Annotated in this window: 55 protein-coding genes and 2 riboswitches (2 of these 57 running past the window's edge); of the genes, 12 read left to right on the top strand and 43 right to left on the bottom strand. The window is 65.3% G+C overall.

Annotated elements, in window-relative coordinates:
• From H0A72_RS14030 to H0A72_RS14010, 5 genes are all read right to left on the bottom strand, one after another.
• Window positions 1–776, bottom strand: the 5' portion of a protein-coding gene (locus H0A72_RS14030) for a metal ABC transporter permease (protein WP_180156366.1). It extends 121 nt beyond the left edge of the window; the window shows 776 of its 897 coding nt (coding positions 1–776); the start codon lies at window positions 774–776; the stop codon falls past the left edge of the window.
• Window positions 773–1,630, bottom strand: coding sequence for a metal ABC transporter permease (locus H0A72_RS14025; protein WP_180156364.1), 858 nt, complete (start codon window positions 1,628–1,630; stop codon window positions 773–775). Before H0A72_RS14025 ends, H0A72_RS14030 begins: the two co-directional genes overlap by 4 nt.
• Window positions 1,627–2,523, bottom strand: coding sequence for a manganese/iron ABC transporter ATP-binding protein (locus H0A72_RS14020; RefSeq protein ID WP_180156362.1), 897 nt, complete (start codon window positions 2,521–2,523; stop codon window positions 1,627–1,629). The genes H0A72_RS14025 and H0A72_RS14020 overlap by 4 nt, the downstream gene beginning before the upstream one ends.
• Window positions 2,520–3,425, bottom strand: a complete 906-nt coding sequence (locus H0A72_RS14015) for a metal ABC transporter substrate-binding protein (RefSeq protein WP_180156360.1) — start codon at window positions 3,423–3,425, stop codon at window positions 2,520–2,522. The genes H0A72_RS14020 and H0A72_RS14015 overlap by 4 nt, the downstream gene beginning before the upstream one ends.
• An 85-nt stretch (window positions 3,426–3,510) precedes the next feature.
• Entirely contained in the window at window positions 3,511–3,714 is a 204-nt protein-coding gene (locus tag H0A72_RS14010) for a hypothetical protein (RefSeq protein ID WP_180156358.1), read from the bottom strand.
• A 241-nt stretch (window positions 3,715–3,955) separates the two neighbouring features.
• Here H0A72_RS14010 and H0A72_RS14005 point away from each other — a divergent pair, with 241 nt between their 5' ends.
• The 8 genes from H0A72_RS14005 (at window position 3,956) to H0A72_RS13970 (ending at window position 12,446) form a co-directional block, all read left to right on the top strand.
• Window positions 3,956–5,137 (top strand): cytochrome P450, encoded by a 1,182-nt coding sequence (locus H0A72_RS14005; protein WP_180156356.1) that lies wholly within the window; start codon window positions 3,956–3,958, stop codon window positions 5,135–5,137.
• A gap of 152 nt (window positions 5,138–5,289) precedes the next feature.
• On the top strand, window positions 5,290–5,562 hold the full coding sequence (locus H0A72_RS22210) for a DUF2249 domain-containing protein (RefSeq protein ID WP_343060115.1): 273 nt from the start codon (window positions 5,290–5,292) through the stop codon (window positions 5,560–5,562).
• A gap of 3 nt (window positions 5,563–5,565) precedes the next feature.
• Window positions 5,566–5,823 (top strand): DUF2249 domain-containing protein, encoded by a 258-nt coding sequence (locus H0A72_RS13995; RefSeq protein ID WP_180156351.1) that lies wholly within the window; start codon window positions 5,566–5,568, stop codon window positions 5,821–5,823.
• Window positions 5,824–6,119: 296 nt separating this feature from the next.
• A complete protein-coding gene (locus H0A72_RS13990; protein ID WP_218953330.1) occupies window positions 6,120–7,046 on the top strand; it encodes an amino acid ABC transporter substrate-binding protein in 927 nt (308 codons plus the stop codon).
• A complete protein-coding gene (locus H0A72_RS13985; protein WP_180156349.1) occupies window positions 7,043–8,797 on the top strand; it encodes a sensor domain-containing diguanylate cyclase in 1,755 nt (584 codons plus the stop codon). The genes H0A72_RS13990 and H0A72_RS13985 overlap by 4 nt, the downstream gene beginning before the upstream one ends.
• Before the next feature lie 81 nt (window positions 8,798–8,878).
• Window positions 8,879–10,093, top strand: coding sequence for an MFS transporter (locus tag H0A72_RS13980; protein ID WP_180156347.1), 1,215 nt, complete (start codon window positions 8,879–8,881; stop codon window positions 10,091–10,093).
• Window positions 10,094–10,114: 21 nt separating this feature from the next.
• Window positions 10,115–10,576, top strand: coding sequence for an SgcJ/EcaC family oxidoreductase (locus H0A72_RS13975; protein WP_180156345.1), 462 nt, complete (start codon window positions 10,115–10,117; stop codon window positions 10,574–10,576).
• A gap of 274 nt (window positions 10,577–10,850) precedes the next feature.
• Entirely contained in the window at window positions 10,851–12,446 is a 1,596-nt protein-coding gene (locus tag H0A72_RS13970; protein WP_180156343.1) for a Na/Pi cotransporter family protein, read from the top strand.
• A gap of 25 nt (window positions 12,447–12,471) precedes the next feature.
• Here the strand turns inward: H0A72_RS13970 and H0A72_RS13965 are convergent, their stop codons facing one another.
• Together H0A72_RS13965 and H0A72_RS13960 are read right to left on the bottom strand one after the other, a co-directional pair.
• Window positions 12,472–13,794 carry an LLM class flavin-dependent oxidoreductase gene (locus H0A72_RS13965; RefSeq protein WP_180156341.1) on the bottom strand — a complete coding sequence of 441 codons (1,323 nt, stop codon included), beginning with the start codon at window positions 13,792–13,794 and terminating at the stop codon, window positions 12,472–12,474.
• Between the two features lie 20 nt (window positions 13,795–13,814).
• Window positions 13,815–14,597: a 3-oxoacyl-ACP reductase gene (locus H0A72_RS13960; protein WP_180156339.1), complete on the bottom strand. Its 783-nt coding sequence runs from the start codon at window positions 14,595–14,597 to the stop codon at window positions 13,815–13,817.
• A gap of 41 nt (window positions 14,598–14,638) precedes the next feature.
• Window positions 14,639–14,736, bottom strand: a riboswitch (TPP riboswitch).
• A gap of 82 nt (window positions 14,737–14,818) precedes the next feature.
• Window positions 14,819–14,926, top strand: a riboswitch (TPP riboswitch).
• On the opposite strand from H0A72_RS13960, the gene H0A72_RS13955 reads away from it, so the two are divergent.
• Window positions 14,915–16,363 (top strand): sodium:solute symporter family protein, encoded by a 1,449-nt coding sequence (locus H0A72_RS13955; protein ID WP_180156337.1) that lies wholly within the window; start codon window positions 14,915–14,917, stop codon window positions 16,361–16,363. (Overlaps the previous riboswitch by 12 nt.)
• 165 nt (window positions 16,364–16,528) lie before the next feature.
• Window positions 16,529–17,776 (top strand): polyamine aminopropyltransferase, encoded by a 1,248-nt coding sequence (gene speE, locus H0A72_RS13950; RefSeq protein ID WP_180156335.1) that lies wholly within the window; start codon window positions 16,529–16,531, stop codon window positions 17,774–17,776.
• Window positions 17,777–17,789: 13 nt separating this feature from the next.
• Here speE and H0A72_RS13945 read toward each other — a convergent pair whose 3' ends face one another.
• Genes H0A72_RS13945 through H0A72_RS13935 form a run of 3 tightly spaced genes read right to left on the bottom strand, consistent with a single transcriptional unit; the run spans window position 17,790 to window position 20,123 of the window.
• Window positions 17,790–18,212 (bottom strand): flagellar protein FlhE, encoded by a 423-nt coding sequence (locus tag H0A72_RS13945; protein WP_180156333.1) that lies wholly within the window; start codon window positions 18,210–18,212, stop codon window positions 17,790–17,792.
• A 16-nt stretch (window positions 18,213–18,228) separates the two neighbouring features.
• Entirely contained in the window at window positions 18,229–18,825 is a 597-nt protein-coding gene (locus tag H0A72_RS13940) for a carboxymuconolactone decarboxylase family protein (RefSeq protein WP_180156331.1), read from the bottom strand.
• Window positions 18,822–20,123 carry a YbfB/YjiJ family MFS transporter gene (locus H0A72_RS13935; protein ID WP_180156329.1) on the bottom strand — a complete coding sequence of 434 codons (1,302 nt, stop codon included), beginning with the start codon at window positions 20,121–20,123 and terminating at the stop codon, window positions 18,822–18,824. The genes H0A72_RS13940 and H0A72_RS13935 overlap by 4 nt, the downstream gene beginning before the upstream one ends.
• Here H0A72_RS13935 and H0A72_RS13930 point away from each other — a divergent pair.
• Entirely contained in the window at window positions 20,070–20,948 is an 879-nt protein-coding gene (locus H0A72_RS13930) for a LysR family transcriptional regulator (RefSeq protein ID WP_180156327.1), read from the top strand. The two genes, H0A72_RS13935 and H0A72_RS13930, sit on opposite strands and share 54 nt — an antisense overlap.
• 781 nt (window positions 20,949–21,729) lie before the next feature.
• Here the strand turns inward: H0A72_RS13930 and H0A72_RS13925 are convergent.
• From H0A72_RS13925 to H0A72_RS13810, 24 genes are all read right to left on the bottom strand, one after another.
• On the bottom strand, window positions 21,730–22,842 hold the full coding sequence (locus H0A72_RS13925) for a hypothetical protein (protein ID WP_180156325.1): 1,113 nt from the start codon (window positions 22,840–22,842) through the stop codon (window positions 21,730–21,732).
• A complete protein-coding gene (locus H0A72_RS13920) occupies window positions 22,839–24,986 on the bottom strand; it encodes a helix-turn-helix domain-containing protein (protein ID WP_180156323.1) in 2,148 nt (715 codons plus the stop codon). Before H0A72_RS13920 ends, H0A72_RS13925 begins: the two co-directional genes overlap by 4 nt.
• 834 nt (window positions 24,987–25,820) lie before the next feature.
• The gene (locus tag H0A72_RS13915; protein ID WP_180156321.1) at window positions 25,821–26,045 is read right to left on the bottom strand and encodes a DUF2274 domain-containing protein; all 225 of its coding nucleotides are present in this window, start codon (window positions 26,043–26,045) and stop codon (window positions 25,821–25,823) included.
• Window positions 26,042–27,319, bottom strand: coding sequence for a TraB/TrbI/VirB10 family type IV secretion system protein (locus H0A72_RS13910; protein WP_180156319.1), 1,278 nt, complete (start codon window positions 27,317–27,319; stop codon window positions 26,042–26,044). The genes H0A72_RS13915 and H0A72_RS13910 overlap by 4 nt, the downstream gene beginning before the upstream one ends.
• 2 nt (window positions 27,320–27,321) lie before the next feature.
• Window positions 27,322–28,326: a P-type conjugative transfer protein TrbG gene (gene trbG, locus H0A72_RS13905; protein WP_180156317.1), complete on the bottom strand. Its 1,005-nt coding sequence runs from the start codon at window positions 28,324–28,326 to the stop codon at window positions 27,322–27,324.
• Window positions 28,323–29,027 carry a conjugal transfer protein TrbF gene (gene trbF / locus H0A72_RS13900; RefSeq protein ID WP_180156315.1) on the bottom strand — a complete coding sequence of 235 codons (705 nt, stop codon included), beginning with the start codon at window positions 29,025–29,027 and terminating at the stop codon, window positions 28,323–28,325. The genes trbG and trbF overlap by 4 nt, the downstream gene beginning before the upstream one ends.
• Window positions 29,028–29,044: 17 nt before the next feature.
• Window positions 29,045–30,439: a P-type conjugative transfer protein TrbL gene (gene trbL, locus H0A72_RS13895; protein ID WP_180156313.1), complete on the bottom strand. Its 1,395-nt coding sequence runs from the start codon at window positions 30,437–30,439 to the stop codon at window positions 29,045–29,047.
• Complete coding sequence (locus H0A72_RS13890) at window positions 30,436–30,750, bottom strand: hypothetical protein (protein ID WP_180156311.1); 315 nt, start codon at window positions 30,748–30,750, stop codon at window positions 30,436–30,438. The genes trbL and H0A72_RS13890 overlap by 4 nt, the downstream gene beginning before the upstream one ends.
• A gap of 12 nt (window positions 30,751–30,762) precedes the next feature.
• Entirely contained in the window at window positions 30,763–31,506 is a 744-nt protein-coding gene (gene trbJ, locus H0A72_RS13885; RefSeq protein WP_180156309.1) for a P-type conjugative transfer protein TrbJ, read from the bottom strand.
• A complete protein-coding gene (gene trbE, locus H0A72_RS13880) occupies window positions 31,503–33,953 on the bottom strand; it encodes a conjugal transfer protein TrbE (RefSeq protein WP_180156307.1) in 2,451 nt (816 codons plus the stop codon). Before trbE ends, trbJ begins: the two co-directional genes overlap by 4 nt.
• Before the next feature lie 12 nt (window positions 33,954–33,965).
• Complete coding sequence (locus H0A72_RS13875) at window positions 33,966–34,235, bottom strand: VirB3 family type IV secretion system protein (RefSeq protein WP_180156305.1); 270 nt, start codon at window positions 34,233–34,235, stop codon at window positions 33,966–33,968.
• Window positions 34,232–34,618 carry a TrbC/VirB2 family type IV secretion system protein gene (locus H0A72_RS13870; protein WP_180156303.1) on the bottom strand — a complete coding sequence of 129 codons (387 nt, stop codon included), beginning with the start codon at window positions 34,616–34,618 and terminating at the stop codon, window positions 34,232–34,234. The genes H0A72_RS13875 and H0A72_RS13870 overlap by 4 nt, the downstream gene beginning before the upstream one ends.
• Window positions 34,615–35,682 (bottom strand): P-type conjugative transfer ATPase TrbB, encoded by a 1,068-nt coding sequence (gene trbB, locus H0A72_RS13865; protein WP_180156301.1) that lies wholly within the window; start codon window positions 35,680–35,682, stop codon window positions 34,615–34,617. Before trbB ends, H0A72_RS13870 begins: the two co-directional genes overlap by 4 nt.
• Window positions 35,679–36,155, bottom strand: coding sequence for a ribbon-helix-helix protein, CopG family (locus tag H0A72_RS13860; protein WP_180156299.1), 477 nt, complete (start codon window positions 36,153–36,155; stop codon window positions 35,679–35,681). The genes trbB and H0A72_RS13860 overlap by 4 nt, the downstream gene beginning before the upstream one ends.
• Window positions 36,152–38,173, bottom strand: coding sequence for a conjugal transfer protein TraG (locus H0A72_RS13855; RefSeq protein WP_180156297.1), 2,022 nt, complete (start codon window positions 38,171–38,173; stop codon window positions 36,152–36,154). Before H0A72_RS13855 ends, H0A72_RS13860 begins: the two co-directional genes overlap by 4 nt.
• A 248-nt stretch (window positions 38,174–38,421) precedes the next feature.
• On the bottom strand, window positions 38,422–38,649 hold the full coding sequence (locus H0A72_RS13850) for an EexN family lipoprotein (protein ID WP_180156295.1): 228 nt from the start codon (window positions 38,647–38,649) through the stop codon (window positions 38,422–38,424).
• Window positions 38,646–39,581 carry a LysR substrate-binding domain-containing protein gene (locus H0A72_RS13845; RefSeq protein WP_180156728.1) on the bottom strand — a complete coding sequence of 312 codons (936 nt, stop codon included), beginning with the start codon at window positions 39,579–39,581 and terminating at the stop codon, window positions 38,646–38,648. The genes H0A72_RS13850 and H0A72_RS13845 overlap by 4 nt, the downstream gene beginning before the upstream one ends.
• A 130-nt stretch (window positions 39,582–39,711) precedes the next feature.
• Complete coding sequence (locus H0A72_RS13840; RefSeq protein ID WP_180156293.1) at window positions 39,712–41,307, bottom strand: amidase; 1,596 nt, start codon at window positions 41,305–41,307, stop codon at window positions 39,712–39,714.
• Between the two features lie 24 nt (window positions 41,308–41,331).
• Window positions 41,332–42,339 (bottom strand): Bug family tripartite tricarboxylate transporter substrate binding protein, encoded by a 1,008-nt coding sequence (locus H0A72_RS13835; protein ID WP_180156292.1) that lies wholly within the window; start codon window positions 42,337–42,339, stop codon window positions 41,332–41,334.
• 65 nt (window positions 42,340–42,404) lie between these two features.
• A complete protein-coding gene (locus H0A72_RS13830) occupies window positions 42,405–42,824 on the bottom strand; it encodes a RidA family protein (protein WP_180156290.1) in 420 nt (139 codons plus the stop codon).
• Entirely contained in the window at window positions 42,821–44,212 is a 1,392-nt protein-coding gene (locus tag H0A72_RS13825; protein WP_180156288.1) for an FAD-dependent oxidoreductase, read from the bottom strand. Before H0A72_RS13825 ends, H0A72_RS13830 begins: the two co-directional genes overlap by 4 nt.
• Window positions 44,212–44,511 (bottom strand): (2Fe-2S)-binding protein, encoded by a 300-nt coding sequence (locus H0A72_RS13820; RefSeq protein WP_180156286.1) that lies wholly within the window; start codon window positions 44,509–44,511, stop codon window positions 44,212–44,214. The genes H0A72_RS13825 and H0A72_RS13820 overlap by 1 nt, the downstream gene beginning before the upstream one ends.
• On the bottom strand, window positions 44,504–45,676 hold the full coding sequence (locus H0A72_RS13815; protein WP_180156283.1) for an NAD(P)/FAD-dependent oxidoreductase: 1,173 nt from the start codon (window positions 45,674–45,676) through the stop codon (window positions 44,504–44,506). Before H0A72_RS13815 ends, H0A72_RS13820 begins: the two co-directional genes overlap by 8 nt.
• On the bottom strand, window positions 45,676–47,052 hold the full coding sequence (locus H0A72_RS13810) for an MmgE/PrpD family protein (protein ID WP_180156281.1): 1,377 nt from the start codon (window positions 47,050–47,052) through the stop codon (window positions 45,676–45,678). Before H0A72_RS13810 ends, H0A72_RS13815 begins: the two co-directional genes overlap by 1 nt.
• 125 nt (window positions 47,053–47,177) lie before the next feature.
• Between H0A72_RS13810 and H0A72_RS13805 the strand changes: the two genes are divergently transcribed.
• A complete protein-coding gene (locus H0A72_RS13805; RefSeq protein WP_180156279.1) occupies window positions 47,178–48,071 on the top strand; it encodes a LysR substrate-binding domain-containing protein in 894 nt (297 codons plus the stop codon).
• A gap of 157 nt (window positions 48,072–48,228) precedes the next feature.
• Here the strand turns inward: H0A72_RS13805 and H0A72_RS13800 are convergent, their stop codons facing one another.
• The 9 genes from H0A72_RS13800 to H0A72_RS13760 all read right to left on the bottom strand — a co-directional run.
• A complete protein-coding gene (locus H0A72_RS13800) occupies window positions 48,229–50,223 on the bottom strand; it encodes a relaxase/mobilization nuclease and DUF3363 domain-containing protein (RefSeq protein ID WP_180156278.1) in 1,995 nt (664 codons plus the stop codon).
• A 448-nt stretch (window positions 50,224–50,671) separates the two neighbouring features.
• Window positions 50,672–51,271, bottom strand: coding sequence for a S26 family signal peptidase (locus H0A72_RS13795; RefSeq protein ID WP_180156276.1), 600 nt, complete (start codon window positions 51,269–51,271; stop codon window positions 50,672–50,674).
• A complete protein-coding gene (locus H0A72_RS13790) occupies window positions 51,268–51,813 on the bottom strand; it encodes a DUF2840 domain-containing protein (RefSeq protein WP_180156274.1) in 546 nt (181 codons plus the stop codon). Before H0A72_RS13790 ends, H0A72_RS13795 begins: the two co-directional genes overlap by 4 nt.
• A complete protein-coding gene (locus H0A72_RS13785) occupies window positions 51,810–52,097 on the bottom strand; it encodes a chromosome partitioning protein ParB (RefSeq protein ID WP_180156272.1) in 288 nt (95 codons plus the stop codon). The genes H0A72_RS13790 and H0A72_RS13785 overlap by 4 nt, the downstream gene beginning before the upstream one ends.
• A complete protein-coding gene (gene parA, locus H0A72_RS13780) occupies window positions 52,094–52,732 on the bottom strand; it encodes a ParA family partition ATPase (protein WP_180156270.1) in 639 nt (212 codons plus the stop codon). The genes H0A72_RS13785 and parA overlap by 4 nt, the downstream gene beginning before the upstream one ends.
• 265 nt (window positions 52,733–52,997) lie before the next feature.
• Window positions 52,998–53,843: a replication initiator protein A gene (locus H0A72_RS13775; protein ID WP_218953325.1), complete on the bottom strand. Its 846-nt coding sequence runs from the start codon at window positions 53,841–53,843 to the stop codon at window positions 52,998–53,000.
• Between the two features lie 26 nt (window positions 53,844–53,869).
• The gene (locus tag H0A72_RS13770; RefSeq protein WP_104550134.1) at window positions 53,870–54,154 is read right to left on the bottom strand and encodes a helix-turn-helix transcriptional regulator; all 285 of its coding nucleotides are present in this window, start codon (window positions 54,152–54,154) and stop codon (window positions 53,870–53,872) included.
• 112 nt (window positions 54,155–54,266) lie between these two features.
• Complete coding sequence (locus H0A72_RS13765; RefSeq protein ID WP_180156265.1) at window positions 54,267–55,037, bottom strand: DUF2285 domain-containing protein; 771 nt, start codon at window positions 55,035–55,037, stop codon at window positions 54,267–54,269.
• Between the two features lie 321 nt (window positions 55,038–55,358).
• Window positions 55,359–55,688, bottom strand: the 3' portion of a protein-coding gene (locus tag H0A72_RS13760; protein WP_180156263.1) for a DUF2958 domain-containing protein. 18 nt of this gene lie beyond the right edge of the window; the window shows 330 of its 348 coding nt (coding positions 19–348); the start codon falls outside the window, past its right edge — the gene reads right to left on this strand; the stop codon is at window positions 55,359–55,361.

Genomic DNA, 55,688 nt, shown 5'->3' with positions numbered 1-55,688 from the left:
GCGGAAAGCACCACCACGACGGTGGGCGCCGGCGCGCTGTCCAGGAAGAAGCTCAGGTACACGCCCGACAGGCAGGCGCCAAGAGAGATCGCCGCCGCGGCCGGCAGCATGGCGCCGAAGCTGCGCGTCAGCAGGAAGGCCATGGCGCCCGGCGCGATGAGCAGCGCGATGACCAGGATGATGCCCACCGCCTTGAGCGCGCCCACGATGGTCAGGGAAAGCATGGCCAGCAGGCCGTAATGCAGCAGGTTCACCCGAAGGCCCACGGTGCGCGCCTGCACGGGGTCGAAGGCGTGCAGAAGCAGATCGCGCCACTTGACGGCGACCGTGCCGGCGACCACCAGGGCGATCGCGGCGCTTTCCGCCAGATCGCCCCACCCCACGCCCAGCATGTCGCCGAACAGGATGTGGTCCAGGTGCACGTCGCTGCGTATGCCGGTGTGGAGCACCACCCCCAGGCCGAACATGCCCGAGAACACCACGCCCATGACGGTATCCTGCTTGAGCCGGCTGTTCGCCTGGATATACCCGGCGCCGATCGCGCAGGCCATGCCGGCGGCGACCGCGCCGACCCCCACCGGCAGCCCCGCCATATAGGCCAGCACCACGCCGGGCAGCACCGCGTGCGACACCGCATCGCCCATCAAGGCCCAGCCTTTCAGCACCAGCAGGCAGGACAGCAGCGCGGTGGGCAGCGCCACCAGCGCCGAAATCAGCAGGGCCTGCCACATGAAATCGAATTGCAGCGGCGCAAGCAGGAGTTCGAGCGTGCTCATGCGCCCTCCCCGGCGGAGGCGGCGCGGCGGCGGCTGGCCAGCACGCCGTGCTTGGGCGCGAAGACGAAGGCCGCCAGAAAGCAGAGGGTCTGCAGCAGCACGATGATGCCGCCCGTGGCGCCGTCGAGAAAATAGCTGGCGTAGGCGCCGACGCAGCCGCTGCATGCCCCGATGGCCACGCTGATCGCCAGCAGGCGCGTGAAACGATCGGTCAGCAGGTAGGCCGTGGCGCCCGGCGTGACCACCATGGCCACCACCAGGAAAGCGCCCACCGTCTGCATGGCCGCCACGGTGCAGGCCGACAAGAGCGCGAAGAACAGCGTCTTGATCAGAAACGGATTGATGCCGACCGAACGGGCGTGGCTTTCATCGAAGAAAACCAGCATGAGCGCCTTCCACTTGAAAAGCAGGACGAGCAGCGAGACCGCGCCGATGAGCGCCAGCTGCAGAGTGTCTTCCGGCGTGACCGCCAGGATGTTGCCCAGGATGATGGTCTGGATATTGACGGACACCGGCGCCAGCGACGCCATGAACAGGCCCAGGCCGAAGAAGGCCGAAAAAACCAGCCCGATGATGACGTCTTCCTTCAGGCGCGTGCGCTGGTTCAGCAGCAGCATGGACGCCGCGGCCAGCCCTCCGGCCAGGAAGGCGCCGGCCGAGAACGACAGCCCGAGCATGTAGGCGCCCGCCACGCCGGGAACGATGGCATGCGACAGCGCGTCGCCGATCAGCGACCAGCCCTTGAGCATCAGGTACGCGGATAGAAAGGCGCAGACGGCGCCCACCAGCGCCGCCACCCACATGGCGTTGACCATATAGCCATAGCCGAAGGGTTCGGCCAGCAGCGCCGTCATTGCTCGCCCTCCGTGCCGTCGCGGCCGGGCCGGTGCTCGCGCGCCGTGGCCAAGTCCCCATAGAACACCAGGGGACGCTCGTCGTCGGAAAAGATGCCGACGGCCTGGGCGCGCCGCTCGTCCGTTTCGCTGAGCGCGAAGTGGCGCAGCACGCCGCCGAACGCCGCCTGGAGGTTGGCCCGGGTGAAGACGTCGGCGGTGCGCCCGTAGGCCAGCACCGTGCGATTGAGCAGCACGGCGCGGTCGCAGAATTCCGGGACACTGCCCAGGTTGTGGGTGGACACCAGCATCACCCTGCCCTCTTGCCGCAGCTGGCCCAGCAGCGCGATGATCGCGTCCTCGGTCGTCACGTCCACTCCCGTGAAGGGCTCGTCCAGCAGGATGACGCGCGCATCCTGCGCCAGCGCGCGCGCCAGGAACACACGCTTCTGCTGGCCGCCGGACAACTCCCCGATCTGGCGGGTGCGCAGCGCCTCCAGGCCGACCCGCGCCAGGGCGGCGTCGACGGCCCGGCGGTCCGCGGGCCCGGGCCTCCGCATCCAGCCCATGTGCCCATAGCGGCCCATCATCACCACGTCCTCGACCAGCACCGGAAAGTTCCAGTCCACGTCCTCGCTCTGGGGGACATAGGCGATCAGCTTGCGCCGCAAGGCTTCGCGCGCCGGCATGCCCAGCACGGCGATGCGTCCGCCGGCGAGCTTGACGAAGCCCATGATGGCCTTGAACAGCGTCGACTTGCCGCTGCCGTTCACGCCGACCAGCGCAGTGATCGAGCCGGCGGGCGTCCGGAAGCTGGCATCGCGCAAGGCCTGCTGGCCATTGCGGTAGGTCACGCTGGCGCCCTCCACGCAGATACCCGGCGCCTCGGCGGCCGCAGGATTCGAAGCAGTCAAGATTCCAGCCCCCTTGCAATGGTTTCGGCCGTCACCCGCAGCAGATCCAGATAGGTCGGGACCGGGCCGTCCGGCGGGCTGAGCGAATCGACATACAGCACCCCGCCGTAGCGCGCCCCCGTCTCGCGGGCCACCTGCCTGGCCGGATCCGCCGACACCGTGCTTTCGCTGAACACGGCGGGGATGCGATGGGCGATCACGGCGTCGATCACACGCCGCGTCTGCTGCGGCGTGCCCTGCTGATCCGCATTGATGGGCCAGAGATAGAGTTCCTTCAGGCCGAAGTCGCGCGCCAGGTAGCTGAACGCGCCTTCGCTCGTCACCAGCCAGCGGCGCTCGGCCGGAATGGCCTGAAAGCGCGCCCGGATCGGCTCCATGGCCTGGCGGATGCGCGTCTTGTAGGCCTGCGCATTGGCGCGGTAGAGGTCGGCGTGCGCCGCGTCATGCTGGACCAGCGCATCGCGGATGTTGTCGACGTAGATCAAGGCGTTGGCGGGCGACATCCAGGCATGCGGGTTCGGCTTGCCCTGGTAGGGCCCGGACCCGATGCCCATGGGCTCGATTCCCTGGGTCACCACCGCGCCGGGCACGTCTTTGAGCCTTTGGAAGAAGCGCTCGAACCAATGCTCCAGGTTCAGGCCGTTCCAGAGCACCAGCTGGGCGCCCTGCGCCCGCGCCAAATCCCCCGGCGTGGGCTGATACTGATGGATTTCCGCGCCCGGCCGGGTGATGGACACCACGTCGGCCGCGTCGCCCGCAACGTTGCGGGCCATGTCGGCGATCACCGTGAAGGTGGTGACGACCTTCAGCTTGCCGGCCCAGGAAGGGGCGGCGGCCATCGCCATGAGCGCGGCGGCGGCGCAGCCCAGGATGCGTGCGAGGAGCGGGATAGGGATGTGCATGGATATTTATTAATGTAAATGAAAATCATTATTGTTTGCAATAAAGTTTTAATTGACAAGCCCAAACCCGATCGCAGCCACGAGCTCAGCCGCGCATCCGCTGTTCGCGCCGCCTTTTGCTTTTATTCTTCGACGGCGCCGGCGGCGGCGCGTTGCGCCGCAGGAACTCGATGCGCTCCCGCGCCCGGGCGGCGGCACGGGCGGCACGGCTCTTCACGATGAGCCGGGCAATGATGAAGGTGATGGCGAACGCCGCCACAAGAATGATACCGCTGGCCGTACTTGTCATTTGCCACTTCCGAAAGACCCGTGGCATCGCAATTAGCATGCCCGCACCCGGCGATTTTAACGCGGCCCCGCCACGCCGGAACCGCCATGGCTCGACATGGCCGGCGGATACATTCCATGATCCGCATCCTTGTGACCCTAAGCACAATAATGGTATACCCACCCTTGAATATCCCCCAAAGCATAATGACCCCCGTTGCCCGACGAAACGAAGGGCAAAGGATTTTCACGCAAGGCGATACATGACGAACGAATCACAGGAAGCCCACCAGCCAGGACTAGCCGCGGAGTGGGATCCGCGATCGGAAGCCGTTCTAGCCGACCAAATCTCCGCCTTCGACCAAATGCGCAGCCGCTGCCCCGTCGCAAGAAGCCAATACGGGTACGCCAGCGTATTCCGGCACGCCGACGTCCTGCGCGCGCTGCTCGACCACGAAACCTTCAGCAGCGCCGTCTCGCGCCGCCCCTCCGTGCCCAACGGCATGGACCCGCCCGAGCACACCGAATTCCGCCGCATCATAGACCCCTACTTCAGCCCAGCCCGTATGGCCGAAGTCGAGCCTCATTGCCGGCGCATCGCCTCGGAGATCATCGCCCGCGTGCCCGACGCCACCGAAACCGAATGGATGGAAGACGTCGCCCAGGACTTCGCCTTGCGCGTTCAATGCGCATTCCTGGGCTGGCCCGCCACCCTGCACGAACCCCTGCGCCAATGGACACGCAAGAACCATCGCGCCACCCTCGCGCGGGACGAAGCGGCGATGGCCGCGGTCGCACTGGAATTCGACGGCTACATCAAAGACCTGCTCGCCCTGCGCCGCGCCGCCGGCAGCGGCGCGCCCGACGACGCAACCACCCGCCTGCTGGGCGAAACCATGAACGGGCGCGCGCTGACCGAAGACGAAATCGTCAGCATCCTGCGCAACTGGACCGTGGGCGAGCTGGCCACCATCTCCGCATCGGTCGGCATCCTGACCCAATACCTGGCGACGCACGAACCCTTGCAGCAAACGCTGCGGGCACAGCCCGAACTCCTGCCCGCCGCCATCGACGAAATCCTGCGGATACATCCGCCGCTCATCATGAACCGCCGCGTCGCGACCCGGGACGTCGACATAGGCGGCGTCCCGATCGCCCAGGGCGAGCGCCTGGCGCTGCTTTGGGCGTCCGCCAACCGCGACGCCGCGGTTTTCGGCGACCCGGACGAATTCCGCCTGGACCGGGATCCGGCCCTGAACCTGCTGTACGGCGCCGGCATACACGTCTGTCCGGGCGCGCCGCTCGCGCGGCTCGAGCTGCGCGTCATCATGGAAGAGCTGCTGAAGTCCACGCGCGGCATCGCGCTCGGGGCGGGGACGCAGGCCGTGAAGGCCTTTTTCCCGGCCAGCGGGTATTCGCGCCTGCCCATCGTCATACAGCGATGAAGAAAGGGCGCGGCGCCGGCCGCGGCCGCCGGACAACCACACTGGGCATGGGGTTCCAGGGAGGATTCCCGGCGCCCCTACCTATAATCGAAAACGCTAGTCCGCATGCCCAGGCATGCGCTTCACCCGCACCAGTCAAAAAGGAATCCATCGTGGCCGAACACACCATCCCCGTTCTCTCACAAACCGCCTACCCCTTCGACGCCCGAGGCGTCGCCAAGCGCTTCCGCCACGCCGCCATATTCGGCGCCTTGTCGGCGCTGCAGCCCGGCGAAACCATGCGCTTTTGCAACGATCACGACCCTCTGCCCCTGCTGCAGCAGCTGCAAGGCTATTTCGGCGACGACGTCCGCATCGAATACATATCGCGCGAACCCGGCGAAATCGTCATCGACTTCCACGTCGTGTCGGACAGCCGCGCCTGAGCCATGCCGGACACGGGCTTCCCTCCCGCCGATACCGCGGACGTCGTGCTGGACGTCCGCGGCCTGGCGCCCCCCGAACCGCTGGAGCGCGTGCTTGACGCGCTGGCGACGCTTCCCCCCACAGAGCGCCTGCTGATGATCATCGACCGCGAGCCGCGGCCGCTGTACGGCATCCTGCGGCAGAACGGCTTCCTGCATGCCTGCACCATGCGTCCCGACGCGGTGTTCGAAGTGCTGATCTGGCGCGGCGCGGCCGCCTAGGGCCGGCGCCGCCACCTTTCAACGTCGACAGGCCCAAAGCCCGCCGGCCTCGCGCCCGGCGCGCTCTTCCGCCCGCCTGCATCCTTTCGTCGCATCATCCAGGCCTGCCAGTCCGCCCGGGCCCGTCCCCTCCGTCAGACCGGTCCGACGCCCCTCGCCCTGCCGCATCCGCACCCGGCCGTTCCGCTGTCGGAACGCCCGAATTCCATCGGGTAAACAATAGGCTGTTATGGCTCTTGTTTCCGGTTTAAAATCGGGCGAACCATTACATAAAGACACATGGAGTTACATTCCGCTTGTCGGCGCCCTTCTCCACTCTCTCGATGCCGCCGCCGCTGTTCGCCGTTCTTCGGCGGCGAGCCGGCCTGCTGCTGGCCTGCGCCGCCTGTGTCCTGCTGCCTGCCACCGCAAGCGCGCGCGAGTTCGTGGTCCAGAACGAAGGCCACCTGCAACACGCGCGGGCGCTCGTGCGGGCCGCCATGGAGGCCGGAGGGCTGAAGGCCGAATTCGTCGACGCCCCGGCGGGTAATGAAAAGCGCAACGTCCACATGATCAGCTCCGGCGTCACCCACGTCGACATGATGCCCGCCACGCCGGCGCGCCTGCAGCTGGTCAAGGAAGGCAAGCTGCGCATGATCCCCGTGCCGCTGGACCGCGGGCTGCTGGGCTACCGCATCAATCTGCTGCTGGATTCGCAGAAGCACAAGCTGTCGAACGTCAAGAGCGCGGCCGACCTGCGGGCCTATTCCATGGGGCAGAACGTGGGGTGGATGGACGTCGAGATCTACCGGGCGGCGGGCATTCCCACCAAGGAAATCAAGAACTGGTCCAACGGAGAATTCGCCACCCAGATGGAAGCGGGCTTCGTCGACCTGTTCCCCCTGGGGCTGGAAGAAACCCTGACCTATTTCCTGCCGCACTTCCAGAAGCAATACCCCCAGCTCACCATCGACCCCTACATTCTGGTGCGCTACCCCTGGTTCCGTTTCGTGTGGGTATCCCCCAACCCGGACGCCGACGCCCTGTACGACGCGTTGCAGCAAGGCTTCGACCGGATCGTCGAAGACGGCCGCTTCCTGGAGATATGGGCGCAATACTGCAAGCCGCCGCCCGACACCGCTTTCCGCCTGCGCACCATCATCGACATAGACAACCCCTTCTATGGCTACGACCTGGTGCCCGCGCGCTACCGCAAACTGCTTTATAAACAGGTGCCGCGATGACCGGCGCGCAGAGTTCCGCGGGCAAGCCTCCCAGGCGCTCCTTGTACCGGCAGTTCATCGGCTCCCTGCTCGTGCCTTTCGTGCTGGTCTTCGTGCTGGCGGGCACCGGCACCGTCCTGATCGGCTACCACGTCCAGCGCGCCAAGCTGGAGTCCGCGCGCACCGAGCTCATGAGCGTCTATGCGCGTTCGCTGGTCAAGCCGCTATGGGACTGCGACACCGCCACGCTGAACGGCATCGTCAATGCGCTGGCCCATCAGCAAGGCGTCGCCGGCGTGCGGCTGCAGGACGCCTGTTCGGGCCAGACCATCGCGATCGAGCCGGTCGCCGCGGAAGCCGGCCTCACGCCGCCCTATCGGCAGCTGATCCACTACACGGACGGCGCCGACCGCAGTTTCCAGGTGGGCGAGCTCGTCGCGCAGTTCAACCGGATCTCCATCTGGACCGCCGCCATGGACTTGCTGTGGCGCTACCTGGTTCTGTTCATCGCCATGTTCGCGGTCATGCTGGTGGGCGCCCTGCTGGTGTTTCGCCGGGTGGTCGACCAGCCGCTGGCGCGCTTTCGCAACGCCATCAACATGGAGATCGAATCCGGCGACGCCATCATGCGGCTGCGCGAGCTGGCCACCGAAAAGCACAACGACGAACTGAGCGACGTCATGGCCGCGTACGGCGGCCTGATGATGGAGCTCGACTCCCGCTACAAGCGCCAGCAGATCCTGGCGCAATGCGCGAGCGAGCTGCTGGCCACGTCCTCGCAGGACGCCTCCCCGCTCATCGACGTGCTCGAGCGCGTACGCCAGGCGGTGGGCGCCGGCCGGCTCTACCTGGCCGAGAACGACATCAACGAGGCGGGCGAGTTCTATCTGAACTACACCGTCCTGGCGGGGCGTCCGTTCAGCCCGGGCGCCGGTCCGGCCGATTTCACCGAACACCCCGAAGAAGAGCACTGGGCCGGCCACTTCAAGGAGCGCCAGTCCGTAACGGGCACCATCGCGCAGTTCCCCATATCCGACCAGCGCATCCTGCGCCGGCGCGGGGTCCGCAGCCTGGCCGCGTTTCCCGTCTGGGGCCAGAGCCACTGGTATGGTTTCATCTGCGTCGAAGACCTGGAAAACGACCGGGAATGGTCCGCCAGCGAAAAGACGTTTCTGCAGACCGTCGCCGACATGATCGGCGCCTTCCTCGAAAACGCCAGCCACCGGCACCAGCTCGCCACCGTCATCGACAAGCTGCGCGAGAACGAAAAGACGCTGATGCGGATCGCGCGCCGGGACCCGCTCACCGGCCTCGGCAACCGGATCGTGCTGGACGAAGAGCTGGAACGCGCCGTCCTGCGCGCGCAGCGGCAGTCCCTGCATGGGTACGTGCTGCTGATAGACCTGAACCATTTCAAGCCCATCAACGACACCTACGGCCACTCCGTCGGCGACCAGGTGCTGAGGGTCACCGCGCGCCGGCTGCTCGACTGCGTGCGCCGCACCGACACCGTCGTCCGCCTGGGCGGCGACGAGTTCGTCATCATCGTGGAGGGCGCGAAGGAACACCCCAACCTGGCCACCCTCATCGCCAAGCTGGTCGCCTGCATATCCCGCGTCCAGTCCCATGACGGGCACACCATGGCGGTGGGAGCCAGCGTGGGCTCGGCCTGCTTCCCGGACGACGGCACCTCCAGCGACGCCCTGCTCGCGCAGGCGGACAAGGACATGTACTTGCAAAAAGCCCTCAGCAACAGAAGCCGGCAGGCCTAGGGCCTGTTGACGGCGCGCCGTGGGGCCCGAGCGCCCGACATGTGTCAGAATACTAGTCTTTACCGCCCAGAAGCATGCATCGTGGCAGCCAGCGACCCCTCATTCAGCCTTAGGAAAATAGCCGTAGCGGCCTTCGGCCCGACCGCCCTCTTCGGGCTTGCCGAAGGCGCCATCTTCCCGGTCATCGCGCTCAGCGCCCGCGATCTGGGCGCCTCGGTGGCCCTGTCCGGCCTCATCGTCGCCCTGATCGGCGTGGGGTCGCTGCTCAGCAACATACCCGCATCCATCCTGACGGCGCGCCACGGCGAACGGCGGGCCATGACCGCCGCGGCGGCGCTGATGATCGTCGCGCTGCTGCTGTGCGTGCTGGCCGGCTCGGCATGGGTGCTGGCCGCCGGCGTCTTCATGATCGGCATTTCGCAGTCCATCTTCATGCTGGCGCGCCAGACCTACCTGACCGAAGCCGTGCCCATCACGATGCGCGCCCGGGCGATGTCCACCCTGGGCGGCGCGATGCGCGTGGGCATGTTCCTGGGCCCCTTCGTGGGCGCGGGGCTCATGCACTTCATGGGGCTGCCCGGCGCCTACGTCGTCGCCATTCTCGCATCGGCGGCGGCCGGCGCGCTTTCCCTGGGCATCCCCGACCTGGTCGTGCAGGCGCCCCAGGGCAAGGCCGGCGAGGCCGGCGAGGCCGGCCCGGCGCAGCAGACGTCCGTGCGCGCCCAGCGCATCTTTCGCGACCATCGCGGCGCCTTCCTGACGCTGGGCACCGGCTGCATGCTGCTGGCGGCGGTGCGCTCCTGCCGCCAGATCATCATTCCCCTGTGGGCCAGCCACATCGGCCTGGACCCCGCCACGACCGCCCTCGTCTATGGCGCCATGGGGGCCATAGACATGCTGCTGTTCTACCCCTCGGGCTATGTCATGGACCGGCACGGCCGCCGCTGGGTGGCCCTGCCGTCGATGGTCATCATGGGTGCTTCGTTGCTGCTCATGCCCTTGTCGGGCAGCCTGATCGGATTTATCATCATCACGCTGATTCTGGGCCTGGGCAATGGCGTAGGTTCGGGGCTGATCATGACCATCGGGGCGGATGCGTCTCCCAGAAACGGGCGCACCCACTTCTTGGGCATATGGCGCTTCATTACCGACCTTGGCGCCTGCGGGGGACCCCTTGTGCTCTCGGGCGTCGCCGCAATTGCGACACTAGGGGCAGGTATCGCCAGCATCGGCGGGCTGGGCTTGTTGGCCGCAGTATTCTTTTGGCGATGGCTGCCAGGCAAAGCACAACAATAACGCTCGAACCGGAGACCATCCATGCGCTTCATCCTCTGTACCGCCGCCACGCTGGCGCTCGCTGCTTGCGCGAGCCCCGGCAAGGACACTTACGAAACCATCTGCCACAAGACCTCGGTCGCAGAAGTGGCTGGCCTGTTCGACACATGGAACGCCGCGCTGCAAACCGGCGACCCCAAGAAAGTGGTAACCCTTTATGCGGCGGACGCCGTCCTGCTTCCCACCTTGTCCAATTCTCCTCGCCTGTCCAAGGCCGACAAGATGGAGTACTTCGAGTACTTCCTGCAGCAGCGGCCACGCGGCTCCATCGACCAGCGCAACATTATCCTGGAATGCAATACCGCCATCGACACCGGCCTGTATACCTTTGCTTTCGGTGACGGCAGCACGGCAAAAGCCCGCTACACCTACACCTATCGGCGGTCGGGCGACGGGTGGCTCATTACCAGCCATCACTCGTCCCTGCTTCCCCAGCCGCAGTAAGGGTCTTCCTGCGGTAGAATCCGGCCGGCCTTCTGGCCGGAACACCATTGCCGGCTCTAGCCTCGAAGCGATACAAAAACGCAAAGTTCCTTTTGTGTCAAAACACGCAAGACGTCCCGGGGTCGCGCCGGACTCAGCAGCACCGCCAAAACGGAAGGAAGACACCGCGTCGTCCACGTCGGCCTGCACGCCAGCGCCACTAGCGGCGCCTGACGGCCCGTCTTGCCGCTACACTCTCACTTCTTCCCTTCCCGACCCCCTGTAGATCCCCATTATGCTGAATGTGCTGTTTCCATTCGCTGGCGGCATAGGCCTGTTCCTGATCGGCATGATGCTGCTGTCCAGCGGCCTCGTGGCCTTCGCCGGCGGCGCGCTGCAAAAAGCCTTGATCCGGTTCACCGGCACGCCCTGGAAGGCCTTCGCCTCGGGCGCCGTGCTGACCGCGCTGGCGCAATCGTCCACCGCCACGACGGTGACCCTGATCGGCTTCGTCAGCGCCGGCCTGATCACCTTCACGCAGGCGATAGGCGTGGTGATCGGCGCAAGCCTGGGCAATACCGCCACCGGCTGGATCATCGCCGGCCTGGGCCTGAAGATCAATCTAGGTTTCTACACCCTGCCCTTCATCGGCGCCGGGGCGCTGCTCAAGCTGCTGGTGTCGGGGCGCTGGGGCGAGCTGGGCACCGCGATCGCCGGATTCGGCATTCTTTTCCTTGGGCTCGACACCATGCAGGACGGCATGCAGGGGCTGTCGAGCGTGCTCGACCTGGCCCAGCTGCCCTCCGGCGGGTTCGGCGCCAGCCTGCTGATCATGCTCATCGGCCTGATCATGACCGCCATACTCCAGTCGTCGACGGCGGCCGTCGCCACCACGCTCACCGCCGTGCATGCCGGCGCCATCAACTTCGACCAGGCGGCCGCCGTCGTGGTGGGCGCGTCCATCGGCACCACGCTGACGAGCGCGCTGGCCACCATAGGCGGCACGATCTACGCCAAGCGCACCGCGCTGGCATACATCCTGTTCAATCTGGGCGCCGGGCTGATCGCGGTCCTGCTGCTGCCCGGCCTGCTGTACCTGGCGCAGAGCCTGGCCCGGCACCTCGGCCTGGAGGCGGGCGCGCTGGGCCTGGCGGCCTTCCACTCGCTGTTCATCGGCCTGGGCGTGGCGCTCTTCATGCCCCTCATCAACCCGTTCGCCCGGTCCATCGCCCGCATGCTGCCGGAGCGCGAAGGGGATTACGCGCGGCACCTGGACGCCACCTTGCTGAACGTGCCCGAAGTCGCGCTGGGCGCTTCCCAGCGCGCCGTGCACGAAATCATCGAGCGGGTGTTCCTGGTGTACCAGCAGGTTCTGGCCATGGAGCGGCCCGCCGCGCTGAAGCACGACATGCTGCGCGTCCGCGGGGCGCTGGAACAGGCCTTCGATTTCGTCACGCGCATCCCCGCGAGCGCCGACGACGACAAGCTGAACAGGCGCCGCGTGGCGCAGCTGCACGCCATCGACCACCTGATGCGGCTGTGCAGCCGGCTGAATGAACCGGTGGCCGAGCAGGCCGACTTCAACGGCCGCGAGCTCAGCCCGGCGGCAAGGCGATGCCGCGACATCCTCGCGCTTGCGGGCGAGGGGCTGGCGGGCCGCCTGGAAAAAGGCTGGGTGGAACAAGTGGGCCGCGACGCCGCGGCGCTTGCGGAGCTATCCCGCCAGGTCCGGCACGACATCCTGCAGGACACCGGCCCGGGCCGCAACGGCGCCGCCGAGGCCTTGTGCAAGGCCGACGCCTTCCGCTGGCTGGAGCGCGGCGCCAACCACGTGTGGCGGATCAGCCACTACGCCGCGGACGATTTCGGCTTGGCACGCGAACGCGCATGAGGCCCGGCCCCCGGCGGGCCTGCTCCTACCTGGAGCCGGGCCGCTGCAAGCCCAGATGGCCGCGCAGCGTGCGGCTGTCGTAGTCCCGGCGGAACAGGCCGCGGTCCTGCAGGATGGGAATGACGAAATCGACGAAGTCCTCGATGCTTTCGGGCAGCGCCGGCGGCATCAGATTGAAGCCGTCGGCGCCTTCGTTCAGGAACCAGCGCTCCATCTCGTCCGCGATTTCGTCCGGCGTGCCCACCATGGTGCAGTGGCCGCCGCCGGCCGCCAGGCGCCCCAGCAGCTGCCTGACCGTCGGCTTCTCGGTTTCGATGATGCGCAAGATGGTAGCGTAGCGGCCCTTGGGGCCGGCGAACCGCTCCAGCGGCGGCAGGTCCGGCACCGGCGCATCCAGTTCCCAGCCCATGCAGTCCCGGCCCACGTAGAGGCCCAGCTGGCGCAAGGCATCTTCGGCGGGCAGCAGTTCATCCAGCTCGCGCTGCTTGCGCCGCGCTTCGGCGGACGTGGACGCCACGTAGGTGACCAGGCCGGGCATGATGGGCACCGGGTCGGTCCGCCCGGCCTCCCGTACCCGGCGCTTGATGTCCCGATAATAGGATTGTGCCGAAGCAAGGTCATAGGCGACGGCGTAAATGGCTTCGGCGCGGCGCGCGGCCAGGCTGCGGCCCTGCCCCGACGCCCCGGCCTGGAACATGACCGGATGCCCCTGCGGCGGCCGGGGCACGGTCAGCGGGCCGTCCACCAGGAAATGCGCCCCTTTGTGGCGGATGGCATGGATCTGGCCCGGGTCGGCATACAGGCCGTCCCGGTCGCGCAGCAGCGCGCCGTCGCTCCAGGAATCCCACAGGCGCAGGACCACGTCCACGAATTCCTCGGCGCGCTCGTAGCGCCAATCGTGGTCGGGCATGGCCTCGTAGCCATGGTTGCGCGCTTCGGAATCGAACATGGACGTCACGACGTTCCAGCCGATGCGCCCGCCCGAAAGATGGTCCAGCGACGCCAGCATGCGCGCCGCGTGGAAAGGGGTGTAAAACGTGCTGGAGACGGTGCTGATGAAGCCGATGCGCTCCGTCGCCCGGCACAGGGCCGCGATCGTCGTCAGGGGCTCCAGGAACCAGCGCGGGCCGTCCGCCGGATTGTCGGCCGACTGGCCGTCGGCGAAGAACACCGCGTCCAGCTTCCCGCGCTCGGCCGTCTGGGCCAGCTGCTCGTAGTAGCGGATGTCGCCGAGCCGGCCCACCGAGGAATACGGATGGCGCCACGCGGCCCGATGATGGCCGCAGGCGAACAGGAACAGATTGATGTGCATGGCGCGCCCGCCCGCGCCCGATTGTGTGGTGTCCATGTGTGGCTTCCTTCGAGGGCCTAGTTCTTGACCAGGCCGCCGTCGACGACCAGATTCTGCCCCGTTACGGAGCGGGACCAGGGCGAGGCGAAGAACAGCGCCGCATCGGCGAATTCGGCCGGCGTGGTCACGCGGCGCAGCGGCGTCCCGGCCGCGATCAGGTCGAACACCTCTTGCGGGGTGGCGGCCGATGCGTCCGTGGTGCGCAGCAGCCCGCCCGACAGCATGTTGACCGTGATCCCCTTGGGCCCCAGGTCATTGGCCAGCGTGCGGGTCAGGGACAGCAGCGCCGCCTTGGCCGCCGTGTAATCGTGGTAGGGCACGACCGGATTCTGGAACAGGTTGGTGCCGATGTTGATGACGCGCCCGAAGCCGCGCGCCGACATGTCCGGAAGCGCCGCCTGCACGGTGTTCAAGGCGCCCCGGACCACGCCTTCGAACTGCCGGCTCATGTCGTCCCAGGAGATCGTGTCCGCGTGGGGGCGCGCATCGCCGTTGAATGCGAAGGCGGGAAGCGCATTGTTGACCACCGTCGTGACGCCCGAACCGAAATGGCGCCGCGCCGCGTCGAACATTTCGCGCACCGCCGCCGCGTCGGTGACGTCCGCCCGCAGGGCGACGGCCCGGCCTTGCGCCGCCTGCGCCAGCGCCTCGGCCTGGCCGGCGCTGCGCAGATAATTGACCACCACCCGCGCGCCCTGCGCAAGAAAGGCGCGCGTCAGGTGTTCGCCCAGCCCGCGGCCGCCGCCGGTGACCAGCACGATTTGTTCATCGAGGGGAAGTGCAATGCCGCTGTCGGTCATGATTTACCTTGTCAAGGAAGCGAAGGTGGATCATGCGCTTGCGGTGCATGGATGGACATCCCTTCGCCAGTATTAGCTGGAGCAGGTTCGACGGGTTTCATCTCAGCCCCCGTGTTCGAGAGCACCCCGTGTCGTCGGGCACACCATAGCACAGAAGCGCCGCCGGCGACAGGGCCGGCTGCCCGCATTGACACGCCCGCCCCGGGCACTTAAGCTTTGCGCTTTGTTCCTGGGGGAGCCCGTTTCGGGCTGAGACTCCGCGGGCGCCGCGGTAACCCTTTGAACCTGATCCAGCTAATACTGGCGTAGGGATGGAAATGTTCAGCACCACCACCACCGTACTGTGCCTGCTGCTGTTTGCGGCGGCCTTCACCATTTCCGGCGTGCTGTACGCAAGAAGCGAACGCGGCAGCCTGGAAGACTACATCATCGCCCGCAACAGCCAGAGCACCACGGCCACCATGCTGACCCTGCTGGCGACCTCGCTGGGCGGGTGGATACTGTTTTCGCCCGCCCAGGCGGCGACCTGGGGCGGCCTGGCCGCCGTCATCGGCTACGCCCTGGGCGCGGCTTCGCCCCGCATCCTGATGATCCCCTTGGGCCGCCGCATGCGCGAGCTGATCCCCCAAGGCCACACGCTCACGGAGTTCGTCGTGCTGCGCTACGGGCGGGCCATGTATCTGCTGACGCTGCTGATCATGCTGTTCTACATGTTCATCGCGCTCACCGCGGAAATCACGGCCATCGCCAAGCTGGTCACCCTGTTGGCCCCGGTGCCCCTGTGGGCCACCGCCGCCATCGTCATGGTGTCCACCCTGATCTACACCGCCTATGGCGGGCTGCGCGCGTCCATCGTCACCGACAAGGTCCAGATGGCCGTCATCGTGCCTTTGCTTCTGGTGCTGCTGGCGCTGGGCTGGCGCGCCGTCGGCGGAATCGAGCCCACGGTCCAGGGCCTGCGGGCGCAAGCGCCCCAGTTGCTGAGCCTGACCGACCCCATGGGCGTCAAGGCCGGCCTGACGTTCTTCGTCGCCATCCTGCTCACCGGCCTGTTCCACCAGGGCAACTGGCAGCGGGTCTATTCGGCGCAAGACAATCGCAGCATGCGGCGCGGCTTCCTGCTGGCCGGCGTGCTGGTCAGCCCCATCATCTTCCTGATGGGGCTGTTCGGCCTGGCCTTCACCGGCCTCGGGCAAGGCGGCGACAGTTCCATCGCCCTGTTCACCGTCATCATGCCGCACGTGCCGGTGTGGTTCGCCGTGGCGCTGATCCCCCTGGGCCTGGCGCTGGTCATGAGCACCGCCGACACCGTGATCAGCGCGGTCTCCAGCCTGATCGCGGTGGACGTGCGCCGCGTTGCGCCGCGCGTCTCCGGCCAAGTCCTGATGCGGCTTTCGCGCTGGCTGATCTTCCTGCTGGCGATCCCCGTGATCATCGCCGCGGCGCAGGGCTACAGCGTGCTCTACCTCTTCCTGCTGGCCGACCTCCTGTGCTGCGCGGCCGCTTTTCCGGTCTTCTTCGGCCTGTTCAACCCCCGGCACAACGGCCGCATCGCGTTCATCAGCACGGTTTGCGGCCTGGCCGCCGGCCTGGCGCTGTTTCCGGCCCCGGGCGACCGCCCCGAGTATCTGCTGGAATCCTTCCTGCTCGCGGTCCTGGTTCCCGCGGTGGTGTCCCTGCTGGCGCTGCGCCTGCTGCGCTCGCTGACGCACTTCGATTTCAACCACCTGAGCAGCGCCGTGCGCAGCCTGGACGAAGGGAAATGACGGTGTTTTGCATGCAGATCGACCCCTGTTCAAAGCAGTAAATATTTATTTAATATATACTTATATTCTTTTCGCGAATCGGGCGCGGCCATCTTGCGCCCCATTCGCGTTTATCTTGCGTGCCTACCCTTGGCGCAGCAGTCTTCACCAAGGAGCCTCGACACTATGCAGGGCCTGCACCTTACCGCAGATCTCTACCAATGCGCGTGTGATCCGGCGCTGCTGACAGACGCAGCGCTGCTTGCCGAACTTTGCCGCGGGCGTACCCTCGATTCGGGGCTCACGCTCGTCAACGAGAAATGGCATACCTTCCCCGACTTCGACGGCCATCCCGGCGGCGTCACGGGGGCCTTGCTGCTGGCCGAATCCCATCTGGCCATACACACTTGGCCGGAACGAGGCGGCATCACGCTGGACGTGTACGTGTGCAATTTCATGGCCGACAATTCCGGCAAGGCGGAAGCCCTGCTGCATGGGCTGGTCGAAGTATTCCAGCCCGGCAAGGCCCAATACGAACGCCTGCAGCGCGGCGACGAGAACGGTCCGGGCGCGAACGGCGAGCTCTTGCTGGAATCCCTGAACGACACCAGCGCCTTCGGCTTTCGCTTCGCGCGGCGGCTGCACGCCGAGCAAACGCCTTACCAGCGCCTGGAAATCCTGGAATCCAAGGAGCTGGGCCGCTGCCTGCGCCTGGACGGCCTGTTCATGACGTCCGAGGCCGACGAATTCTTCTACCATGAAGCGCTGGTCCATCCCGCCGCCCTCGCTCATCCGGCGCCGGCAGCGGCCCTGGTCATCGGCGGCGGCGACGGCGGCGCCATCGAAGAACTGCTCAAGCACCCCAGCCTGCGCGACATCACGCTGGTCGAGCTCGACCAGCGCGTGGTCGACGCCGCCCGGCAGTATCTGCCGTCCATCCACAAAAACGCGTTCGATGATCCGCGCGTCCGCCTGCTCTTCCAGGACGGCGCCCGCTTCATGGCCGACACCCCCCGGAAATTCGACCTGATCCTGCTGGACCTCACCGATCCTGAAACGCCCGCGGGCCCCCTGTACACTCGTGAATTCTTCCAGCTTTGCCAGTCCGCGCTCACGGCGGACGGCGCGCTGGTCATGCACCTGGGCGCCCCTTTCCACGAAAAAGACCAGGTGCGCGACATGTCCGCCAAGCTGGCTTCGGTATTCAAGCAAGTGCACGGCTACGGGCTGCACATTCCGCTGTACGGCGCCTATTGGGCGCTGGCCGTTGCGTCCGACACCCTGGACCCGACCGCCCTGGACGCCGCCACGGTGTCGCAGCGCCTGCGGGAACGCGGCATCGGCGGTCTTCAGTACTACAACGAAGGCGTCCATGCGGCCTTGTTCGCCCTGCCGAACTTCTACCGCGCCTTGATGCCCGCCGTCAAAAAATAGCGGCCGGCGGGTGTCAGCGGTACCAGACCGTGACGCTGCCCGTGATGAACAAGGGCTGGGCCAGCGGCCCGCGCCCCTGCGCCGTGTGCACCAGATAGAACGGCTTGCCGGCATCCAGGCCGTTGAAATCCTGGCTGCGCACGCCGCCGCCGACAAGCGGCACGCAGCGCTGCGTGTCGTTCCAGCATAGCTTGCTCTGCACCTGCGCGCCCTGGAAGTCGCGCGCGGCATACACCGCAGTGATGACCGAGCCCGGCCCGGGGCCGGGGCCGCGGTTTCCGGCCGGCGCATAGCGAACCGCGACCTCCCGGCCGGCGTGGTTGAGGGCCGGACTGACTTTTTCTTGCGTCCAGGCGAAGTCGCCCGCCGAGGCGGCCATGCCCGCGCCCAGGGCGGCGGCGGCCAAGGCATATTGAATCAAGGTCCTGGAGTTCATGGGGTGACAGCATAATTCACGCGGGAAAGCCGTTCAAGGCCGCCGCCCCTTCCGGGGCAGGCGTGCGAGCGACGTTCATGATCCAGCAAACGCATGCAAAGTAGCCGATCAAGGCTGCCATTTCCACCGTGCCGCGCTCCCCCCAGCGCCGCCTCGCGGCCGCATAGGTCTGGTCACTGACCCCATGCCGCTGCAGCAGCTCGGTTGTGAATGCCCACGCGTCGGCTTCCTCCTCCGACATGGCGCGAGGACGGGCGCCTTGGGCCACATCCAGCAAAGTGGACTCCGCAACACCGGCTCGTATCGCCAACGGATAGTGGACAGCCCATTCAAACTGATTGCTCAATTCGCGCGCAACGAGCAAGGTCACGAACTCGTTGATGCTTGTTGGCAAAGCGGATTCAAACCGCAAGTATTCCCCCACGCACGCCAGGCGTTCGAGCAGTGCCGGGCTGTGCATCAACGGAATAAAAGGCCCTTTGACGCCTTTTCGTGGTCCGGCAATCAACGCATCCGTAGCGGCACGCTGGGCTTGCGTCATGGATGCCATCGAGGGCAGTGGCAGACGTTCGCCGCGCTCCTGGCCAAAACCTTGGGGGATGGTCGTAGTCATGGGTTCTCCCGAGTGAAAGACTTTTGATAAGTGAAATGAATGAGTGACGCACTGCTTGCCAGCAACGCCGCCGAACCCAGCCACAGTGCCGAACTGAATGGCCAGCCGATTTCAAGCAAAAAATTGGCTGCGATGGGTCCTGCGAGCTGACCGGCGGCAAATGCGGCGGTCATCGCCGCCAGCAGCCTTTGTGCGCTGGGCCCCGCCTGTTGCCGGGCCTCTTGCAAACCGAGCAAGGTGATGAGCATGAAAGTTCCACCCACGCACAGCGCAGCCACCGCAAGCCCGCAAAGGCCGGGCGCGATGACGGGCATGGATACCCCGACGGCCATGACGGCTTGAGCACCGGCCCAGACATATGTCCGAGGCCAGCGCGCAAGGAAAGCGATGCTCAGTGTGGATAAGGCTGCAGCGATGCCGAAGAGCGGCCACACCCAGCCAAAGAGCGCGGGGTCGTCCAGTAACAAACGCGCCTGAGACGGCAGATATGTCGCGGGAAGGATGTAGCCAAAGCCGAACAGCCCGTAGCAAAGCACCAACAGATGCATGCCCCGCGATGTTTGCCCGGCGGAAGCCGCCGGCATGGATATCCCTGAACGGAACGCCTCGCTCCGCACATCCACCTTGTGCGCAATGAAGGTGCCGACAAGGGCCAGCCCCGCCAAGGCGAGCCAGAGCGCCCTGGCCCCCATCCCCAGCAGAACACCCGCGTGGCAGACCAGTCCAGCCAGGGCGATGCCGGTTCCAACACCGGCGAACACGAGGCCGTCGAGACGGCGCGCGCCCAGCATCGCCAGACGGGCAAGGATCACGGTTGCAGTCCCAACCAGGACCCCCGCACTGGCGACGCCGGCGACGAACCGCATGGCGATCCACCATGCGAACGGCCCAGAAACGGCCATTGCGGCGGTGCTCGCTACGACGGCCCACAAGCCGCATCGCATCAGCATGGCCGCGGGCATGCCTTTTCTTCCAGCAAGCACGGCACCTGCGAAATACCCCAGGTAGTTGGCCCCCGCCAGCCAGCCTCCGTCTGATAGTGAAAGCCCCAGATCCGCCTGCATCAAAGGCAATTGGGGCGTGAACGCGAAACGGCCTATTCCTATCGCCACGGCCAGTGCGGCAAGGCCGCTCAGGGCGATGCCAAGGATGTGCAAAGCAGGTGTATGAAATCTGTCCATACCGCATTCTGACCCGCTATAATTTTCTCGTAAATTGAATAATTTAGAATAGATATTCTTGCAATGAGAAACTTCGATCTGAATGACTTGGCCATCGTTCAAGCGGTAGTGGCGCATGGCGGCGTAGCTCGGGCGGCGCAAGCGCTGCACCGCGTGCCGTCCAACATCACCACGCGCATCAAACAACTCGAAGCGCGCATGGGGCTTGAGCTGTTCATGCGCCGTGGCCGCAGGCTGGTGCCGACGGAAGAAGGCCGCTTGTTGATCAGCTATGCAGAACGCTTGCTGCGCCTGGCTGATGAAGCAGAATCGGCGCTGCGGACCGGAAGGTTGCTTGGCACCCTTCGTATCGGCTCGCTGGAAAGCACAGCCGGTAGCCGGCTGCCTCGGCTGCTGGCGCGTTACAACCAAGCCAACCCGGCGGTGCGCATTGAATTGGTCACAGGAACGACCGGGGCGCTGATCAGCAGGCTGGCTCGCCATGATGTCGAGGCAGCCTTTGTTTCAGAGCCCTTCCATGCCCCTGGAGCGGCTGCCGAGCCAGTATTCAAAGAAGAGCTTGTTCTCATTACCGGCCCACATATTCAATCACTGTCCAGTCTTGCCAAGGCGGGAACCGTCACCCTGATCGCGTTTGCCAGTGGCTGCTCCTATCGCCGCCTCCTGGAACAGTGGCAGAGCGAACATGGTGTCGGCGTTTCCGGCGTGCTGGAGTTTGCCTCTTACCCGGCAATCGTCGCTTGCGTTGCGGCGGGAACGGGTGTGGCGATCGTGCCAAAATCGGTGCTTGCCGGATTGCATGCCGCCAAATCCGTACAGGCTCATGAACTTCCTGCGCATCTGTCCTTCAACCGCACACATCTGATCTGGCATGAGGGGAAGGAATCGTTGGCGCTGAGGAGTTTGCGCCAACTGCTGGCTTCGCCGGATTTCGCCGAATGAAAGGCTTCCGCTGAGGACCGCCCTGCTTTACCCATGATTGCCATGATTTCGGGTTTGGCAAAAACCAGCGATTTCAAAGAGCGACGCTTGCTGCGTTTTGCGCTGGTTCCTCGCTGACAGGATCACCCGCGGCTTCACCGTCGGCTACGCCCGCCCGCTCCACGCTCGGTCGCCTTCACGCAGTTGCGCTTCGTTTCATTCGCTGTGATCAACTTACGGCGGGACTTGCACCCGCAGGAGTGCGCCCAGCGGGCGCACACAAAAAAGCCCCCCACGCCGCGCCTACGGCTTGCTGCCCCCCAGGGGGGCGGTTTTGCCTTGGGGCGGCCCGGCGGCAAAAAATGGCCGGCGTCAAGCGTTTAGTGCAAACTGCGCGTAGCTTGAAACCATATACAGGGCAATAGGTTAGCTCTGCTTCATGCCGCTTGCAGGTAGTGCGGCGTTGTGGGCTGGGAGCCACATGAGAGCCTTGGGAAAGTAAGCCACGTCGTGCTGTGACAATGAAAATCATCCAGAGACAGCGAACTTGTTTGCCATAGTAGCCCATTCCTTCGCGCGCCATCCAAAACAAACAAAGCACAACAACAGATGCTAGGGAAGATGACAGCTTTCGACCCTGAAGCGACATTCGCCGCCCCGAGTTCGACTCCTAGAGCAGTCGTTCGTCGGCTGGTCAGCCAGCTGCGGGTGGAGAGCAGTATTGTGCAGGCAGGCCTTCGCACGCTCTCGGCCTATGCGATCAACCGTCATCTTGTTGTTCTACCTTCCCTGTCAGCTCAGACTACTTCAAGCGCATGCGTCGAAGCATGGCTTGTGCGGGGCTGGTCTCTGGAGTGCTGGGGATGTCCACGTATGCCCCGTCCCCTTGGGGTCGGTAGTTCAGGCCGAAGCCTGCGAACAAGGCGATGCATCCCGGGAACAGCTTGGTCAAGTCCAGCACTGACTCCCAATCAGGCCGTGCGCGGTCGAGGTCTTCAAGCACCCGGACGCACTCATCCCATGCGCTTAGCAGACCGAGCCGTTGCAGCATGGCGTGTTCTTCGGGCGCGCCGTCCTCGAGCGTCACACCTTGCGCAGCCAGCGAGCCAGCCGCGTAGCCGAAGCACTGCGCCACGAACCGGACCTTCGGTCTGGCAATCGCGAGCAGCCCGTCAAGGTCTGCGTTGTACCTGTAGTCCAGGATGGCATTGACGATGTCAACGTGTATCTGTGGCACCGTGTCGCGTAGCAGGTCCAAGAACGTACGCGGGTCGGACCAGGCCCCGGATGAATACGCGTTGGCGAAGAACTCATCCCACATGGCTTCCGCGAGCGGAGCCATCATGCTTTCAAAACCGGAGTACGTGCACTTGTCCGGGTGCTTCGCAATCAGGGCGCGCTTGAATGCAAAGTCGGCTACGTGGCAAAGCTCGTGGCGCACGACGTGTTGCGCCCAATCACTTTGCTCGTCGTCCTCTGATGCAAGCGCCAGCGCCACGGACTCATGCATCACGAGATGCACGCCATCGGCAACGCGCACCATCATGCCCACGCTGAGGCCGCCCGCTTCCTTGGTCGGTGTGGGCGCTGACCTGTCCGCACCAGCGGCGTCTTTTAGCGCTTGTTCATAGTCGTAATGGAAGGTGATGGCTTTCAGCGCCTCGAAGGACATCGAGGGCCACTTCTCTCGCATCAAGAGCCCGTATAGGCGAATCTTCAGTCCCGCGCGGCTGGCCAACTCCTCGTTGCCATGCCAGTTGAAGGTGAACTGGCAGTTGATTGCCGGGTTCTCTGTCAGGTCGCGCATCAGCTTTTCAACCTGCGCCTGTGCCTCTGGCGACAGCTCGTCGTAAAAGGGCTTTTCGACCACAGGGTCTGTGCCTTCCTGCATGGCCTGGTCGTCAGCGTCGCTCATTCCAGGGGCTCCAGCAGCGCCGTCACGTTGGCCAGGGCACGAGTCCACTCACGGGCGATGAGTGCCTGAAGTTCGTGTTCCAGCTTTTTGCGGGCCTCGTTGTTGAACCAATCGCGGTTGTGCGCGGCGACGCGAGTCTTGTAGCCAGGTCCTTGTCCCCATTCGTCCATGCAGACCTGCCAGAGCATTGGGTCGGCCTTTAGCGCGTTCTTAAACACAGTCTGGCCCATCAGCTGAACCTTGCGCAGCAGCTCCTCGTAGGACACCGTCAACACACGCTCGGCCTGCGCCAGCAGGTCGGCAGCCTCGGCATAACGCGGCGTTGCTGCCATCAGTTTGCAGTGGCCGGTGAACTGCTCGACGGGCTTCTCCAGCGCCATGACGGCAAGGCGACGGGCGCCGTAGCCGATGTGGTGCGAGTAGCTGAGCGCCGACCATTCGCCTTCCCGACGGACGGCGGCCCGCACGGTGCTGGCGTATGCCACCTGGATTTGGGCCATCAGGCTTTCCTGGACGTGTCCTTGAACGACAGGGACCGCCGAGTTCTGGGCCGCCCAGGTGTGCAACGTCTCGCCAGCATCTCGCAGCACGGCCAGGACGCGCGCTTCGCCGTGGTTGCGCAGCAGCGCCTGGGCGCTGGCAGAAGCTTCCCGGATGCGGGTGCGGAAGGCTGCCCGAGCACGGGTCAACCTCTCCAGCAGGTAGTCCTGCGCGGCTCCGGCGGGGTCTTCGTTCGCGTTATAGAAGGCGACGCCCAGGGTCTGCAGGCCCAAAGGCTCCAGCGCCAAAGCAATCTGCTCACCCTTCAGCTCGTAGCCTTCTTCGGCGCTCTCGACCGGCGCGCTGGTGGCGTCGTCCTTCATGGCCAACGCTTCGGTCGGGCGGGGCAACACTAGCAGCGCCGCGTTGGTGTCCAGCGTGCGGACTCCGGCGTCCTTCGCGCGCTCAAGCAGTAGCCGCGTTTCGGCGGCAGGGGCGTTGTTGAACGGCGAGCACAACACGGCCAGCGTATGTGGGTCGTCGAAGTGACACTCGATGTCCTCACGTGCAGCATTCCGGTCGATGCCCTTGGTGTCAATGAAGCGCACACTCAGGTCTGCGACCTGCAGCAGCTTCTCGGGGACCACCACCTCAATACGGCGCGGGAGCGTGAAGTCAGGGCTGCGGCCGTTGTTGATGGCCGCGAAGGTGTCGCGCAGCCATGCCTTGGGCGACTTTCCCGAGGCGCTGTCGTACCAGATGTCGCGCTTGTCCCGACGGTGCAGCTCCATGCGGCTGAGCACCTCGACCACGAACTCGCGCTGCGTTGGGAACTGCTGCGCCAGTTGCTTGGCCGGGTCGACCGTCGTCCGCTTGCCGTCGGCGCCCTTAGGGCGCTGGACCGCGAGGTTGGCCATGTTGCGCAGCGCCCGGGCCACTTCTTTCGAGATGCCTTGCGACTCTTGGCCATTCGGGCCGTCTTCATCGGGTGCCGGAGCGCCCTTGAGGATGCTGTCGGCCAGGTCCAGAACGTCCTGGCGAAGTTCGTCATCCCCCTTGGGCTCCACGATGAGGCCAAAACCCGGGCCGGTGCGCAGGTGAACCTCGCAGACAGTGATGCCGCCACCGCCAACTTCCAGCACCGGCGTCATCGTGCCGTCCTCTTTGGCGACCTCCAGGCTAGTCATCTTGCAGATAGCGGTGGATTTGCCGACGCCGATGCTGCCAATGAAAGCGACCTGGTGCTCGCGCTTGAGCAACATCGCGGCACCGCGACCCAGCTCGTCGATGTACTCGGACAGCCGGCGCTCGAAGGCATGAGGGGTGTCAGGCTTGTCGCGAAGGGTCACGAGCTCACGCGCGACTTCTTCAGCCTCCCATAGCAGGTCTTGGTCGGGATGGTCCAGCGGTGGGCGGGGAAGGACCTGCCAGGCCCGCTGCAGGGCCTTGGATAGCTCCGCAGCCTCTGGCGTGGCCAACTGGGTCAGGATGTCCTGGACCTCATCCAGCGTCACGGGGCGGTCGCCGCTCTCGATGCGCGACAAGACAGCAGGGCTGAGCGACACACGCTTGGCCAGCTCGGCTTGCTTGATACCGCTGCGCTCCCGCACCTGCATCAGGTGCCGGCCCAGCTCTACTGGAGACAAGACTTCCTCGTTGGCCATGGTGAACTCCTTCGCTCATGCGTTCCGCAGCGTGCACGGAGTAGCAAGAAATCAGTTTTGATGGCCAAAACAATAGCAACTTTTCACAAAAATAGCAATATTTATGGAAATATTTCTAAGAGTTCGGCGAGTGACCAAACTCGGCACGACAACGATCCTGGCGACTTCTCGCGACTTCTCAACGAATGTGGGAAGTTCGGCTGCCTCAGGCGCACGGTCAAGCGCCACCGGGCCGCCCCGACAGCTTCAATGCGCTCGCTGTCGTCCAGGTCGAAGACGCTTGATGGGCGAGCCGCCGTCGTGTTGCACACCATGGGCAACCGAGCTCTATCCTTTTGACGAGGAACCGAGCCTGTGGTCCCGGCTAATGCAGGTGACGATTTCTCTCTCGAAATCAGATTAGCAGCGGCGGCCCCTAAAATTCAGAAAGACCTCTCCCCGCTGAAGGACGTGGCTTCGGCTTCGCCCAAGTTCTTGCATTGACAATGCCCGTCCGGCTCATGGACCACCACCCCAAACAACCAAGGACGGCGTCACTTCGTTGCCATCAGCCGTTCGCTTTGCTTGGCATCCAAGTAAGCGGCTTACCGTTTCCGCTTGCCGTTGCCCGTAGCGCGCCGCCATCTCCTCCTGCGGCTCAAGATGCCCCGGTTGAGCCAGAACGCGTCCGACGGCATGCCTGTGGGGCACGCTCGTAAGCGCTGCCGGTTGGGCAGCGTAGGCGGACTTCGGCGTCGGCTTGAAGACGCGCTCTGCGGACTTCCCAGAACCAGCAATTCCTGCGTGTCTGCTTATGGCCGATAACTGGCACTATAGAATTTCGCTCGGATTTTGTTACTTCTGCCGGATTCCCTTCCTGAACCCCCGATCCCCCGCCATGAACGCCTCCAGCATGTGCGGAATCAGCGTCGTGACATCGACGGCCTCGCCATACGCCTGCGCATGCAGCGCGGCGTAGCGATCGAGGTCGGCTTTCAGGCTGGCCGGGCAAGTGAAGGTTAGTTTGACGTTCTCGGTCTTGGGCAGTGGCCCCAGCCGCAGTTGCCTGGTCGTACTCATCGTGAAGTCCCCTTGTTGAAGAACAGCGGCTGATAGGGCCGCAGCACCAGATCGCGGTTGACGATGATGCGCACCGGCAAGCCGGGGCGGCTGGTAAGCGTGGGTTGGATGTTGAGGTTGCGCCGGGTCACTTCCTGGCCGACCTGGTTCACGGTGTCCTGCAGGCTGTCGCGCCCGGCGATGATGACGCGATCACCGTCCTGGCGGTTCTCGGGTGCGGCCAGTTCGGCTCCCACACCCAGCAGCGTCGTCAGCACGGCTCCGGCAAAAATCCGATCCCAATGCCAGTCCACGTCGTCTTCCAGACCGGCATAGCCCGCCGGGTCGGTGCCGATCAGGTTGTCGAGTGTGAGCGAAGACGTATCCGGCAGGATGATGCGGTTCCACACCACCTGCACGCGGCTCTGGCCGTAGCTGACCTGGCTGTTGTATTTGCCCAAGATGCGCGACCCCTGCGGGATCAGCAGGAACTTGCCGGTGGCCGTGTCGTAGATCGGCTCCGTCACCGTAGCGATCACGTCGCCCGGCAGGTCGGACTTGATGCCCGTGACCAGTGCCCCGGCAATGACCGTTCCGGCCATCACCTGATACGGCGAGGTGGGCATTTGCAGGTTGCCGGAATTACGGGTTTCCGTGGAACCACCTTTCAAGAACGCCTCTTTCTGGTCTTGCCGGTTCTGCACGGCAGTCGGGTCAGCGGGCTGGGCCGCCGTCGAGGCTGGGCCAGCGGCCAGCGGGTCGAAAGCGGCATTGGCGGCAAAGCCAGGAGCGGCGGCGACCTGCGACTGCGCCACGGGCGCGGCCTGCGGGGAACCCGTGCGAAAGAATACCGATGAAGCTGCCGCCGCTTCTGCTTCCTTGCGCAGCGCATCGTTGGGGTCGTAACCCGGCGCGGCATAGGTAGCGGCGACCGGCTGCTGCGAATTGACGATGGCTGGCCCCAGGTCGCCGGGCAAAGGAGGCCCCAGTTCCGGCACGTCAGCCGGCAGCGCTGGCAGCTTGGAATAGTCCGTCGGCAGCGCATCCAGCCCTTCCGAGCGCGAGACGCGATCCACGTTGTACAGCTCCGTGGATTCGCCTGCACCGCGTTGCTGGGGTTGCAGCGACCAGATCAGCGCGCCCATCACGCTAACCGACAGGCCGCCGGCGAGGATGGCCAGCGTGCGCCGGTTCAGGCGCGTGACCGGGCGCGGTTGGGCGCGCAGCGCCACCGCCTCGGGTGCCACCTTGTCCGCCTGTGGGGCGGCAAGGTCGGGAGTATCGTCCTGGCTCATGCTCAGTTCCTCCCGGCGATGCCATCCGTGCGCTCAATGCGCACCACATCGCCCTTGTCGGCCCCCAGGCGCAGTTCTGCCGCACCGAACAGGCGATCGACAATGTAGTACGGCGAGCGGAAGCGGTAATTGACCAGTTGCCCGTCGCCCTGCGTGCCGATGACGAATAGCGGCGGCAGTTCGCCCTGGGCGATGCCCGCCGGGAACTGGACATAGACCTTCTCGCCATCATCGAAGGCGCGCAGCGGCTTCCACGGTGGATTGCTGCCGCTGATGGCATAGCGAAAGCGGATGTTCTCCAGCGACAAGCCTGCATCGACCGGCGCGGCAGCGCTAGCAGCCTGTGCCTGGCGCTGCAAGGCCAGCATCCGATCCTTGGGGTAGTCCCAGGACACCGACGCCATCCATGCCTTGTCGGTCGAAGTCAGTTCCAGCAGGTACGTCCTGCGACTGGTGGTGATGACCAGATTGGTCTTCAAGCTGGAACGGATTGGTTTGACCAGCACATTGACGCGCAGATCGACCCCGCTGCCGCTGGAGGTGTCGCCCACGATCCAGCGCACGGTATCGCCCGCAGCGACCGTCACCAGCTCCTCGCCGGGCTGGAGCGCGATCACCGTCACGCGGCCCACCGACGCATAGACCTGGTACAGCGCGCCGTCGGTGAAGGGCCAGACCTGGATCGCATTGACGTAGCCCTCGCGGGTCGGCGCGATCCGCGCTTCGGCATTGGCGCGGGAGACGCGCACCTTCTCGTCGGCAGGCTCCGGTGTCACCGGGGCTGCATCAACGTCCGGCAGCGGCTTCAACTGCGCGGGCAGCGCCAAGGGCTCGGGCACCGCCACGACTTCAATGGGCGTGGGCGGCTCGGGCAATGGCTGCGCCTGCACCGGCTCATCGAGCGAAATGACCGGCGGAGGTTTGCCCTGCGTGGCGCAGCCCGCAAACAGAACAGTCGATGCCAGCAAGATCACCGGCAATGCGGTTTTACGGAAATGTGTCTTCATGGTTTGGCTCCTTCAGGAGAATCCAGTTCACGGCTCCACGACAGGCCATTGACGTAGATGCCCAGCGGGTTGCGGCGCAGGCGTTCTTCGGTGCGCGGGGTCTGCTGCACGATGGACACCACCGCCGTCCATCGCTCCAGCCCGGCCGCCGCGCCATTGACGTAGCGACGTTCCGTCCAGCGCACGTTGAACGACGTGTCACTGGCGCGAACCACACTGGTGATCTGCACCGTCACCGACTCCTTGCCGATGCGGGCGAAGGGGTCATTCACCCGCGCATAGTCGTTGAGCACCGCTGCGCCCCGGTCGGTGGTGTAGTCGTAGGCATCGAGCCAGTTCTGGCGCACAACGATAGGGTCGATGGACAGCGAGCGCACCAGCGTCACGAAGCGCGCGATGTGGTGTGCCGTCTGGGCATCGGTGGGCCGGTACGGCGTCGCCGCTTCGCCCACAGTGCGCACCTGGCCGGACTGATCGACCTCGATGACATAGGGCGTAACGATGGATTGGGCCGAGCGCCACACCAGGCCGCCGGCCATCAGCAGCGCGAGCACCAAGCAGCCGAAGGCCATCAGCCGCCAGTTCTTGGCCTGCACACGGGCCGAGCCGATGCGCTCGTCCCAAACCTGGGCTGCGGATTGATAGGGAGTGGCAGGCTGCGGCGTGTCGGCGTAGCGCACCTGCGGTCGTTTGAATCGCATGGAGTTCTCCTTGAAAGTCAGCTATCGGAATCCCGCAGGCTCGGGCCTTGGCCCGAACCGCCGCCGTCGCCACCGCGCAGCGTGTGCGCGGCCGTGGTGGTGGCCTGGGTGAGTCGTTGGCGGCGTTGCAGGCGCTTGGCCCAGCCGGGTTGTTCCTGCTTCTGCGCGTTGGCCGCGTTGCCAGTGGCATCGCTAGCGGCGGCTTGCCCGGAACCGGCACCTCCACCGCCCGAATCGCCATCGGCACCAGAGCCTTGCCAGCCTGCTTTGAATGGCGCGGCCGCCTTGGCCGCCGCTGCCTTGATGCCAGCACCAGCACGCTGGCCTGCCGCCTGTGCGCCGCCCTTGGCGACACTGCCCAGCCCTGCCATCGCGCCTTTGGCGCCGCCGCCCTCAGCGGCAGAACCGACCTGGAAGGCCGACTTCGCGCCGCCAGCCGCCGAGGTCGCGGCCCGCGCGCCAGCCCCGGCGAGCTTGGCGGCAGCCGGTGCCATGCGCGCTCCGGCCATCACGGCGCCGCCCACGCCGGTGGCGGCAGCACCTACGGCAACCGCTGCGCCTGCGGCACCAATCGCAGCACCGGCCATCGCGCCTGCGCCAAGCTGCGGTGCACCGGATACCAGCCCGGTGGCAATGCCCGGCCCGAAGATTCCCAACGCCAGCAGCGTGAGTGAGGCCAGCATGATGACCACCGCATGGTTGATGGACGGCTCGGCCGGATGCACCTGAAACTCGGCAAACAGGCCCGAGCCGATGCCGACAATGACGGCCAACACCAGCACCTTGATGCCCGAAGACACTACGTTGCCCAGCACTTTCTCGGCTAGGAAGCTGGTCTTGTTCCACAGCGCGAACGGCACCAGCACGAAGCCCGCGAGCGTGGTCAGCTTGAATTCGATCAGCGTGATGAAAAGCTGGATCGCCAGCACGAAGAAACACAGGATCACCACCGCCCAAGCCAGGAACATGACCACGATGGGCGTCATGTTCACGAACACCTCGGGGAAGCCCGCCATGTCACTGATTTGCTCAAGGATGGGGGCCGCCGCGTCGATGCCGGTCTTGGCCAGGCGTCCCGGTTGCAGGAACTCGCCCATGCTCATCGTCGAGCCGCTGGCCGTCAGGCCCAGGCCCGCGAACGAGCGGAAGACGATGCTGGCCAGCCAGTTGAAGTTGTTGATGATGTAGGCGAAGGAGCCGACGTAGAGCACCTTGCCCAGCAGCTTGGCAATCACGTCATCGCCCTGGCCGGTGGCGTGGCTCATCGCCCAGTACAGCCCGGCAATCGTCATGTCGATGACGATCAGCGTGGCGGTGAGAAACGCGACTTCGCCCTGCAGCAGCCCAAAGCCCGAGTCGATGTAGCGCGAGAAGGTAGCGAGAAATCGGTCGATCACTGTCACGTCGTTCATGGCACGTCCCCCTCGAAGGGCATGGCGTCCTGGTCACTGATGGGTGTGTCGAAGCTCGGCGGGATCGGCGGTAGATCGGCCAGCGTGCGGAACTCGTCAGGCCCGGTTTCACCGGCGAAGAAGCGCCGCCGGAAGGCTTCAGCCGCTGCCAGGCAAGCGTCTTCGCCTGCCGTCATCCGGTCGGCTGCACACTGCGCACGCAAAGCCTTGAGTCGCACGGGATCGGCGGCTAAGACAGCAGCCAGGTCTTCGGTCGGCTGCTGACTGCAAGCAACCAGTAGCACGGGCAGCAGCAAGGAAACGCATCGCATGGTCGTCTCCCGTCAGTTGCCGTAGAAATCCACACGCTGCGGCGTGTAGGGCGTGCCCTCACCCAGGAAGCGGCGCGTCACTTCACGGCCACGTTCGACAGCCGCCGCCTGGCGTGCCAGTTCCAGCGCGGCGGCGCGTTCCTGCGTGATCTGGAGTTGCTGCGCCTGGATGGACTGCTTGGCCTGCAAGGCCAGAAGCTGGTTGGTCGCCTGCATGGCTTGCAGCGCACCGGTGGCGGACTGACTCTGGCTGACTAGGTCGGACAGCGCGCTTTCGTCTTGCGCCAGGTTCTGCGACACCTGCGCCTGCATCCGCATCGCGGTGTGCAGGCCGTTCAGCGTGTTCTTCCAGCGTTCCTGCGCGTCGCGCAGCATCTGGTCGCCGCTGACGGTCGCGGCATAATGCTCCGGGTACAGCCGGGCGAAGGTGGCATCCATGCTCTGCACGTCGTAGGCCAGGCCGCGAGCCTCGGCGATCAGACGTTCAGTCGTCGCCAGCGTCGAGCGCAGGCGATTGCCGATATTGAAATCCAGATTCGCCAGATTGCGGGCCTGGTTCATCAGCATCTGTGCTTCATTCTGGAGTTGGGTGATCTGGTTGTTGATCTGTTCCAGCGCGCGAACAGCGGTCAACGTGTTCTGCACGAAGTTGGACGGGTCGAACACCGTCAGCGCGGACGCAGGCTGTGAGGCCAGCAGCGATACCGACAACACGGCGGCGAGCGAGACGGACAGCAAACTAGGTTGGGTTTTCATGGTGAAACCTCCTGGGGTTGAGAAGCGAGGAAGGACGCTGCCGCCAGCGAGGACGGCAGCAGATCAGCGGCCCAATCGAGGCCACGATGGCGCAGCCAGGCACCGGCGAAGCCCGGTGTGCCTGCGTCCAGCAGCACGCGATCCATGTCGCGTTGGTCTTGCGGAGTGGATGCCCCGGCGAAGGCCAACGTGGCTGGCCTCAGGTCGAGGTCGAACAGGCGATTGCCCAGGCGCGATTGGTAGTAGTAGTCACGCTTGGGCTGCGCGGTCGCCACGATCTCGATCTGGCGCGCGTTCAGCCCGAAGCCTTCGTAGATCGTGCGGATCTGCGGCTCGGTGGCCTGCGGGTTCGGCAGAAAAATCCGACTGGCGCAGCTTTCGATCACCGCCGGGGCAATGCTCGAATCCTTGATGTCGGCCAGCGACTGCGTGGCGAAGATGACGCTGACATTCTTCTTGCGCAGTGTCTTGAGCCACTGGCGGATGCGGGCGGCGAACACCGGGTCATCGAGGAACAACCAGGCTTCATCGAGGATCAGCAGCGTGGGCGCGCCGTCGAAGCGCTCATCGAAACGAGCGAACAGGTAGCCCAGCACGGCCAGCACCGCCGCCTTGCTGTGCATGAGTTCTTCCATCTCGAAGCACTGCACACTGCCGGAACCCAGGCGGTCGGCATCGGCGTCCAGCAGCTTTCCGTGGGCACCGCCCAGCACATAGGGCGCGAGCGCCTGCCGCAGTGCGTTCGATTGCAGCAGCACCGACAGGCCCGTCAGCGTGCGTTGCTCCACCGGCGCACCGGCGAGGCTGCCCAGTGCCGACCAGATCACGGCCTTCTCGTCCGGGCCGATGGCGACACCTTCATGCAACAGGCGGCCTTCCACCCATTCGGCGGCCCAGGTGCGATAGCCCTCCTGGTCGATGCGGGCCAATGGCTGGAACGCAATCGCCCCGTCATTGCCCAGGTCGTAATGCTCGCCGCCTAGCCCGAGGATGGTGGCGCGCATGGAGCGGCCCATATCGAAGGCGACGATGCGCGAGCCGGGATAGCGGCGAAACTGCATTGCCAGCGTGGCGAGCAGCACCGACTTGCCCATGCCGGTCGGCCCCGCGACCAGCGTGTGGCCCACGTCGCCGATGTGCGTCACCAGCCGGAACGGCGTCGCGCCATCGGTGCGGGTGACGATCAGCGGCGGGCCATCCAGATGCGCGTTCTTCTCCGGCCCGGCCCACACAGCGGACAATGGCATCATGTGCGCCAGGTTCAGCGTCGAGACGATGGGCTGACGCACATTCGCGTAGGCGTTACCGGGAATGGACGACAGCCAGGCATCCACCGCGTTCAAGGTTTCGGGGATGGTGACGAAGCCGCGCCCCTGAATGATGCGCTCTACCATGCGCAGCTTCTCGTCGGCCACGGCCGGGTCGGTGTCGAGCACTGTCACGGTAGCCGTCAGGTAGCCGAAGGCCACCTGATCGCTGCCCAGCTCCTGCAAGGCGGCGTCTGCATCGGCGGCCTTGTTGTTGGCGTCGGTATCGACCAGCGGGCTTTCCTGCTGGAAGATCGTTTCACGCAACAGAGCGACGACGTTCTTGCGCTTGGCGAACCACTGGCGGCGCAGGCGGCCCAGTTCTTTTTCTGCCTCGGCTTTGTCGAGGCAAAGGAACCGGGTTGCCCAGCGATAGCCAAAGCCCAGGCGGTTGAGGTCGTCCAGAATCCCCGGCCAAGTCGAGGTCGGGAAGCCTCGCACCGACACCACGCGTAGGTGCTGATCGCCCAGCATGGGTGCCAGGCCACCGACCAACGGCGAGTCAGTCAGCAGCGCGTCGATGTGGAACGGCACGTCGGGCACGCCCACGCGGTAGTGCCGCGTGGACACCGTAGCGTGCAGGTAGGTCAGTGTCTGGCTGTCATCGAGCCAGGCAATCTCCGGCATCACGCCATCGAGCAGGTCGAACACGCGATTCGTTTCCGCCACGAAGGCTTCCAGCCGGCCCTGCCAGTCCACGCCATCGCCCGGCGCATTCTCGTAGAGCATCTTGGCGGCGCGGGCGCGGGATTCTTCCGGCGGCAGGTAGGCCAGCGTCAGGTGGTAGGCGCTTTCATAGTGATGGCCCGACTCCTCGAAGGCCGCACGGCGTTCTTCTTCCACCAACCAAGACAGCGGTTCGGGGAAGTCGGAACGCGGATAGCCCGCCGCTGCGCGGCGCTCGGCTTCGATGAACAAGGCCCAGCCCGATCCCAGGCGGCGCAGTGCGTTGTTGAGCCGTGCCGACGTGGCGATCAGCTCGCCTTGCGTGGCGCTGTCCAGATCCGGCCCGCGAAAACGTGCCGTGCGCTGGAACGAGCCATCCTTGTTCAGTACCACGCCCGGCGCGATCAGCCCGGCCCAGGGCAGCCAGTCGGCCAGCAGCGCGGGCCGCTGGCGGTATTCGGCAAGGTTCAGCATGTCGGCTTCTCCCTAGACGTCCAGCAGCGGCTTGTGCTTGATGTGCCGGGCGAAGACCTGCATGAACTGCGGATCGACGCGCGCACCCCAGACCGCCAGCGAATGGCCGGCGATCCACAGCACCACGCCGGGAATCCACAGTTGCAGGCCCAGCCCGACGGCGGCGGCCAGCGTGCCGTTGGCGATCGCTACGGTGCGCGGCGCTCCGCCGAGCAGGATCGGCTCGGTCAGCGAGCGATGCAGCGGCACTTCAAAGCCCGGAAGATCAGTGGCCGTGCTCATACGACGGCCCCGCCGGAGAAGCTGAAGAACGACAGGAAGAAGGAGGACGCGGCGAAGGCAATGCTCAAGCCGAAGACGATCTGGATCAGCTTGCGGAAACCGCCACTGGTATCGCCAAAGGCCAGCGCCAGGCCCGTCGCAATAATGATGATGACCGCGACGATGCGGGCCACCGGCCCCTGGATGGATTCGAGGATGGATTGCAGCGGGCCTTCCCACGGCATCGAGGAACCGGCGGCCTGCGCCGTGCCCGCCAGCAACAGCATCAATACCGCGAGCAGCAGCCCTTGTCCTGCGGGTCGGGCCAAGCGGTGCAAACGCGCCAGCATGGGCAGCAGTGCATGCGGATTTACAGAAAGACGGAAAGCATCAACGTGCGTCATGGCAGTTCTCCAGGTTGGTCAGGGGTCAGGGAAGGCGCAGCGGCAGCGGCTGTAAGAGGAGTCGGCGGCAGCTCGGGAAACGGCGCTTCCAGCGCATCCGCCAGGCGGTAGCCCGCACCGTCGAAACCGACGACGCGGGAAATGGCTTCGACATGGCGCTTGCGGCCACGGCCTGCGATGTGGATCACGACATTGACTGCCTCGGCGATCAGGGCGCGGGGCGGATTAACCGCCACTTCGAGGATCAGTTGCTCCAGGCGCAGCAGTGCGCCCAAGGCGGAGCCGGCATGGATGGTGGCGATGCCACCGGGGTGGCCCGTGCCCCAGACCTTCACCAGATCCAGCGCTTCGCCGCCGCGCACCTCGCCGACGATCACGCGATCCGGGCGTAGCCGCATCGTGGCGCGCACCAGTTCCTGCATCGACACCACGCCTGCACGGGTGCGCAGCGGCACATGGTCACGGGCTGCGCATTGCAGTTCGATGGTGTCTTCGAGCACCAGCACGCGGTCGCCGGTGGCGGCGATCTCGGCCAACAAGGCATTCGCCAGTGTGGTCTTGCCGGTACTGGTGCCTCCGGCGATCAGGATGTTCTGCCGCTCACGCACGGCATGACGCAGAAACTCGGCCTGCCCAGCGCTCAGGATGCCGTCGGCCACATAGCGATCCAGACCGATGATGCTCACGGCACGCTTGCGCAGTGCAAAGGCCGGGCCGGGTGCGGCGGGCGGCAGGATGCCCTCGAACCGCTCGCCGGTTTCGGGCAGCTCGGCGGTCAGCAATGGTCGGCCGTGATGCACCTCCGCGCCGACGTGCGCGGCCACCAGGCGGATGATGCGCTCGCCATCGTCTTCGGACAGTTCCACGCCCAACGGCGTGCGGCCCGACGACAACCGATCCACCCATAGGGTGCGGTCGGGGTTGAGCATGATTTCCACCACGTCCGGGTCGGCGAGCGCAGCGGCGATGACCGGCCCCATCGCCGTGCGCAGCATCTGGATACGGCGATCCAGCGAAGCCGCGGTGGAAGAGCGTTCGAGCGGGATTTGTGGAACGGCGCTCATGAGGCACGCTCCGCAGTTCGTTCGTGGGCTTCGGCCAGAGCCGCCGCGTCGTCCATCCGCATCGGGTCGGGGTGCAGTTCCTCCACTACGTCGCGCACCAGGCTCCGGCCACGCAGCAGGTGGCGGCCCAACTGTTCGACGAACTGCTCGAAGCGCGCCTTGCCCTGTGCGCGAGCCGCATCCTGATGCGCTTCGGGCACTGGTGTGCTGACGGTCAGGAAGTAGCGGACGAACAGCGCCAGGGTTTCGATCTGGATGTTCTGGTCACGCTCCAGGCGTTCGGCCTGTCGCGACAGGCGATCCAGCCGCTTGGCGATGGCGGCCTCGCGTTGATCGCCCGCATCGGGAGAAAGCCAGGACGCAAGCGCCGCCGCGACGATGGACGACTTGGAAACGCCTTTCTTGGCGGCCAGTTCATCCAGGCGCTTGGCGTGCTCATGCTGGATGAACAGATTGAGACGATATTGGGTCATAAGTCGATTCCGTCGTTGGGGTCAAGGGACGCCAGCCGCGCCGTGCGTTGCATCGCGGGATCGAGCTGACCGGGAATAGCGTTCGAGAAAGGCTGTGCAAAGTCGTCGTCATCAAGCAGCGCCAGGTCGTTACCTGCTGGCAGCGGCTTAGGGCTGTATTCGGTGACTTCGGATAGCTCGGGCTGGCGGCGCGGGCCGCCGTCATCGGCACTGCCCAGGTCATCGGCGGATTCCGCTACCAATGCGGCGGGCACGGCAGGAATTGCCAAGTCGCTCCAGTCGTCCTGGCGCATGGGCGGTGCATCGCCATAGCGGCCCACAATTGCTGTCGTGGCTTGTGCCGGTGGTGGCAGTACGCGTTTCTTGAAATTGCTGTCGGCGTAGTAGCGCAGCTTCTTTGCCTTGATCGGCGCCACGCTGGAGACCATCACAACGGATTCGTCTGGCGGAAGCTGCATCACTTCGCCCGGCGTCAGCAGCGGCCGTGCCGTTTCCTGCCGCGACACCATCAGATGCCCCAGCCACGGTGCAAGCCGGTGGCCTGCGTAGTTACGCTGCGCGCGCAACTCAGTGGCCGTACCCAAGGTTTCAGAAATGCGTTTGGCCGTGCGTTCGTCGTTCGTGGCGAACGTCACACGCACATGGCAGTTGTCCAGAATCGAATGGTTCTGCCCGTACGCCTTGTCGATCTGGTTGAGCGACTGCGCGATCAGAAAGCTGCGGATGCCATAGCCCGCCATGAAGGCCAGCGCTGTCTCGAAGAAGTCCAGGCGACCCAGCGCCGGAAACTCATCGAGCATCAGCAGCAGCTTGTGGCGGCGGGCGATGCCGTCGGAGCCGTCAAGCGATTCGGTGAGCCGCCGCCCGATCTGGTTGAGGATCAGCCGGATCAGCGGCTTGGTGCGGCTGATGTCCGAAGGAGGCACCACCAGGTACAGTGATACCGGATGCTCGGCAGCAATCAGATCGGCAATGCGCCAGTCGCAGCGCGAAGTGACTTCGGCCACGGTCGGATCACGGTACAGACCGAGGAACGACATGGCGGTGGAGAGCACGCCCGAGCGCTCGTTGTCCGACTTGTTGAGCACTTCGCGGGCAGCGGATGCAACGACGGGATGCTGTACATCGCCCAGGTGCTTGGTCGTCATCATCCGGTGCAAGGTCAGCTCGAACGGGCTGGCTGGGTCGGACAGGAAGTTGGCAACGCCACGTAGCGTCTTGTCTTCGCCCGCATACAGCACATGCAGGATCGCGCCGACCAGTAGCGCGTGGCTGGTCTTTTCCCAATGGTTGCGCTTCTCCAGCGCGCCTTCGGGATCGACCAGGATGTCGGCGATGTTCTGCACGTCGCGCACCTCATGCGCGCCACGTCGCACTTCCAGCAGCGGGTTGTACGCGGCCGACGTGGCATCGGTCGGGTTGAACAGCAGGCTGTGCGAGAAGCGCGAGCGCCAGCCGGCGGTGATCTGCCAGTTCTCGCCCTTGATATCGTGAATGACGGCGGACTCAGGCCAGGACAGCAGCGTAGGAACCACCAGGCCCACGCCTTTGCCCGAGCGCGTCGGCGCGAAGGTCAGGACGTGTTCCGGGCCTTCGTGCCGTAGGTACTGGCCGCGATGCAGCCCGAGAAAAACGCCAGCAGATTGCGTCAGTCCAGCCCTGCGAATGTCGGAGGCATCAGCCCAGCGGGCGGAACCGTAGGTGGTGACTAGGCGCGACTGCCGCGAGCGCCACACCGACATGGCGATGGCGACCACCACGGCCACCAAACCACTGCCGCCCGCGATCGCCCCGCCGATGTCGAAGACATGCGGCGCATAGGCATCAAAGAAGAACCACCACTCGAACAGTCGCCAAGGGTGATAGACCGGCGTTCCAAGGAAGTCGAACCACGGCGAGCCAAGGCGTACTTGATAGCCCAGGGCGGCGGCTGTCCACTGAGTGGCGGTCCACACGCCCATGACCACGATGCCGAATACCACGGCGATCTGCCCGAACAGCACGTTCGTCCCTTGCATTCCCAGCCTCCGATTTCTCCTGTACAGCAATCCGCTGATAAGCGACGCAACCACGTGCCGCAGGCGTCAGGATCGGGGCCGAGTCAGTGCCGGTCAAAGGCCGTTTGGGCGAGAATTAAGGCTAAAAAAGCAAGGTTTATTGCTGTGGCGAAGACAATAGAAACGCCGCAAGCGCGAGTGCGCTGCGGCGTGTTGGGAAAATCAGTGAAAGAATCGTCGCGCGTGGTCAACGCCGGCATACCAGAGGACTATTTCCCCCCCTGTTCCGGTAGGTCGCCGAAGAAGCGCCGGTTGGCGGCCTCGGCGGCGCGTAGGCACAATTCGTCCGTCACCTTGGAGCGTTCTTCACGGCATAGGCGACGAACTTCCTTGATGCGCTCGGGGTCAGTGGTCAGCGATTCCACCGTATCGGCGGGCGGCGCTGGCTTGCAGCCGGCCAGCAGTACAGCCAGAGCGAACATCATCACTTTGTTCATGGCGCTATCTCCTCGTCAACGTCAGACTCAAGCTGTGGTGCACGGCGGCCTTTCACCACCGTCATGGCACGCTCGATAAACCGCGACAGGTTCTCGGATGGCTCCGCATCCAGTCGCAGCAGATAGGTCGTCAGCATCGGCGGCCGCCCCGCCAGAGGACGCGCCACGATGCCCGGCTCGCGGCTACCGTTGATCTGCGACGCGCCCGCCAGACCTAGCGCCATTCCGGCCGCGACCATTGCCATCATCAGGTCTAAGGAGATGACCTGCTCGGCCACCAACGGCTCCTGATCCGCCGTACGCAGTACACGTTCAATCTGCCGGCAGTAGCCCTCGCAAAACAGCGGATCGCCCATGACCAATGGATAGCGTAGCACTTCATCCAGTGGAATCCGTTTGTACTTGAGCAAGTCATGCCGCGCCGGCACCGCCACCAACAGCGGATCGTTCCAGACGGGCAATGCGGCGATGCCATCGCCCACCTCGGCGGACTGCGCGAAGCCTACGTCGTACAAGTCGTCGTGCAGGCCTTTGATCTGCTGCGCCAGCGGCACCTCGAACAGCCGAATCTCGACCTCGGGCTCCTCCTCCCGGCACATCGCCAGCAAGGCAGGCAGGCGCGACGGTGTGATGCCATCTGATAGGGCAATACGCATCTGCCCATGAAAGCCATTGGCCGCCGCCTTCACGCTGTCGCGGGCCTGCTCCAAGGCAGTGAAGATGCGGGGGACATGCTCAAGGAACAGCTTGCCAGCGCGGGTCAGCCGCGTACTGCGAGTGGTACGGACGAATAGCTGCGCGCCCAGGTCTTCTTCCAGTTCTTTAATGGTGCGCGACAACGGCGACTGGTCGATGTGCACCCGCTGGGCCGCGCGGGTGAAATTCAGCTCCTCTGCAACCGCAATGAAATAGCGCAAATGTCGAAATTCGATCATCGATGCTCTGCTATTTGCATGTTTGGAAGTGCAAGGCAAGGAGCATGGGTGTGCATGACGCACCTTGATGTCCGGACGACGCGAGAAAGGAACATCGGAACCGCCCAATTTTCGCAGTACGGTATGCTCAACGTCGAACTAAAGCGGGATGCGCACGTTCAAACGCCGCAGCAAGCTGTAGCACTTTCGCATCGTCTCCGGCCTTCCCCAGAAATGACACACCGACCGGCAAATTCCCGGCCACCAGCCCGCCATTGACTGTTACCTCAGGGAAACCGGTCGTCGAGGCGATCTTTGCTGCGGCGTAGGCATATGCCTTGCAGACAAAAGTCGGATCGGTCTTGCCGGGCACCACCGGTGCAGTGCATCCAATAGTGGGATAGAACAACGCGTCGTATCCGCCAGCCTCCATTAGGCTTGTAATCTCGCGCTTGATTGACGGGATCACCACGCTGAGTAGCCGGATATACTCCGGCGAGTCCGTCGTCCTGGTTTCCAAATTTTCGATCAACCCTTTGTAGCGCCCCGGGTTGATTGCCCGAGTGCCAGTGGCGGTTAGCTTGTCCAGACGGGCCATGAACTCACGGAGGTCCCTCGGCTGACCACCGGACAATCCGGCTAGGTAGGTCTCAAACTGAGGCTTAAACTCTGCAACACCTATTGGTCCCAATACGTCGGGCTGAAGTGTTTCAAACACCTTGGGTAAACGGATGTTGACTACGCGCGCGCCTGCCTCCTGCATGGCGGCGATAGCGCTCTGCTTGACGGCATCAACCTCAGGATTCGCTCCGTCGAAATTATCGACCACGGCGATGACTTTGCCTGCAAGAGTGCTGCCTGCAAGTCCGCTGGCTATAGGCTTTTCCAGATGCGCGATCCCTTGCGTGGAGGCATCACGCTCGTCCTCCCCCTTTATGGCGTCGAGCACGATCGCCTGGTCTTCGACCGTCCGGGTGATGGCTCCAACCACATCGGCTGTCAGCGACATCGGAATCACCCCGGAGCGGCTCACCAACCCCATGGTCGCACGCATGCCGACTGTGCCGGTGACACTTGCCGGAGAGCGGATGGAGCCCGTCGTATCGGTCCCAAGGGCGAAGGGCGCGAGCCGCGCGGCCACCGCTGCGGCCGAACCGCTGCTTGAGCCGTCTGCAGTCCGCAGCGGGTTGTAGGGATTAAGCGTCTGGCCGCCCACTGCGCTGTAGCCGTACCAGCCGTAGGACGCAGCCAGCTCCGACAGGTTAGTCTTGCCTAGCAGGATCGCACCCTGGTCGAGAAGCTTCTGCACTACAAAGGCATTGGTCGAGGGCATCGACTGTGCCAAGGCCAGCGAGCCGCCCGTGTTGGCTAGGCCGACTGCATCGAAGTTGTCCTTGGCAAGAAACGGTATGCCTGCGAGGGCCTGACTCGGCTGTCCTGGAGCTTGTTGCGCACGGCTGACGTCCCAAGCCTTCGCCTGCTCAAGGGCCTTACCGTTGACCGCCAGCACCGCATGCACGCCACCGGCAGGCTGATCGATAGTCGCTATGCGTTCGAGGTAGGCGCCGACCAGTTCAACGGAGGTGATTGCGCCGCGGTCCAGCGCGATGCGCAGCTCGGCCAAGCCCATGTCCAAGATCCGCTCGGACGGCATGGCTGCCGCGGCCAGCACAGGAGTTGCCGCCAGGACGAAGAGGCCTGCAGCCCAGCCGCAACGCCTAGAAAAAGCAAGGTTTTTGCCCATGGTGTTTTTTGTCCTTTATGACGCTCAATTGACCGTAGCACCGGAGGCCTTGACGACCTCGCCCCACTTGAGCCGCTCTTCGCGCAGAACGCTCGCGAAGCTCTCGACGCTGCCCCCCAGGGACTCCGGAATGACCCCCAACTCAAGGAGCGCTCGGCGCAGGTTGACCTGTTTCAGCCCGGCGTTGATTTCCTGGTTGAGCCTAGCGACCACTTCCTGCGGCGTACCGGTGGGGGCAACCACGCCGAAGATCACTGCTGCTTCGATGTCCGGATAACCGGCTTCGGCCATGGTCGGGATACCAGGAAGTACCTCGGTCCGCTTGGCGGTCGTGACGGCCAGTGCACGCACCAGCCCGGACTGAATACTTGCGAGTGCGGCAGTGATAGAGGCGAAGAACAAGTCCACGTGTCCGCCGCTCAGATCGGTCATAGCCGGTGCGGCACCACGATAAGGAACGTGAAGCAAGTCCAGCCCGGAGGTTTTCTTCCACAATTCACCCGCCAGATGCCCCAGCGTGCCATTGCCTGACGATGCGAACGTAAGGGGCTTGCGCTTGGAGGCTTCCACCAAGTCGGCGACGCTATGGTGTGGTCCCTTGCCCGAGGCCAGCAATACCAGTGGCACCTTGGCGATCAGGGAGACCGGAACCAAATCCTTTTCGATGGCGAAAGGAATGTTCTTGTAAAGAAACTGGTTGACGGTGAGGTTGCTGGATTCCCCCATGGCAATCGTGTAGCCATCCTTGGAGGCTTTTGCCACACGGTCGAGTCCGATATTGCCTCCCGCTCCGGGGATATTTTCGACCACCACCGTCCACCCAAGTGAAGTCGACAAGGCATTGCCGATCTGCCGGGTCATCACATCGGTTCCACCTCCTGGCGGCGCAGGAACGACGAATCGAATCGGCTTGGTGGGATATTCCGTTTTGCTGTGTGCAAAGCCTGCAAGGGAAAGAAGCGTCATGCCCCCTGCCAAACGCAGAATGGTGCGGCGATTGGCGCAAGGGTTGATCTGAATGGGTGTATTCATTATGGAACCTCATTGGTAGCGATTAAAAGACGATCAAAAACTACCGACCGGCATGTTTTTATTTTCTATGAATTGGTAGAGACTGAATATTCAAATTCGTTGGGCTGTTGATGCTTGCTTGTTATGTTGGCTGCCGCAATAACGGAGATTTCGATGCGTAGTTGTGGCGAGGCCAATTGCGCCCGCACGGTACAGCGTGCAGGCGCATGCTCGGCCGGCACCCAGCGCTCCCAGACCTGGTTCATTGCGCCGAAGTCGTCGATCTCGCGCAGGTAGATCGTGGCCGACAGGATGCCTTCCTTGTGGGTGCCCGCTTCGGCAAGGTAAGCATCAATCCGTCGCAAAACTTCCTGCGTCTGCTCCTCAATAGAAGATGCAGTGGTACCGCTGGAGGTCTGACCGCTCAGGAAGACCAAACCGCTGGGATGGATTACGACTTTGCTGAGGCGGGCATTGCTGTGCAGGCGTTGGGTTTCTGTGTTCATCGTTGCGCGGTGGGTGAAGATTCGTCGGGATCGAAACTGGCGATCAACGAGAGGGGCAGCGGTTTGAGCGGCGCCCTGATGTGGTAGGCGCCGACCTGATCGACATCCAGCCCTGCGCGCTGCGCCAGCAACTGCGAAACGGGCGTGCCGCAGACGCGACCCTGGCACGGCCCCATGCCGCATCGGCTGAAGAACTTGGTCTGATTGGGGCCGGCGCAGCCCAGGTCGGCCATCTCGCGAATGGTTCCGGCGCTGACGCGCTCGCAGCGGCAAATGGTGGTGTTGTCCGCTGGCTGCTCGATCCAGCCAGGCGGACGGTACAGCGTGTCCAGAAAGGGGCGGATGGCCATGTCCGTCTTCAGTCGCGCGCGGTAGTGCTGCAGGCGTTCCTCTGACGGCTGCGCGCCCAGGGCGCTGGCCGCACCGAGCGCGGCCAGCGCCCCGCGTGCGGCGGCGGCCTTGGCGCCGGCAATGCTGGCGCCATCGCCTGCGACGCTGACACCTGGCCTGGAGGTTTGCCCGAGCGCATCGCAGACGACCTCCCAGGCCAATTGCTCGGGATTCCAGTGGTGCGCCAGGCCCAGCAGGCGCGTGAGCTGGTGGTTGGGAACCACGCCGTGGTGCACCAGCAACGTGTCGACGTCCATTTTCTGGCGGGTGCCCTGGCACTCGAACTGGATGGCATGCAACCGGTCGGTGCCGAGCGCGCGCAGATCGGCGCTGCCCCTGAACCACGGCACACGCCCGGCCCAGATGCCCAGCAGCATCGCCGCGCCTTTACGCAGGTCGCGGTGCGCGCGCAGCGCCGCAGGGAGTTTGCCGATGGCGCGGCGCACGTTGTAGAGTTCCCCGGTCTCGATCACGGCGGCCAGCGTCGCACCGGCCCGCAGGAGCTGCTGGGCCACCAGGAGCACGAGCGGCCCGCAGCCGGCGATGGCGAGGCGCCCCGACGGAATCACGGCATCGGCCTTGAGCGCGATCTGGGCGGCACCGGCGGTCATCACGCCCGGCAGCGTCCAGCCCGGAAACGGCGAGGCGCGCTCCATGGCGCCAGTGGCGACGATGATGTGTCGCGCCCGGACCTGCCTGAAGACACCATCGGTCTGGAAAGACACATCCAACTGCGACGACACGTCGAACACGAAGGCACCGAAGCAGGTGTCCGCGCCGCTGGCATCCAGCCGGGCCACCAGTGCGCGGCCCTCGATGTAGTCCTTGCCGAGCACGCGCGCGGCCTGCGGGCTGGCCTGCTGGACGCGACGGTAGATCTGGCCGCCGGCCTGCGGCTGTTCGTCGAGCAGCAGCACCTTCAGCCCCAGGTTTGCGCCTTCGGCAGCGGCCGCCATGCCGGCAGGCCCGGCGCCGATTACCACCAAGTCGTAGTCCATCAACGCTCCTTCACCGCGCGGGGGCCCTGGGGCAGGCACACCTTCATGCCGGCACGCACCCTGACCTGGCAGGACTGCACGTTGTCCACACCATCGACCTGCACCAGGCACTCAAAACACACGCCCATCAGGCAGTAGGGAGCACAGGGCTCACCGCGATGGTTGCGGCGGGTGGCGTGGTAGCCCGCTTCGAGTAGTGCGATGGCCAGGGTTCGGTCTTGCGCGACCGTGACCGTGGTGCCGTCCACATCCAACTCCACCTTGGGTTTGGGCGCAAGCCCATCCAGTGGTTTAAACATCGAATCTCCTTGAACTGAACCCTGCGATGGCGCTGGGCTTGCTGCCGCCGGCAATCCAGTCCGCCACTGGCCCGGCGTGCTGGGGCGCCAGGGTGATGCCGCTGTGGCAAGTCACCAGAAAGGCGCCGGGATGCCGCTCGGATTCGTCGTAGATAGGGTAGCCGTCGGGACTCATGACGCGCAGTGCGCCCCAGGTGCGTACCACGCGCACGTCGCGCAGGCACGGGAAGGTGTGCACTGCGCGGCTAGCGATGCGTGCCAGCACCTCCCACGTCGTGCCAGTATCGAGGCCGACCTCTTCCTTAGAATCCCCAATCTGCACGGTTCCGTCGGCGGTCTGACGCACGTGCAGCGTCGGCTGGTACAGAAACGGGGCCGTGCGCTCGGTGATGAGCAACTGGCCGCGCACCGGGCGCAGCGGGGCCTGGAGGCCGACATCGGCTGCCAGCACCGCGCTGCCCAGCCCGGCGGCGAGCACCACCTTGCCGGCTTCGATGGGCTGGCCCGCGGTGGCGGCCAGGAAGCACTGGCCGGGCCGGGGCGTCAGCGCGCGCACGGGGGTGCGGGGCAGCAGCACGCCGCCTTGCACGGCAAAGGCATTGAACAGTGACCGCAGCAGTTGCAGCGGGCTGACGTGCCCGTCAAGCGGACAGTAGGTCGAGCCCGCGATGCGGGGACTGACGTGGGGCAGGCGCGCTTGCGTCTCGGCCCCCGACAGCGCCTCGAAGCGGAACTTCCCTGCCATCTGCTCTTGCATGCCCTGGAGCATGGCCACGCGCTGCTGGTACTCCAGCGCGTCGGTGCAGATCGTGAAGCCGCCGGACTGCGATAGCTCCACATCCACGCCGCTGCATTGCTGCAGCGCGCGGGCAAAGCCGGGCCACATCGCGGCTGCGTCGATGGACCAATGCGCATAGGGGGCGAACTTGGCGCCCTTGCCTTGCACCCACGCCAGGCCGAAGTTGCCGCGGGAGGCCCGCAAGGCGATATCGCCTTCGTCCGCCACGCACACCGTCAGGCCTTGCCTGAGCAGCCCGCAGGCCACGCTCATTCCCACGACTCCGGCGCCTACCACCAGCACGTCGAAAGGGCCACCAGCCAGCCTGCGCGCACGACCTTGCGCGTCGCCTGCCGGCAGCGTCAAGGGCAGATGCCTGGTAGACATCACACCGTCCCATGCAGCGCGAGCGCTTGCTTCAAAGGGGCCGTATTGCCTTGGGCGAACTGTTCCAGGCTGGCCAGCACGGTTTGCTGCTGCGTACCCAACGTATGGGCGGTCGCCTGCCGGAACTTGGCGACCAGATCCTCCCACGTCAGCGGCCGGATCGGGTCTCCCCGTGGGTCTACCACCGGCGAGTCCAGGCACTGGCCGCCTTTGAGCACCACCGTCACCCGTGATGGCGAGCGTGCGGGAAACAGCGGTTCGATCATGGGATCATGGTGAACCGTGACCCGCTGAGCCAACTGCAGCAGGTGCGGATCGCATAGTTGCGATGGCTTCAATGGCAGCAGCGCGCGCTCCCCACCGGCTGCCGCAGCGGCCATGCAGAACGGCACGCTGTACTGCGCATCCACGAGCGAGGCGGGTTCGGCCCGGTTGGCGAGGTTGAAGGTAGCCCGGTAGGTGTGAACCTTCAGCGCCACGATGTCCCCGATCTCGAACGGCTGCTGCTGGCGCAGTGCGAGGAAGGCATCGAGCGCGCCGTGGATGTGGCGGCAACAGCCGTAGGGCTTGAAGTAGACGCCTTCGATTAAGGGCGTACCGCCCAAGCCTTCCAGCATGGCCTGCGCGTCGAACAATGCCGGGTCGTCGAAGATACCGAGGGGGCCGGTCGCGCCGGCCCTTGCCATCTCCAGCGCTGCCAGCCCTGCAAGGCAGCCATAAGGAATGCCTTCCTTGACGTCCGAGCCCGCAATGCCCGCCAGAGCGGGCAGCCCCGGCGCCGCCTGGGCGGCGATGGCCAGCGCGTGGGCGATGTGCTCCGCGCTGGCGCCATGTAGGCGGCCGATCACCGCGATCACGCCATAGGGTGACCACGCCCCGGAGGGGGCATACGACGGGCGCCCGATCGCCACACGCAATGCCACCTCGTAGCCCGCCACGATCGCCGCGAGGATCGTATCGGCCTGGAGATCCGGATCGGTTCCCAGCACCGCAAGCGCCGCGGGGATGACGGCGGCGCCGGGGTGGCCACGTGCGCGCCGGTAGCCGTCGTCCAGATCCAGCGCCGCCGTGGCGGCACTGTTGGCGACAAGTGCGGCGCCCAGGGACCCATGGTCGCCAGTGAACCAGATGGGGGCATGCCCCGGGCCGAGCAGACGCACGGCGCCCTCGCGGGCAGCCATCACACCTGGCAGATCCAGCGCGGCGCCGGCGCTGGTCAACACGTCCAGCAGGCATTTGAGCGCGGTGTCGCGTGTCGTGCGAGACAGAGGGATGGCCCAACTGCCAGCCGCGTAGCGCGCAAGCGAGTGCGCGGTGGAGATCGCCGCCGGCGATGCACTGACACTGCTTGAGTTCGATGTATAACTGAATGGCATTTATGTATTTGCGGGAGGAGTGACGGATAATTAACGTGAAATATTGGTTATTATTGCAATCGTATAGCGCTCCGCTCTACGAGACTATTGCAATATTTAGCCCTGCTTATGCCTAAAGGTAATTAATGAAAAACAACATCAACTTGCGACACATTGAGGCGTTTCGGGCGGTGATGCTGTCCGGCAGCGTCGTGGGGGCGGCCGAACTGCTCAGCGTGACCCAGCCCGGGGTCAGCCGAACCATTGGGCTGCTTGAGTTGCGCCTGGGCTATCCCTTGTTCCACCGCAAGGGTCGCCGTCTAGTAGCCACGGCCGAGGCCGAGGCGCTTTATCGTGAAGTCGAGCAGATCTATGGAGGCATCGAGCGCATCGCCCAGGTCGCGCAGGATCTGCGCCACCACCGCGCGGGCGCGCTCAAGGTCGCTGTACTGCCGGCGCTGGCGCAATGGCTGGTGCCCGACGTGCTTGCCAAGTTCATGGCCGAGCGGCCGCAGGTCACGGTATTCTTGCAGTCGCTGCCTTCGCGGCAAATTGCCGAACTGGTCTCGACGCGCCAGTTCGAGGTTGGCGTAATCGAGTTGCCGCTGGCGCGCGCGGGGGTGCATGTCGCGCCATTGCCTTCGGGTGATATGGTGGCGGTACTTCCCGCCCGCCACCGCCTGGTGGATCGATCCGAGATCGGCCTGGCCGAGCTGGCATCCGAGCGCTTGATCCTGCCCTCGCAGCACAGCTACGTGCGCTACCAGATCGACGACTCCTTCAACCAGCGTGGTCTGGCAGCGCAGGTCGTTGCCGAAACCCCGACCTCTTCCATCGCATGCGCGCTGGCCGCGGCAGGCGCCGGTATCGCCCTAGTGTCGCGCTGGGTCCCGACGCCGATCAGCGACCCGCGCTGCGTGGTCAGGCCGCTGCAGGAGCGTATCCAGTCCCAGTATGGCGTCGTGACGCCATCGAATCATCCGTCGATGGTGCTGGCAAGCGAGTTTTCAGAGTTGCTTGCCCTGCGCATGGCGCAATGACCCAGCCAAGCTGATGGGGGCACTGGCTGTGCCACCAGCATAAGTGGGGGCAGAACTGTGGTTGCTCCTGTATCCCAAATCGGGGCATCTGCGGCGGATATCTGCGGTGCTCAGGCGTCTGACGGAACACTGGACACTCCAAATTAAGTAGGCCGAATCAACCGACTATAGGTCCGTGCTGCCGTCCAATCTCCCACGATACGTCACCGCCGCGCACCATGGCGGCGAGCTGTTGCCCCAGCCGCTGTTCGATCACTGGCCGCCACGGCACGAGCGAGAAACCTAGGCCATCATCCAGCACCGCGTAGCGGCCGCTGGCGAGCATGACGCTGCGCCGATAGATGCCGGCCACGCGCTGCCCTTCCCCTAAGGGTCGATGCTCCAGGCCGGTTTTGGCAGCAATGTCCTGTGCGGCCTTCGCCATATCGCGCCCACGCAGCGTCGCCAGCAGGTTGCGGGCGAGGATCACGCGCTGACCGCGCCGCTCGGCCAGCCCCTGTTCGACTAGGAAATCGGCGCGTTCGCGTAGCGCAACTTTGACCTCGGCCCCAAAGCCCAGATCACCCAGCCCATTGCCGCCGCCGATCAACTGCTGATCCAGCCAGGTCACGCCGATCACGCGGGCCTGCCGCTCGATGGGCAAGTGCGATTTCATTTCCACCGCTACGCCGCCTAGCCGCTGTATGTCATACTCGCGGCCACGCTCGGCCAGGTCGTCTGGCACCTTCCATAGCCCCTCGGCTACCCGTTCCACGATACCGGCGCGGCGCAGGGCTTCGAGCCGTCGGATGTGCGCCGCAACGACTTCCTGCGGGTCGCGGTTGGGCTTGGCCTGGACTTGCTCGATCGCCAGGTGATGGTCGGTGCGGTACAGGCCATCGCTTGCCAGCGTGGCAATGTTCTTGTCGGCGGCGCGCACCTCGGCAGAACCGCGCACCTCCACCACCGCGCCACTCGGGTAGTTCGCCAGCTCGTCGCGGGCGCTCAAGGCGACGTAGTGGGCTTTGCCGTCCACGCCGTCGATGACCAGATAACCGCGGTCGTGCAGCTCTTCGGCCAGCCCCTTGGCAGCCACACGGCCGATGATGGTGCGGCCACTTCCATCCACGTTCTGGCCCGGCTCAAACACCGCCAGCTCGCGCGGCTGGCCGTTCATGGCGCGCTGCATGGTGCGGATGATGTCGCCGCGCTCGCCCAGGGCGCGCAAAGTCTTCTCCGCGTCCGCATGGACGGCCCAGGTGCCGGGCTGCGCCTCGTCGGCCAGACCGAGGCGCTGCAAGCGTTGCAGGCGGCCGATCAGCAGCAGTCGCTGGCGTTGCAGCCGGGGCTCGTTGAAGCGTTCGGTCCGCACCCGGCCATCCTCGCCGGCCTCGCGCTTCAAGGTGCGATCCAGGCTCGTCCACCGCTCCTGATCCACCTCGCGCGTCAAGGTCTGCCGGATCTCCAGTTCGGTACGCGGCCCCAGCCATTCGGTCGCCAGTTCGGCGGCGCGGTGGCGGAAGCCGTCGGCGATGTAGTCGCCCGCGATGATGAGGTCTTTGCTGGTGTCGTCGCGCCCGCGCACGATCAGGTGGGTATGCGGGTTGTCGGTGTTCCAGTGATCCACAGCCACCCAGTCCAGCCGCGTCCCAAGGTCGGCCTCCATGCGGTTCACCAGATGCCGGGTGTAGGTGCGCAGGTCGCCCAGCTCTGCACCGTCCTCCGGGGAGACGATGAAGCGGAAATGGTGCCGGTCGTCGGCGGCCCGCTCCTTGAAGGCATCAAGGTCGGCTTCGTCGGTCTGCGGCCCGTAGGCCCGCCCAGGTTCGCCATCGCGGCCCGCGCCGTCGCGTTCGATGTAGCGCAGGTGCTTGGCGAGCGATTGCGGGCTGGCATTGCGTTGATTCACCAGCAGGGTCTTGATGATCACGCGCCGCGACATGGGCGTCAGCGTAGCCCCGGCGAAACGCGTCGCCGTATGGCCCCGCCCCAGGCGCGAACCGGGCCGATGGCCGCTGCCGCCAGTGCCAGGACGGCGCACCGCCGACTTGCCGCTGCTGGCCTTGCCGGCCTGCTTGAGCACCTTGGAAACGAAGCTCTGCCCCTGGCCCTTGCCCCGGTTCTTCGGGGCGCTGGAGCGCACCCGGAAATCATCGTCGCGGCGGTCGGTCATCGCTGCTCTCCCCGCAAGCTACGGCGTGTCCGGTCGTGCGAAGCACGCGGACATGCCTGCATTGGCGCGACCTTCGCGCCCAACGCGGTACGGGGGCGAAGCCGCTGCGTGCCGCGCCACCCCCATGTGCAGACAGGCTTTCGACGCGGCCCGGTGCCGCGCCCTTTTGTCTTGCCTTCCGCCTTTGCCCCTCGCTGGCGCTCCGGGCGTCGGCGGCCCGGCGGCGCTGCGCTGCTTGCAGCCAGCCCGCCGGCGAACACGCCAATGGCCGCAGGCCAGGCGCGTTCGAGGCAAGACGCCTGCACGTTGGACGGCTGCGCCGAAGGCAGCGCGAAATGCGGCGCGAATGCACCCGCACTCCACGCGCGACGACACGGCGAAGACCTGCAGAACGACGCGCCTGATAGCACGACAAGATGCACGGCAACGTGCAGTGAATCGGCGGCCATCATGGGCGTGTCTCCAGCCAGACAGGATGCGCAACGCCGATCACGGCGGATGCGCTGACCGGCCCGAAATAGCGGCTGTCGAACGACGCAGGATTGGTCACGCTCAACAGGAACAGCTCGTCCGGGTCGAGGCGGCGGCAAAGCTGCAAGGATGGCAGCGGCCGGCCCAGCCGGTCGGCAGGTAGTGCGGCGGCCATCGGCACGTCGTCGATGCGTACCTGACCCGCGACGATGCAGACGTGTTGCGGCGCGACCGCGCCCACACGCTTGAGCAGCGGAACGTGTACGGGCAGGTAGCCGCGCTGCGCAGCGAGCGCGGCAACATCTGGCGGCAGCGTGGTCAGGACGATGCTGCCCACGGACAAGGGACGTGGCAGCGAGCCGTAGCCGTGGCGCTGCGGATCGACGCGATACCAGCCGACCGGAACGCTGTCGGACGGGTTGTAGATCAGGCGCGGCAGCGGCTGCACGAAAGCAGCCCAGGCCAGCGCAGCGAGGCCGACGGTGGCGAAGCCCGCCAGCACGAGGCGAGCGCGCAGGTACGAGCGAGGAAGCGGCGCGGCTTCGGGTGGGCGTGCGACGGTGGGATGGGCCGTCATGGCAGTGCCTTCCCGGCCAGCCAGGCGGCGTGCCTCTCGGCGGTGTATTCGGGCAGCGGCGAATGCGCGGCGAGCCGGTTAGCGAGCGTGCGCCAGTACGCGGGCGACACGTCGATGGCAGCGATACCCAGCGCCTCGATGCCGTCGATGCGTTCCAGCACGGCGCGCACATTGACGTCACCTTCAGCATGCAGCAGCAGGCACGCGCCTGGCTGCACGCCGGGGATGCGCTGCACGGCCTCAAGCGGTGTAGCAGCCTGCATCACCATGAGCTGCCAGCGGATCGTGCCGTAGTCGTTTGCCTGCCAACGAACGCGGCAGAGGATTGCACCCGGCATGAACATGGCACAGCGCCGCCAGCGATCGAGCTGGAGCGTGCGCGCCGGTTCGCCGAAGCGCAGGTAGAGCTTGAAGCGCGGCTCGATGTAGGCGAGCGATACGCGCGTCAACGGCGCGCTGCTAGGCTGGCTGGAAGGTGCAGCGTGCGCAGTCGTGATCGCGATGGCGGGCGGTGCGGTAGCAGACAATGCTGATGTAGTCATGGTGTGTTCTCCCTGCGGTGTTCTGGAAACTCGCGCTCCAGCAAACCGCGCAGCAGGTCGGCCACGGTCACGCCTTGCGTGAAGGCCGACACCTTGATGCGCGCCCGCATGGCGGGCGTGATGTCGAGGGTCAGGCGAGCGGTGTAGAGGTCGCCTTTGTTGAGCGCATCCGCGTCGCCCTGGCGAATCCACGCCTCAGCGTGCGGATTGGCGGGCGGACGCGCGCCGATGCCGACCCGCTTGGCCAGGCGTTTGCCGTTGGGTGGGTTGCTGTTGTCGCTCATGACGGCCACCTCAGCAGCTCATCGACCAGCGCAGTAATTTCCTGCGCCGCTGCGCTATCGGGAGCTGTCTCCCGCGCCAATCGCCCCGCAGCCACGCTGTCGGCAAAGACGATGCGCTGGCGCACCTCGCTGCGCAGCGCTGGCAACGGCTGTTCGGCCAAGGATTGCCGTGCTTCGCGCCCGATCACCGTGGTGCTGACGCGCCGGTTGATGACGAAGGCCGCGCGTAGCCCAGGCCGGAACACCTGAGCCTCACGAATCAGCGCCACCATCTCGGCGCTGGCCCACAGGTCATAGGGGCTGGGTTGTACCGGGATCAGCACCCGTTCGGCCGCCAGCAGCGCAGAACGCGCCAAGGCGGCGATCCTGGGTGGCCCGTCGATGATGACGTGATCGGCCCGCCTGGCCAGTTCTGGGGCTTCCTGGTGCAGTGTTTCGCGTGCCAGGCCCACGGCGCTGAACAGCCGGGGCAAGCCCTGCTGGCTTCTGCGCTGTGTCCAGTCCAGTGAGGAACCCTGCGGGTCGGCATCCAGCAGGATGACGTGCTGGCCCCGCAAGGCCAGTTCGCCCGCGATGTGCGTGGCGAGCGTGGTCTTGCCGACACCGCCTTTCTGGTTGAGCACGGCGACGATCATGGCGCGGCCCTCCTAGCTGGAAGACCGGGCTGTTTTTGCCGTGTCGAACGGGGTGATTTTTGCGGCTTTTCCTGGCCGGTTTTTCCGCCTTCAGCAGTTGTCCACCGCAATGCTGCTTCTCTACCAATAGTTAGAGAATTTAAGTTAGTAATGTTAGAGGGATCGCAAACCCGCGCGGTTACTGGCTTTCCGGCGTTTTCGTACTCCTGATAGCACGATAGGCGTACTCCTGATAGCACGACCCCATCCACAGCTTGTCCCGCTGTTATCCCCGTGCCGTCTGCGGCACGGGTCGGAAGGTCAGCAATTCCATGTCGTCCTCGGGAATCCGCACGATGCCCAGCTCGTACCCCGGCAGCGATTGCCGGGCGACCAGCACCCGCAGGTCGTAGGCGAAATCCGAAAACCGCGTGCTGCTGCCCGACTTGCGGTGCAGGTGCCGGAAGTCGAACTGCCAGCCGTATTCCTGCCTGCCGCCATGCTTGCGCACCAGACGGTACAGCCAGCGCTCGATGCCGCCCGTGAGTCGGAAGTACGTCTGGTCTATGGTCAGCACCAGAGCAGCATCCAGCACGCCGGCATAGAACCAGTCCGGCAGGATCAGCTCGATGCCCAGCGGCGTGCCGTTGGCATCGGCCAGCTCTTTCCACTCGTTGATCCACGAGAAGCGATGCAATCGCCTTCCCGTGGTTTCGCGAATGGACGTGGCTACCGTGGTCGATTGCAGCCGATCCAGCGCGGCCTTGAGGCGCAGGTAATCGCGCAGCGACTTGCCGCGCCCGATGAAGCGCAGGATCTCGTAGGGCGTGGCCTGCATCCGCCGGGACGGCTGGATGCCCGCGTCCTTGGCTTCGACGATCTGGCTGGCCGCCCAGATCAGAATGTCGGCATCCCAGATCGTGGCAATGCCATGCTCCTGCGTGCCTTCCACGCGGATGGTGATGTTGCCGCTGCGAAAGTCGAGCGGCGCGGTGCGCCGCGACTTCGCCAGCGAGAAAAACGGATAGGCCATCAAGTCCTGGCTGTCGCGTGGCGCCATGTCGCCCGGCAGCGCGCGGAACAGGTCGAGCTGTTCGCGCTGCGGCAAGGCTTGCCCTGACGGGCTGGACATGGCGAAGGCCACCCACGCGCCGACGGTCAGCGGCCATCACGGTAGTCGCCCGCATGGCGCTCGGCGTACTCCGGGTCGGAAGTCGCCTCATAGCTACGCGCATCGGCCCAGGCGTCCAGGTCGGACACCGCGTACATGACACGGCGGCCGAACTTGCGGAACTTCGGACCGCCGCCTATCACGCGCTGTTTCTCCAGCGTGCGTGGCGAAAGGCGCAGGTATTCGGCGGCCTCGTCGTTGGTCAGGTAGCGTTGGGGCTGCGCGGGCGCAGCGACAGCAGCGGCGGCAGGCCGCAAGGGAGCAGGTCGCATGGGATGTACCTCCATCAAGCCCAGCCACACCACGCGGCCGGATAGAGGCACTTTCAAGAAAGATGGGCTTCTTGCTAAGGGACGAAATGCAGAGCCTGCAAAATGTCCCCCCTTACTGCGATGCAACTGGCGGGAGCTGCGCCAGGCTGCGATAGCCGCCGCACATCAGCGCCTCGCCACGCCTTACCAGCCGCCGCACGCGGGCACGCAAGGCGCTGTCCTTGTGCCAGTCGGCCACGACGGCATCTGCGCCGAACAGCCCTTCGGCGACTTCGCGCAAGGACGCGCCCGCCAGGGTCGCGTCGAGCGCCTGAAGCGTGTGCAGTTCCAGCAGTGCGGATAGCGGCGGACGTGACCGGACGGTCGCCGCAGGTACGGCACCGGTGGCTACGGCGATCTTGTTCAATTCTTTTGTCAGGGCCGCATAGCGTTCGCAAGGCGTAGCACAGACCCGGACGGCATAGGCGTAAGCCATGCCATCGGCCAAGCCTGGCGCGAGCACGAAGCGCAGGCAGCAGCCGGGCCAGCGCGCCACCAGCACCAGGCGCTTGCCGTCATGGGTCAGGTGTTTGTGGCCCGGCAGCTTCCAGAACTCAAAGCACAGGGCATCGGGCGGCGGATCGGCATCCGGGTAGAGTTGCACTACGGCATCGTGATCGGGGAACCAGGCCGGGTGCGCGTCCCGCGCATCCAGGGCGGGATCTTCCAGCAGACGCAACCCCCAGCGCTCGGCAGCATCCGGTTGGCGACGACGGCGCGACCAGTCGCGCCGGTAGTCGGGATGGCGGCGCAAGTACTCCCAGGCCAGTGCCGGGCCATCCAAGTGCAGAACGTAGAGATAGGCCGCCGTGGCATACCACGGCTCGGCACTGCGATCAGCCATGAAGCAACCTCCCTGTGCTGGGAATACGTCGCCACGGCGAAACGGCGTGCTACGAGGCCATCGTCAAAACGTCATGGGTGAAGCGTAAACTGGCAGTGTCAAGACCGATGAACTCCGATGCGTTGCTGAAATCGTCCGAGTGCGACGGCGGCAACGCACTCCAATGGCATGCCGCGTCGGTCAGCTTGCCGCAGCCCGCGCCAGGCATCATGACCGTTTCGATCAGGTATGCACCGCTTCGGTGCAACACTGCCGATTCAGACCGAACGGGTCACAGACCAGACCGAAATAGACACAGTGCGCTCCGCTTGGCAGTAGTGCTCAATCGGTGATCGAGCCGTTGTCTGCGGCGAGCCGCAGGTATTCCGACAACCGCCGTACCGGCTGGAAATAGCGATCCCGCATCACGGGCTGCTCGCGCGGTCCGACGATGGCGGCCAGGTCGGACAACTTCACAGTGCCCAGCGCAGGCATGCCAATCCCCAAGTCGATCAGGCCGTGGACGGTATCGCCATCGGCTGGGTCGAGCGAAGCCAGCAGCCAAGTGGCATGCGCATCTGGCGTGAACAGGCGCACCACGGGCAGCGGGTCGGTGTCCTGCCCGGCGGCGCGGGCCTCGCCGTTGGCCAACAAGCGCGAGCGTTCGTCGGC

The organism is Parapusillimonas granuli (genome assembly GCF_013416525.1).
Classification (GTDB): Bacteria; Pseudomonadota; Gammaproteobacteria; order Burkholderiales; family Burkholderiaceae_B; genus Parapusillimonas; species Parapusillimonas granuli.
This window is presented reverse-complemented; position numbering and strand designations above follow the sequence as displayed.

What these genes read in the sequence shown, in the direction of transcription:
- H0A72_RS13790 (WP_180156274.1), bottom strand. Translation starts at nt 51,813, where the DNA reads ATGACTACATCAGCATTGTCTGCTACCGCACCGCCCGCCATCGCGATC.
- H0A72_RS13830 (WP_180156290.1), bottom strand. Translation starts at nt 42,824, where the DNA reads ATGAACACAGAAACCCAACGCCTGCACAGCAATGCCCGCCTCAGCAAA.
- H0A72_RS13855 (WP_180156297.1), bottom strand. Translation starts at nt 38,173, where the DNA reads ATGCAAGGGACGAACGTGCTGTTCGGGCAGATCGCCGTGGTATTCGGC.
- trbF (WP_180156315.1), bottom strand. Translation starts at nt 29,027, where the DNA reads ATGCGATTCAAACGACCGCAGGTGCGCTACGCCGACACGCCGCAGCCT.
- H0A72_RS13960 (WP_180156339.1), bottom strand. Translation starts at nt 14,597, where the DNA reads ATGACCGACAGCGGCATTGCACTTCCCCTCGATGAACAAATCGTGCTG.
- H0A72_RS13995 (WP_180156351.1), top strand. Translation starts at nt 5,566, where the DNA reads ATGCCGGACACGGGCTTCCCTCCCGCCGATACCGCGGACGTCGTGCTG.
- H0A72_RS13965 (WP_180156341.1), bottom strand. Translation starts at nt 13,794, where the DNA reads ATGGACACCACACAATCGGGCGCGGGCGGGCGCGCCATGCACATCAAT.
- H0A72_RS13940 (WP_180156331.1), bottom strand. Translation starts at nt 18,825, where the DNA reads ATGACTACGACCATCCCCCAAGGTTTTGGCCAGGAGCGCGGCGAACGT.
- H0A72_RS13820 (WP_180156286.1), bottom strand. Translation starts at nt 44,511, where the DNA reads ATGTTTAAACCACTGGATGGGCTTGCGCCCAAACCCAAGGTGGAGTTG.
- H0A72_RS13835 (WP_180156292.1), bottom strand. Translation starts at nt 42,339, where the DNA reads ATGAATACACCCATTCAGATCAACCCTTGCGCCAATCGCCGCACCATT.
- H0A72_RS13795 (WP_180156276.1), bottom strand. Translation starts at nt 51,271, where the DNA reads ATGACGGCCCATCCCACCGTCGCACGCCCACCCGAAGCCGCGCCGCTT.
- trbJ (WP_180156309.1), bottom strand. Translation starts at nt 31,506, where the DNA reads ATGAAAACCCAACCTAGTTTGCTGTCCGTCTCGCTCGCCGCCGTGTTG.
- H0A72_RS13860 (WP_180156299.1), bottom strand. Translation starts at nt 36,155, where the DNA reads ATGACCCAATATCGTCTCAATCTGTTCATCCAGCATGAGCACGCCAAG.
- H0A72_RS14010 (WP_180156358.1), bottom strand. Translation starts at nt 3,714, where the DNA reads ATGACAAGTACGGCCAGCGGTATCATTCTTGTGGCGGCGTTCGCCATC.
- H0A72_RS13910 (WP_180156319.1), bottom strand. Translation starts at nt 27,319, where the DNA reads ATGAGCCAGGACGATACTCCCGACCTTGCCGCCCCACAGGCGGACAAG.
- H0A72_RS13815 (WP_180156283.1), bottom strand. Translation starts at nt 45,676, where the DNA reads ATGTCTACCAGGCATCTGCCCTTGACGCTGCCGGCAGGCGACGCGCAA.
- H0A72_RS14005 (WP_180156356.1), top strand. Translation starts at nt 3,956, where the DNA reads ATGACGAACGAATCACAGGAAGCCCACCAGCCAGGACTAGCCGCGGAG.
- H0A72_RS13810 (WP_180156281.1), bottom strand. Translation starts at nt 47,052, where the DNA reads ATGCCATTCAGTTATACATCGAACTCAAGCAGTGTCAGTGCATCGCCG.
- H0A72_RS13875 (WP_180156305.1), bottom strand. Translation starts at nt 34,235, where the DNA reads ATGAGCACGGCCACTGATCTTCCGGGCTTTGAAGTGCCGCTGCATCGC.
- H0A72_RS13840 (WP_180156293.1), bottom strand. Translation starts at nt 41,307, where the DNA reads ATGGGCAAAAACCTTGCTTTTTCTAGGCGTTGCGGCTGGGCTGCAGGC.
- H0A72_RS13785 (WP_180156272.1), bottom strand. Translation starts at nt 52,097, where the DNA reads ATGAGCGACAACAGCAACCCACCCAACGGCAAACGCCTGGCCAAGCGG.
- H0A72_RS13870 (WP_180156303.1), bottom strand. Translation starts at nt 34,618, where the DNA reads ATGACGCACGTTGATGCTTTCCGTCTTTCTGTAAATCCGCATGCACTG.
- H0A72_RS13765 (WP_180156265.1), bottom strand. Translation starts at nt 55,037, where the DNA reads ATGGCTGATCGCAGTGCCGAGCCGTGGTATGCCACGGCGGCCTATCTC.
- H0A72_RS13800 (WP_180156278.1), bottom strand. Translation starts at nt 50,223, where the DNA reads ATGACCGACCGCCGCGACGATGATTTCCGGGTGCGCTCCAGCGCCCCG.
- speE (WP_180156335.1), top strand. Translation starts at nt 16,529, where the DNA reads ATGCAGGGCCTGCACCTTACCGCAGATCTCTACCAATGCGCGTGTGAT.
- H0A72_RS13920 (WP_180156323.1), bottom strand. Translation starts at nt 24,986, where the DNA reads ATGGCCAACGAGGAAGTCTTGTCTCCAGTAGAGCTGGGCCGGCACCTG.
- H0A72_RS13970 (WP_180156343.1), top strand. Translation starts at nt 10,851, where the DNA reads ATGCTGAATGTGCTGTTTCCATTCGCTGGCGGCATAGGCCTGTTCCTG.
- H0A72_RS13850 (WP_180156295.1), bottom strand. Translation starts at nt 38,649, where the DNA reads ATGAACAAAGTGATGATGTTCGCTCTGGCTGTACTGCTGGCCGGCTGC.
- trbL (WP_180156313.1), bottom strand. Translation starts at nt 30,439, where the DNA reads ATGAACGACGTGACAGTGATCGACCGATTTCTCGCTACCTTCTCGCGC.
- H0A72_RS13955 (WP_180156337.1), top strand. Translation starts at nt 14,915, where the DNA reads ATGTTCAGCACCACCACCACCGTACTGTGCCTGCTGCTGTTTGCGGCG.
- H0A72_RS13805 (WP_180156279.1), top strand. Translation starts at nt 47,178, where the DNA reads ATGAAAAACAACATCAACTTGCGACACATTGAGGCGTTTCGGGCGGTG.
- H0A72_RS13945 (WP_180156333.1), bottom strand. Translation starts at nt 18,212, where the DNA reads ATGAACTCCAGGACCTTGATTCAATATGCCTTGGCCGCCGCCGCCCTG.
- H0A72_RS14025 (WP_180156364.1), bottom strand. Translation starts at nt 1,630, where the DNA reads ATGACGGCGCTGCTGGCCGAACCCTTCGGCTATGGCTATATGGTCAAC.
- H0A72_RS13825 (WP_180156288.1), bottom strand. Translation starts at nt 44,212, where the DNA reads ATGGACTACGACTTGGTGGTAATCGGCGCCGGGCCTGCCGGCATGGCG.
- H0A72_RS13935 (WP_180156329.1), bottom strand. Translation starts at nt 20,123, where the DNA reads ATGCGCCACTACCGCTTGAACGATGGCCAAGTCATTCAGATCGAAGTT.
- H0A72_RS13930 (WP_180156327.1), top strand. Translation starts at nt 20,070, where the DNA reads ATGAGAAACTTCGATCTGAATGACTTGGCCATCGTTCAAGCGGTAGTG.
- H0A72_RS13775 (WP_218953325.1), bottom strand. Translation starts at nt 53,843, where the DNA reads ATGTCCAGCCCGTCAGGGCAAGCCTTGCCGCAGCGCGAACAGCTCGAC.
- H0A72_RS13890 (WP_180156311.1), bottom strand. Translation starts at nt 30,750, where the DNA reads ATGCGATGCGTTTCCTTGCTGCTGCCCGTGCTACTGGTTGCTTGCAGT.
- H0A72_RS13915 (WP_180156321.1), bottom strand. Translation starts at nt 26,045, where the DNA reads ATGAGTACGACCAGGCAACTGCGGCTGGGGCCACTGCCCAAGACCGAG.
- H0A72_RS13770 (WP_104550134.1), bottom strand. Translation starts at nt 54,154, where the DNA reads ATGCGACCTGCTCCCTTGCGGCCTGCCGCCGCTGCTGTCGCTGCGCCC.
- parA (WP_180156270.1), bottom strand. Translation starts at nt 52,732, where the DNA reads ATGATCGTCGCCGTGCTCAACCAGAAAGGCGGTGTCGGCAAGACCACG.
- H0A72_RS14015 (WP_180156360.1), bottom strand. Translation starts at nt 3,425, where the DNA reads ATGCACATCCCTATCCCGCTCCTCGCACGCATCCTGGGCTGCGCCGCC.
- H0A72_RS13985 (WP_180156349.1), top strand. Translation starts at nt 7,043, where the DNA reads ATGACCGGCGCGCAGAGTTCCGCGGGCAAGCCTCCCAGGCGCTCCTTG.
- trbG (WP_180156317.1), bottom strand. Translation starts at nt 28,326, where the DNA reads ATGAAGACACATTTCCGTAAAACCGCATTGCCGGTGATCTTGCTGGCA.
- trbB (WP_180156301.1), bottom strand. Translation starts at nt 35,682, where the DNA reads ATGAGCGCCGTTCCACAAATCCCGCTCGAACGCTCTTCCACCGCGGCT.
- trbE (WP_180156307.1), bottom strand. Translation starts at nt 33,953, where the DNA reads ATGCTGAACCTTGCCGAATACCGCCAGCGGCCCGCGCTGCTGGCCGAC.
- H0A72_RS13925 (WP_180156325.1), bottom strand. Translation starts at nt 22,842, where the DNA reads ATGAGCGACGCTGACGACCAGGCCATGCAGGAAGGCACAGACCCTGTG.
- H0A72_RS13975 (WP_180156345.1), top strand. Translation starts at nt 10,115, where the DNA reads ATGCGCTTCATCCTCTGTACCGCCGCCACGCTGGCGCTCGCTGCTTGC.